We start from the raw sequence: 57,671 nt of genomic DNA on the forward strand, positions 1-57,671 counted from the left end.
CGGGCAATTGAGCAAATTGCTGGGCTGGGAAATGTATAGCAAAAACGGAAAGCAGGTTACAATCAGCAATAAATTGCGAAAGGCAGTAAAAGAACAGCATATCGGATTGTTATGGGCAACCTTACGTGCAGATCCTTGGACACAGAAAACCTTACTGAATGGCCTGAGCCCTGTGGAAGCTGCGCGCGCTACAAATGCGATCCAACGTTATATGGTGGATAGTACTCGACTAGGGATTCCATTGTTGTTGTCTGAGGAGGCGCCACATGGACATATGGCGATTGGTGCAACAGTGTTCCCTACCGCGATCGGACAGGCGAGTACATGGAACCCACAGTTGATTCAGGATATGGCATCAACAATCGCCATGGAGACTTATGCTGTGGGTGGTAAAAACGGCTATGGTCCTGTATTAGATTTGGCACGAGATCCACGTTGGTCGCGCACTGAAGAGACCTATGGGGAGGATCCCTATCTGATCGGTCAGATGGGAACTGCAATGATCCGTGGTTTTCAGGGTGAGAAGCTAGGTGAGCGCGATAAAATAATAGGAACTTTAAAGCATTTTGTAGCCTATGCCGCTCCAGATGGCGGTCATAATGGTGAGTCCGTATCGGTTGGAGAACGAAGCCTGAGACAGTATTTTCTGCCGCCTTTTGAGCGTGCTGTAAAATCGGGAGCTGGGTCGGTAATGACAGCATATAATAGCATTGATGGTATTCCTTGTTCTGCCAACCCCTGGTTGCTAAAAGACATTCTACGTAAAGACTGGGGATTTACGGGGTTTGTTGTATCTGATCTATTAAGTATATCAGGGCTCAATGGAGGGCATGCAACAGCAGCGACTGCAGAAGAAGCGGCTTCACAAAGTATACATGCCGGATTGGATGTCGATCTAAGCGGGACTGGTTACGGTTCAAATCTGCTTAAGGCTGTCCAACAGGGGCTCGTTGAATCTGCTGTTCTTGATACAGCAGTAGCCCGTGTACTGCGAATGAAGTTCAATTTGGGGCTTTTTGATCATCCCTATGTGGATGAAAAGTTGGTAGCGCAAAAAGTCGCTACGGCACAAAATAAAACGGTAGCAAGACAGGTCGCCCGCGAGTCGATTGTTTTGCTTAAAAACGATCAGCATATCTTACCCTTAAGTAAATCGTTGAAACGAATAGCCGTTATAGGACCGAATGCCGACAACGCCTATAATCAGCTGGGCGATTATACTGCTCCACAAGCTGAGGGGAAAGTTCAGACCCTGTTGACCGGAATACGGGCGGCAGTTGGTAACAGTACCAGGGTCGATTATGTGAAAGGTTGTGCAATCCGTGATACAAGCAATTCCGATATCGCTGCCGCCGTCGCAGCTGCAAAGCAGGCCGATGCGGTGGTTTTAGTCCTGGGTGGTTCGAGTGCACGTGATTTTAAAACGTCGTATCAAGCAACTGGAGCAGCCAATGTGGATCCCAATACGGTAAGTGATATGGAGAGCGGAGAAGGATTTGATCGCGTTTCTTTGGATATGATGGGCGATCAGATCAAGTTGCTGAAAGCGATACAGGCGACGGGAAAACCAGTTGTACTTGTTACGATTATGGGGAGACCATTGAACTTAAATTGGGCAGCTGAACATGTGCCTGCGATCGTGAATGCCTGGTATCCGGGACAGGAGGGAGGCCTGGCTATTGCCGATGTATTGTTCGGTGACTATAATCCGGCTGGAAGATTACCGATTTCGGTACCTCGTTCGGTCGGCCAGCTTCCTGTACATTACAACCATACAAAACCTAAACATCACGATTATGTGGAAATGTCGGCCAAACCATTGTATGCTTTTGGGTATGGCTTGAGCTACAGCAGTTTTGATTACTCCAATTTACAGGTCTCGCTGAAGGATAATGGCAATGATTTTGTATGTACACTGTCGTTCGACGTGGTAAACCAGGGCAAATTGGCGGGCGATGAAGTCGCTCAGTTGTATGTTGTGGATGAAGTAAGTTCGGTGGTGACACCTGTTATGCAGTTGAAGCGGTTTGAGCGTAAAAACATTGCCGCAGGAAAGAAAGAACGTTATTCTTTTCAATTGACCAAGGAGGACCTCAAACTTTGGAATGCAGGTAACGAATGGAAGACGGAAAAAGGCAGGTTTAAACTTTTGGTCGGCGCATCTTCCGATGATATCCGGTTGAAGGGAGAATTGGAATTAACGAAGGATTATTAATTAATCCTTCGTTAATTTATAGATATAGCTATTATGTTGATGGGGAGCTTTTGTTAAAGTTAGATCGTTTCCATTCACTAAATAGGTGTAATTGTGGTTCAATATTAAAGCCCAATCGAAGTCGGCGGTCCATACATTTTTATCTTTGAAAATAATTTGGTCGCCATTAATCTCATATGTTCCTGAGCCACCTGCAGGAAATCTATTTTTGTTTGCTGTACAAAAGAAACTGTCCGCTTTAAACCGTACAGTTACGTCTCCAGTGAAAGTTTGGTCCTGATTTTTATAGCTGACTATAAATTTTCCTGAATAGATTCCCTCGAGATAGAGGTTGTGATTAGCAGTTTCCTTTGAGCAACCTACGGATACGATATATGCTAATAATGTTAATAATTTTGATATTGATCTCATAACTTGGTTTTTAGCATACAACGAAGTTACTGCCATTTTTGTTACAACTATCATTCTTATTTGAGCACAATATGCTTGATACTTTTCCTATTCCAGGTATAGGTGATGTGGATAAGACCGTTTGTGTCCTGAATAATTGTCGGATAGGAATATTCATCGTTCTTTACCCCATCTTCAAGGGTTAGGACATCTTTCCACTGTAAGCCATCCTTTGATATGGCGACATGGAGTTTTGTGCGTCCTTCCCACCAGTCGTTGCCAGCGATGGCCGGATTGAAGACGATCATAAATAAACCATTATTTAAACGGATGGCGTCTGTGGCAGAATTGGGATTGAGCAGGTTTGTGGCTTGCCAGGGGCCCCAGGTAAGGCCTTCATCTGCTGAGAATGCTGCCATCACTTTATTTTCTTTACTTCGACAGAGCACCTGAATGCGTCCATCTGTATGTTGGATCACACTTGGCTGAATAACCTGGATACTGGTATCGGGGCGTATTGCGCTGACGGACCAGGAGCGGCCATGATCGCGGCTGATTTCCAGGTGTGCTTTCCAGATTTCTTCTTTGGACTCCGTGCTGGAAGGGGAGAGAAGCAGTCCGTTTGTCAAGGTGAGCGGTTTATTCTTGATGGGCCCCAAAATACCTTCAGGCAACTGCTGCTCTGCAGACCAGGTCGTTCCTTTATCCAGTGAATGTTTGACATAGCCTTTCCATTCTCTGGGATTGGGCCCTATTTTATAATACAAAGATAGGGTGTCACTGTGCGGGTATTGATAGAAGACAGGATTCCATGTTGGAAAGCGGTTGTCACCAAGGATACCGTCTGCAATCTGTACAGGACGCTGCCATTGTCCATGGCTATACAGTGAACTCCATATGACAACATCGGGGTTAGATTCATGTGTACCACCAAACCAGGCTGCCAATAAACTGTCTTTTCCGATGACTTGAATCGTGGAAGCATGGCATTGTTGGAATGGAACCTGGCCTGTTTTAAAAATTTGCTCTGATACCAGGATCTGAGGTTTATACGTTGCACACGAGGATAGAAAAAGAAGGATAAATAGTGGAAATAGGTTGATTTTTTTCATTGGAATTTAAGGTTCTAAAAACCCCATAGTTTGTTGATGACTTATTTTCTTATTCCTGAGCAGAGGCTCTGGGAATATTGAGATGTTCAGGCGGTGATCGGTAAACAATGACCTTGTTAAATGATAAAATTCCGTTAGATTATATCCAACGGAATTTTATATTATTTGCTTTGTAATTGAATTGCAGTCGCATAACTAAATCGTGTACTAGGGCTTCTCAAGGTAATTTGGTTACCACGTTGAGACCAGTCTAATTTACCTTTATGACCCAAAATAGCGATTTTCTTTACGCTAAAATTATCAGGTACTTGAAAGACGTATTCATTTGGCTGCTGGTAAGTATCACCTTCAGAAAGATGGAATACATTGACCACTTTACTGTCTTTGCTTCTAGTGTAGTAATAGTCACCTTGGTGATATGGAGCAATCGTACGTGTTGCAAACACTGCAGTTTGATTGATTTTCATCCAGGCTGCCAGTTCGTTCAAGCGATCGTATGCTGCCTGGTCATAATCTCCTGTTGGGCCAGGGGCTATGTTCAATAGGTAGTTTCCACCGCGGGAAATAATTTTCACCAATGTTTCAACAATCTTTTTGGTCGGTTTGTATTGGTCGTTGGGCACATAGCTGAACGAATTTCCCATGGTGATACAACTTTCCCATGGAATATCCAAGGGATGTTCAGGAATCGCTTGTTCAGGCGTGACATAATTTTCCCAGTTTCCAGGTACTGTACGGTCGACAACGATAATGCCGGGTTGATTTTTCCTTGCCATGCCCCCAATGCGGTCCATGTCAATATTCTGATCCATTTTGATTGTCTGTTGCCAGTCAACAGATTTGTCAACGGTTTCTAAGGGGCGCACCTGACCACCATCCAACCAAAGAATGTCGACTTTGCCATATGCTGAGGTCAGTTCGTTGATTTGATTGTAGGTGAAATCTTTGAATTTTTGCCAACGGTCCGGGTATTTTTTAGGGTCATAATTGACATTTCTGTCTTTTGGCGGAAAGTATGACCACCAGTAGTAATCGGAGTGCCAGTCCGGTTTGGAGAAATAAGCCCCAATTTTAAAACCGTCATTACGGAAGGTATTGAAGATTTCTTTGGTCACATTTGCCTTTGGGTTTGTCGAAAATGGTGTTTTGGAGGATGTAATTTTATAATCCGATTCTTTGGTATCGAACATGGCAAATCCATCGTGATGTTTTGTTGTAAAGACGACATATTTCATGCCGGCAGCTTTTGCGGCATCGGCCCATTTTTGTGGATTGAAATCCGTAGGATTAAAGGTGGTCTGTAGATTTTCGTAGTTCTTGAGGTATTCAAAATAAGTTTTACCATGTTCGGGATTGCGTTGGGTCCAGCCTTCATCTTCAGGACAGATACTCCAGCTTTCAACGATTCCCCATTGACTATAGGTACCCCAGTGCATGAAAAGACCAAACTTCATATCTTGCCATTGTTCGAGATTTTCAATCACTAAGGGATCTGTCGGTTTTTGGTAGCCATTAGATACGTTATGTGCCTGGCCAAACGCTAGTGTTGCGCTTGAAGCGATCAGCGCAGTGGATATAATGGTTTTTAATTTTTGCATGGATAAAGATAATGAAAATGATAAAAAGAAGGCCACCTTAGGTGGCCTTCTTATAGATAGATGTAGTGTATGCCTTAATTAACGTCCCAGAAAAGTTTGGTGTTGACGTTGTCTTGCGCTTTTACAGCATTATAATTTGCTGAATTATACACGCTTTCTGAAGGAGGTAAGTTAAATTTTACTGGTACTGTCTTTTGAATGTCAGCGTTTTGAACAACAAAATCAAACTTAGGCAGATCCAAACGACGTTGCTCAGACCAAGCTTGTACAGTTTGCAAAACATTAAAATGTATCCATTTTTGCGTTGCAATTAGTTCAAGTTTATTAGATGCGCCTGCCCAGTTAACATTATTGATATAGGTATTGATCGCTTCAGTAGTTGGAGCAGCGGGCGCAACAACTGTATTGTCGTTGGATCTGCTTCTAATAATGCGATATAAATCAATAGATTCCTTAATACTGTTTTCAAATGCTGTTTTCGCGGACGATGCATTTCCTGCTTTATTGTAGTATTCCGCCAACAGTAAATTTGTTTCTGTCGCTGAAAATAATATACCTGGGAAATATTGATTTCTTGAGTATGTAGATCGATTATAGATGGCTAAAGTTCCACCTATTGCCAAGGCATTCTGATCTGCACTTACTTTGCTTTGATCTAAACCTATGTATTTGCCAGCAGCTTTTGCTCCAGGCTCAAACATAAAAGGTAATCTTGGATCTACTTTTTCAAGCATGTTGTCGATCATCCGCTTACTAGCTAAGTTTGCATACCAACCACTAGCTTCGAAGGCATCTTTGATATTTTTAGTTTGGATACTGTTATCGTCCAGGTTATAAATATCCAGTTGGGCGTTTTCAGCGTTCGTTAAAATCAGTGGATTAGTAGTTTGATTATTAACAATTTCTGCAATTTCCTGATTTGCTTGTGTGGCAAATTTTGAGCTCGCTGAAACTCGTGTTAGTATTCTTAGCCTAAGTGAGTTACAATATTTTTTCCACATTGCGATATCACCATTATTGATTATATCTTGCGTCTTGAATTTGTTGGCGGTAGCACTACTTAATGTAATTGAATTCAATTCAGCGCTTATACTTTTTAAGTCAGTCATGATGGCCGCATAGATGTCTTCTGGTTGGTCATAGGCCGGATACGAATTTTGATAATCACTATTGTTCGTACTCAGCATACCCGCTTTAGACCATGGAATGGCCCCATGTAGATCGACCGTTTGCTGTGTTTCATCGTAAAATAGAACTTTAGCAGTTAGATAGTAGATTCTACTTTCTTTCTTAGCTATTTCATCTGATTTGTTGTAGATTGTTTCTAGCTCTCTATATTGTGCAAGTCCCTCGTAAAATCTTGACCAACGGTCCTCGATAGCAGCGGCTCCTGGCAATAACTGGTTTGTCTCATTAATCCAGCCTGTGATATGTAAATATCTAAATATGGTTGGTCTAAGGGTAACAAATAAATTTCTATATTCAGGGACAATTAATTGTCTGTAACTGTAAATCATACCTGCAAACTGTTTTTCAACGGTCGTCTCGGTTACTTTTCCTGGGTCACGGTAGTTTTCATCAAATGAACTCTTACTGCAAGAATTTGTGAAAGCTAATGTGGCTGCGCACAGCCCCATATATAATATATATTTTTTCATGTCTTTAATAATTAGAAGCTAGCACGTAGCATTAAACCATATGTTCTTGTTGCCGGACTTGTTCCTGCATTGGAAACTTGATCAACCCAATTTGACCCACCAGTCATTTGTTCAGGATCTAGATCCTTTATACTTCTGTAGATAAAGAATAAATTACGTCCAAATGCAGAGATTTGAAGGTTTTTAGCTCTTAATTTCTGTGCAACTGATTTTGGAAGACGATAAGCTATTGAAAGCTCGCGCATCTTGATATAATTATTCTTTTGTACATATAGTTCGTAACGTGAGTTAGAATATTGTGGTCCGCCCCAATTGTATGTGTTGTTGTAATAAACGGCCTGTGAAATAATATTGTCGTTTTGCGATCCGTCAGCTTTAACTCCAGACATCAGCATCCCATCATGATAAACAGTCTCTCCATTTGGACCTGTACTTCCAGTTGTTGCGATCCCTTTTCCATTGGCGATATAGTAGCTAAGCCCGCCATGTTCTGTATCCATGTTGTTTAAACTTTCCTCTAAGAGACCTCTACTGATCATCCAGTTTATACCGGTAGGCATAACATGGCCACCCCAGCGAAAATCAAGTAAGGCATCCAAGGTGAAATTTTTATACGTGAATGTATTTGTTAAACCACCGACAGCTTTAGGCATTGCATTTCCTGCTTTGATCCAAGAATTGGCATCCACTTGGTATAAGCCGTTATCTTGGACAATTTTATTGCCATTTGCATCAGTTGCTACTGGATGTACCATGATATCGCCCATAGGTTGGCCTACTTTTGATACTAATTGTGCCGCTGCACCATCATAATCTTTATGCAAAAGTTCAGAAACGCCACCTGGCAACTCTTCTACGATATTTTTATTCATTGAGAAGTTTAATACTGTATTCCATTTAAAATTCTCATGCTGTATTGGAGTACCTGTGATTGCAAATTCCCATCCTTTGTTGCGTAAAGTTCCCACATTTGCAACGATTGAACTCGATCCCATAGAAATTGGCAGGGTGTAGTCTAGAATTTGGTCCTGGATCAAGCCATTATAGTACGTGATGTCGAAGCCCAAACGATTATTTAATAATCGTGTTTCCAAACCAAATTCATATTCTTTTTTTCGTTCCGATTTAATTTTCTCATTTCCAAAGGCACTCGTTGGCACATTTGTGTAAATTACAGCTTGACCTCCTTGAGTCTGTACTCCCATGGTGTTCTGCGTATAACTTAGTGGGCTTTGATAGATCCTAGGATAGTTACCCACGATACCAAATGATCCTCTTAATTTAGCGTAACTGAATATTTCAGGTAAATGGAATGCTTCGGATAATATCAAACTTGAGTTTACAGAAGGATAGTAAGTAACATTGTCGTCTGGGTGCATTGTTGAGATAATTTCTCTTCTCAATGTTCCTTCAAGAAACCAGTAATTTTTATAGTTAAAGTTTAAGGTTCCAAACAGCGCATCTCTCAATTGATTTCTGCGGTAATTGTATTTTGAATTTCCGCCAATAGTATTTACCGAAGCGTTGATATCATACCAATTTCTTACGCTTAGTCCACCCGCAGTTTCCCGTTGTACATAGGTATCCTGACTTTTGGTTGCGGTATAACCGAGCATAGCACCAACTTTGATGTCTTGATTGATCTGTTTGCTATATGAAGCCAAAAAATCTGCATAGTAAATATTGGCATTTTGTTGGCCTAGACCAAAATACCCTGTATTTTCATAAGCTAGTGGTTTTTCATTAGGTTGTTTATCTTCGGTGCGCAGTGAGGTCATATCTGCCGAGAAACGTGCTCTTAAAGAGAAATCACTTGTTACTTGCCAAGTATTTGTTACTGATCCTAAAACGCGATTGGAATATTCATCATATTGTCTTGCTTTTGAGTTCCAGATAAAATCCAATACATCTGTTTTATAGCCATTATAGATTAAATTTTCTGATGGTGTTAAGCTTTGGTCTGTGCCTGTAACATATTTATAACCTAAGCTTGTTTTATATTTGTTTAGATACCACTCCGGATTGTCAAATGTTGAAATCATCCCGGTGAAGTTATTGATTAAACGATCCGTAAGGAATGGTCTGTTATGTGTATGTTGGTTCACATAATTAACGACCACGTCTGTTGTTAATTTATCCCAAAGTTTGAACGAGGAATTTAAATTGGCAATATTCTTCTTGTTTGAAGATTCAAGCGCGGTCATCTGATTATCCTGACGTGTGACCGAGAATCTTGTATTTGAATTTTCAGTAGTATGACCAAGGGCTAAATTGAATGAAGTATTATTTGGGTTGTTGAATAGTTTGTTGTACGAATTTTGAGCTGAATATGGACGTACAACACCGTCCCAAGAAATAATGTCTTTACCGTCAAATTTAGGTCCAAAGTTTACAGTAGCCGGAAGTACGCCACGCGTTACGCCGTTGATAGCTCGGCTATTATCATAATAGAAAAACATATCATCAGCCTGTCCATCATTCTGATAGGCTTTTGTATAACCAGGGCCTCTGACATCTTGAAATCTTGGTAGATAAGCAATTTTATCATGCGTGTAGGTGGCATTAAAATCTATAGAAAAACCCTTTCCACCTTTCCCTGATTTTGTCGTTACCAATACCACCCCGTTCATTGCTTCTGACCCATACAAAGCTGCGGCAGAAGCACCTTTTAGAATGCTGATGTTCTCAATATCTTCCGGGTTGAGATCTTCTAAACCATTTCCGCGGGCACGTTGGTCGCCCCAATAATCCGAATTGTTAAAGCTTGATTGTCGCATTGGTACCCCATCGATAATAACCAATGGCTGTGAGTTTCCTGTGATTGAGTTAGTACCACGGATATTGATGTTAATACCCGATGTTGCTCCTCCAGGTGCTGCTGAAATACGAACTCCAGGTGCTTTACCATACAATGCCCCCGCAAAGTTTGGAGAACCAGTTTTTGTTAATTCTTTAGAATCGACTGTACTCATGGCATAACCAAGTTCCTTTGGAGCTCTTTTAATGCCCATGGCAGTAACAACAACCTCTTCCAGGTTGGAAGCATCTTCTGTTAATTTGATGTTAATCGTCTTTGAGGAACCAACAACTATTTCTTGGGACTTGTATCCGACAATGGATACACGTAAGACTTCACCTTGGGAAGCTTGAATTGTAAAAGACCCATTGGCCCCTGTTTGTGTACCCCTAGTTGTTCCCTTAACGGAAACTGTTGCGCCAGAGACTGGTCCATTAGCATCTGAAACTATTCCAGAAATGCTTTGCTGCGCATAAAGCGATGTAGCACTGAAAAGTGTACATAACGCCAATCCTGCAGTTTTTTTGTAAAATAGACTCATGTTTTAGGTATTTGTGTAAAACGTTAGTTAATAATGTTTGTGATGTATTTTTCTATGACTAATGCTGTTGTGCCGAGTTGTTGCGCTCTTTTGTGCAAAGTGGAAATGGCTAAAGTTGTTTTTCTTGAAATCTTCGGAATGCTATATTCATTAACCGCGACTTGGATATGAGGTGCCAGAATATCCCCGATTTCTGCACCACGGCCACTGATGATTATTTTATCAGGATTTAGAATGTGTATTAATGTTGAGATTCCCTTGCCAAGCAAGTAGCCTACTTTCCCGATATTGTTGATCGCTACTTGATCTCCGATTTGGACAGCTTCAATTAATGCGTCAATTTTATTGATATGTTCATTCGCTAGTTTATCATAAATAGAATATTCTCCGTTTTTTATATCTCGCTCTGTATTTCGAATGGCTGCGCTAATGGAAGCTTCGACTTCAAGACATCCTCTTTTGCCGCATGAACATAATGTCAGCGTGTCCGAAAGAGGAATATGGCTAAATTCACCGGCATAACCCGAGGTTCCTTTGAAGATATCGTCATTGATGAGTATGCCTAAGCCTACTCCCCAATTTAGATTGATCACGAGTGAATGAGATGAATCTTTAGCTTCACCAAACTTTCGTTCAGCTAAGGCAATGCAACGTGAATCATTGTCAATAATGGCCGGAACCCTAAATTTCTGCTCAAATAGTTTTCGAATGTTATATAAAGGGGAATCTTCATTATATGATTCATTGAGGCCCGTTTCTGAATCAACGAATCCCGGAATGCTTATTCCAATACCGATGACTTGGTTAATATCAATTTGATTTGAAATGATGAAACTGTCTAAAGCTTCAAGAATGGAATCCGTCGCACTTTTATCTCTGAGATCTATCGGAATATTGTTCTGAGACGAGATGGTTTGAGCCTTAAGATTTGAAGAGGATATGGACGTATAGAATTGATCGATCGATACGCTAATAATACTTTGCTGTAAATTTTCATTAAGCATGTATTGTATGGCTTTTCTGCCACCTGTGGAAGCAGCGTAGCCTTTCTCGACAATGACATTTCTTGTCAAGAGATCATTGATCTGTTTAGTGACAGAGGGGATGCTTTTCGATAAAGAGTTTGCTATATCTGCAATCGGTTGCATCGGTCTATAATACAAAATTCTCAAAATTTCGCCGCCCATAATTTAGTTCAATTGTATTAATATAAATATTGGTTTATCTAAGTTTAATAATGGCCGACAACAACATTTCTTGTCGGCTTGGTCTTTCATAGTTACTTGCTTAAAGGAGATCAATATGTTTGACTTCTAATAAGCATTGTATATTAAAGATAAGAACACTTTGTGTTAAGTTCAAAATTCTTTTTAAAATTTTTAAAAAGAATTTAAAGATGATGTGTTTTTAATCAAAAGAAGGCTCTTTTTTTATCCGGAGAAGGAATGCTTAATTTCGATTGTAACGAAATCGCGATAATTTAAGTGAGATTTATGGCGGATTTTGGTTTTATGATCTCCAAGGGCATTTTAAACTAGCATATAAAAAAAGCTCGGTATAAAACCGAGCTCTTTTTAAATATAGGCTAACTTGCCCTTTTGTAAACAATCTAAGAAACGATCAGCTATTTGACGTCCCAGAAGATTTTAGTTGTTCTTGTATCGTTTGCTTTAACAGCATCGTAATTAGCACTATTATTTGAAATCTCTTGGGTAGGATACAGTAAACGTTTAGGAGGATTTGCGTAATTAGCCAATCCAGCCACAGGGTATGTCAATACTGGATATCCTGTACGTCTCAATTCAGCCCAAGCTTGTTGTGCCTGTAAGAAACCATAATGTAGCCATTTTTGAGTCCATATTAATTCTAGGTTCTTTGCTTGAGTTGTTGAGAAGCTGATAGTCGACTTGTCTACAAAGTCATTGATGACGTCATCTGTAGGTTTTTTCTCTGTTTTCAGTCCTGAAGTATTTAAATTATTTAAATAATAATAGAAAGAAACGGATTGTTTAACAGCGACATCATAAGCATCTTTGGCCGCATTACTTGCTCCCCATCTTAATAGCGCTTCAGCTTTATTGAAATTGGTTTCAGAAGCGGTAATGACAATTCCTGGCAAAGCATTGTTGTCGAAGATAGTTGCCGAATCCAACACAGCGTAGTCTTGATAATTCTTCTCCATATCCGCCGAAGTAAAGGAAATTGGCATTGCTCTATACTCTTTGTTCTGAACGAACTTACCGTTTACTGTTTTTCCAAATTTATCATAAAGTACAGGGATACGTGGATCGTTCGCTGGCAACATTACTTTGTTCAACATATGATCTGTTGCGAATTGATTGGGACCTTCAATCAAGGCCTGTCTCAACGTTCCTGTATAGTTGGTTAGAGGCTGCAATAAGATGTCTTCATTTCTAGGGTTGTAGTTTGCCGTTGCGCCACCATCTGCCAATGGATATTGTGTGGGGTTATTCAGCATTTCGAGTACTTCAGTTCTTGCTTTTGCCTCATCAACAAAAGAAATACGCATCAATAGACGCAGGCGAAGTGAATTGGCATACCTACGCCATTTTGCAACATTACCGCTATTTAAGATATCGTATTTTGAAAAATCAGGATTGGTAGTTGCTGTTGATAAGTACGTGTTGATATTTTTCAATTCGCTGATGAACTGATTGTATAATTCTTTTTGCGCATCAAACTTTGGCTTAATAATCGTACTTGTTGTTGGTAGACTACCGGCTTCACTGAAAGGGATATCTCCAAAGTTGTCAACAAGTTTAGATGCTTCGTCAAACAAAACAATTTTGCCAGTCTGGATAAAGATCTCTTTACTTGCTTTCTCCGCTTCAGGAAGTTCAGCATATGCTTTTTCCATGCTTCTTGTAATACCTAGTACACCAGGGGCATAAAAATCCGTCCAATATGCATAAGAGTAGCTATCGTTCGGCTGATACATGGTATTTGACGGATAAAAAGACGCTGTCTGCGTATATACTGCCTGATTGGACAGGATAAATGTACGGTAGTGGTAATAAGCTGGTCTTACACGATCATTATTTAGCATTTCGGCAAAGAACGCCGGAATATTTGCTTTTGTCGATGCATCTGGGTTTTGAAACTTGTCGTCAAGTTGTGATTTACAGCCGACCATCGTCGATAGGGCCGAAACCAAAGTTAATATAGAAAGAAAAGTTTTTTTCATGATTCTCGTGGGTAAAAAATTAAAAATTAGCATTCAATGAAAAACCGAAACTTCGGGTAGCAGCAGATGAACCAACGTCTACACCTTGTGCCCACCATTTGTTTCCTACTGGAGCTTCAGGATCAAGATTTTTCAATGTGCGGTAGAAGTAGAATAGATTCCTGCCCAACAAAGAAACCTTTAAATTGTTAATTTTAAGTCTTTTGGTGAAGCTGTCCGGAATACGGTAACCAACAGACAATTCTCTTAATTTGATAAAGTTGTTGTCGTATACAGCACCTTTTTCAGTCCAAGAATCTGCACCCCATCCGAAAGTGTTCATGTAGTACTCTGCAGCACTCAAATGCACATCGTTTGCTTTTCCTGTATTGGCGTTAACCCCTTGCAAAGTCACCCCATTTTCGCGGTATGGTAAGGTGTTTTCATATAGACCCGCACTCATGCCGTATTTGAGGTTTTCGGATACCATTTTACCTCCAAAACGATAATCAGCAGTAAAGTCTAACATAAAGTTTTTATAGGTAAATGTATTGGTCCAGCCCCCGATCGCTTTTGGCATAATGTTGCCAGCATATTTGTACTTGGTTTTGTCGATTACATAAAGTCCATCGTCCGAAATCAAGTTATTGCCGTTTTGATCTTTTGCAATGTCATAAACGTAAATATTTCCTAATTTCTCACCCTCTTTTGCGGTAATCTTCAAAGAGTTTTCATCGGCAGAGTAGAATACCAATTCTTCAACACCTGGTGCTAGGGTTTTAACAGTCGACTTATTAAATGAATAGTTCAGTCTAGAATTCCAGGTAAAGTTTTCATTTTGAATTGGCGTACCGTTGATGGAAAGCTCCAAACCGTTATTGGCAATTTTTCCGATATTCAAAATTTGGGAAGTTGCCCCTGTAGAGGCTGGTGTTGTAAGTCCTAAGATCTGATCATCGATATAATTGTTATAGTAACTAACATCTAATCCTAATCTATTTTTTAGAAACTTCAATTCCATACCTACCTCAACCTCATATTTACGCTCAGGACGTAGATTGAGATTTCCATAATTGTTTCTGTAGGTCAATGATGGAACAGCTCCATTTATTGTCAATAATGGATTCTGGTTGTAAGCGATATTTGCTTCGTAGATTGCGGCATCATTACCAACAATACCGTAGGAAGCGCGAAGTTTACCGTAGGAGAACTTATCCGACTTGATATCGAAAGCATCGCTGAAAATAAAGCTACCACTAACGGAGCCATAGCGATAATTATTGTTCGATGAAGGTAGTGTAGAAGAGTATTCAGAACGATAAGTACCGTCTAAGTAAGCAAATCCTTTATAGCCAATATTCAAGGAACCGAAGTAGGCATATTTTAGCATTTCCTTTCTGCTATTTGAAGTTGTTGCCTGCGCGTAACTGTTGCTTAAGCTAAACCAATTTTCTGTGACAAGACCACCTGCTGTACTTGAAGATTGATCATCATAACGTTCTGATCTCGATTGGAAACCTACGCTCGCTGAATAGTCGAAATCAGCATTGATTTTGTTGCTATAGGTTGCCATTACATCACCATACAGAATTGAATAGACTCCTTTTGAAGTAGCAAATCCTCCGGAACTGCTGGTAGTTGAATTGTAAGCTGTTGCGTATTCGTTGTATTGTTTGTTGATGCTCGTTGCAGAAGTTAAGTCATTGCCGATTCTTCCGCGGAGTTTCAGGTGATTTACAACATCCCAGTTTAATGTGGCACTTGTCAAAATCCTATTTTCGGTCTCATCATAACTGTTTTTGTATTGATTCCAAAAATAATCTAAGAGGTTGGAAGCCCGCATCGTGTATTTGAAATCTTCAGGACGTCCTGTTCCAAATTTGGAATATTTGTAGCCATCAGTGGTTTGATACGCATTTTTCATTGCAGACATATCTTCTGTTCTGCTGAAAAATCCGTCAAAACTTCCAAGTACCTGACCCAACAGATAGGTTCTGTTATGGGTGTTGGTATTGATAAAGTTAGCGACGATATCGGTTGATAATTTGTCGCTAAGTTTTAGCGTGCTATTGAGATTGAAGGTATTTCTGTTCTGTTTACTACCAGGGCTTGTACTTTTATAGTCCATTCTGGTCGCACTCAAACGGTAGTTAATTTTCTCTGTTTGGTTTGAGATACCGACGTTAATATTGGAATTGTAGCCTTTGTCAAATACGTCGTAGTAGTTGTTTTCACGTGCTTTGTATTGACGTACCTGTCCGTCCCACCACATAACATCTTCGCCAGTGAATTTTGGACCAAAACTTCCGTAGGATCTATAGTATGGTCTTCTTCCTGATGGAGAATTAGCATCTGTAAACCAACCTTCGGCAGATGCGCCGTTAGCGATGTTTGTCGCGGCATCGTAGCCAGGTCCATAAATATTTTGGAACTTCGGTAAAAAGGCTGCTCTTTCGATTGATCCATTATAGTTGAAGTCAATTCCTAGACCTCTACCTTTTGTGCCTTTCTTTGTTGTAATAACAATTACCCCACTTGCAGCGTCCGAGCCGTATAATGCACTGGCTGCGGCACCTTTTAAGATGGAAATATTGTCGATATCAGCTGGGTTGATGTCCAGCATACCATTACCTCTAATACGTTGATCGTCCCAATAATTATTATTGTTTGCACCAGTCGCACCACCTTGTTGATCGTTACGGATGATGATACCATCGACAACATAGAGGGGTTGGCGTTGATAGTTTAATGAATTGATACCACGGATTTGAACGTTAACCGCACTGGCAGAACCACCCGGAGCAGTGGTAATTTTCACACCTGGGGCTTTACCGTATAGTGCTGATCCAAAGTTGGTGTTACCCGCTTTGGTAATTTCTTCTGCTTTGATATTGCTAACTGCATATCCTAGCGCCTTAGATTCGCGCTTGATACCCATCGCAGTTACAACAACTTCATCTAAAGCTGAAGCGTCCTCGGTTAAGGAGACTTTAATCGATTTAGCGGAAGTAACCGTAATTTCTTGCGTGTGGTAACCGACAATAGAAACACGTAATACTTCTCCCGGAGCGGCTTGAATCGTAAAGGTTCCGCTTGCATTTGTTTGCGTTCCTTTGGCAGTACCCTTAACAGAAACTGTCGCTCCTGAAACAGGACCTTTCGCGTCTGTTACTGTACCAGTAATGGTTTGTTGTGCGTAAAGCGAGGTGGCGCTAAATAGCGTACACAATGCTATACCTGTTGCTTTTTTGTAAAATAGACTCATTTTTTAATGATTAGTATGAATTACAATAAGTAAATGATTAGTGTGGTTATTTATTGAATTAAAATTTTATTGATATGGTTTTCGACTACAATTGCTGCAGTGCCTTTGATTTGTGCGTGTTTGTTTAAAGCTGACATCTGGATATTCGTTGTTTTTGCAATCTCGGGGATACAAAATTCATTGATGGCAATTTGTATTTGCGGATTCAGAATCCTTCCTAATTCTGCACCTCTTCCGCTGACAATAATTTGTTTTGGATTAAGAATATGGATGAGTGTTGATATGCCTTTACCCAGCATGTAACCTATTTTTCCTAAATTATTGATCGCGATTTGATCGCCTACATTCGACGCTTCAATTAAAGCATCTATTTTGTTGAGATTGCTTTTTACGAAGGTGCTGTAAATCGAATATTCGTTATTTTGGATATCAGCTTCCGTGCTTCGAATGGCAGCATCCAACGACGCTTCCACTTCAAGGCACCCTCTTTTTCCGCAAGAACATAAGGTGTTGTCATCCGAAAGTGGGATATGGCTAAATTCTCCCGCAAAACCAGACTCTCCTTTAAAAACGGAGCCATTAATAATAATACCCAATCCTACACCCCAATTTAGGTTGATAATCAGCGAATGATCAATACCCTTAGCCGCCCCAAACTCTTTCTCGGCTATAGCGATACATCTGGAATCGTTTTCTATGACAGTAGATAGCTGATATTTTGCTTCTATGCTATCTTTTATGCGATATAGCGGATGATTATGGGGATAAGATTCATTGACACCCAGCTCGGAGTTTACAAATCCTGGTATGCTAAGACCAATGCCAATTATTTTATTGCTATTGATTCCCGATAATTCTAAAATCGATTCAATTTCACCCAATAGTAAATCAGAAGAATTGCTAGCCTTTAATTCTAAAGGAATATCGCGGTGTTCGATGACTTTTTGCTGATTGAGATCGGTAATGGTAAATGTAGAGAAATGCTGATCGGCTGAAATCGTTAAAATATAAAAATTCAGCGCTGGATTAATTGCGAACTGTAAAGGACGTCTTCCACCAGTGGATTCCGCAAAACCACATTCAACAATTATCTTTTCTTCGAGTAAACGATTGATTATTTTTGTGATGGAAGGTGTACTCTTGGCGAGTTTTTTGACCAACTCTGCAATAGAAAGCGCAGAATCAAAATAAAGGTTTTTCAGTATTTCTTTTTCCATCAGTTTGTGTGGTTTCTAAAAGTTGATTAAACTTTTGTTAAAGATATGTTAAATCGTATATAAGATCAAAATACTTTTTAAAAAACTTTAAAAAGTTACCGTTACGCTTTGTTTTTTTTATTTTTTCTGTAACAATATACCTTCCTGTTTATGCCATTAAATTGTGGATTGCGCATAAAAATGAAGGGTAAATACGTTATATTTACCTTTTAATTATACAATCTGATTATGAAACAACGCTATTACTCCTTGGATGTATTTCGTGGAGCTACTGTGGCACTGATGATTATGGTTAATAATCCGGGTACATGGGCTCATATGTTTGCACCGCTAAAACATGCAGAATGGCATGGATGTTCACCTACAGACCTGGTTTTTCCTTTTTTTCTTTTCGCAGTAGGTAATGCCATGTCTTTTGTTATACCTCGTTTACAGGAGGCTGGACCTGCAGTATTTTGGCAAAAAGTAATTAAACGGACGATCTTGATTTTTGCGATTGGACTTTTCATCAATTGGTGGCCTTTTGTGAAATGGGATGGTGCGGAGCTGGTTTTTAAACAATGGGTGGACGGAACGGATCCGAGCCGGGGAATCCGGATTTTCGGTGTACTCCAACGCATCGCAGTTGCTTATTGTTTTGCTTCGATTTTAGCTTATTATTTTAAAGAAAAAACGATTATCTGGATCTCGGCAATCATACTGTTGTTATATTGGGCAATCTGTGCAATAGCTGGAGGAGCAGATCCCTATAGCTTGGAGGGCTGGTTCGGTACAAAGTATGATATAGCAATCCTAGGTTTACCGCATGTTTACAAAGGGGAGGGGGTGCCATTTGATCCTGAAGGGCTGATGAGTACCTTGCCGACAATTGTTCAGGTTGTCTTTGGCTATTTAGTTGGTGTATTTATTAAAAAGCAAGGTCAGGTGGATTGGCTGTGGACGAAAGTGCCGGCCTCAAGTGAGCCTCATTTTAAATTGCTGGCGGGAATGTTTGTGACCGGATTTATTTTGGTCGTATTGGCTTGGATATGGGCCTTGGGTTTTCCGATCAATAAAAAAATATGGACGAGTTCCTATGTGCTCTATACAACAGGTTTGGCAACCATGACACTCGGTGGTATGATCTGGTTTATTGAAGTGCAGGGTGTCAAAAATAAATTGACACAGTTTTTTGATGTTTTTGGTAAAAATCCGTTATTCATCTTTGTACTGAGCGGTATTCTACCACGCTTTTTGGGATTGTTCCGTATTCCTGATGGCGTAAAAGAGGATGGTACACAAAAATACCTCGACGCTTTTGTCTGGTTTTATAAATATATTTGCGCGAAAGTGCCTGGGATACCAGAAGTTGGTTCTTTTGTTTATTCGCTATGTTTCTTAACGTTGATGTGGGTAATCTGCTATTGGTTGGACAAGAAGAAAATCTACGTAAAGGTTTAGTAGTAGCTGAACCTTTGCTTATTAAATTATTTTGGCAACCGAAGATTTTTGCTATCTTTGCAGCCAATTAATAAAATTTTTAACGCTTTAATATTATTCAGGAAATGTATTTAAGTAAAGAGTACAAAGCTGATATCTTCGCAGAATTTGCTGGATCAGCTACAAACACAGGATCTACTGAAGGTCAAGTTGCTTTATTCACTAAGAGAATTGCTCACTTAACTGAGCACTTGAAAAAAAACAGAAAAGATTTCGGTACACAACGTGCCCTACAAATGTTAGTAGGTAAACGTCGTTCATTATTAGCTTATCTTTACAAAAAAGATATCAACCGTTACCGTGCGATCATTAAAGGTCTAGGTTTACGTGATATTATCAAATAAGCTTTAATACAAAGGTGTTAAGAAAGCCATCCAATTTTTGGATGGCTTTTTTTATTGTGTTTATCGTGCCCGAATTGTTATTGTATTTTTCGCGTCAGCATGGTCGTTTTCTGTTCGTCATGGCCTTTTGTAGTTGTTCAGGACTTTCTTAGGTTAGCGGACGACATTGGCCTATTTATCCCTTACTTCAGTTTTACTATTTAGTCTTTATTTAATCGCTTTTTCCTCGGAGCTTGCTCGCTATTTCTTCGCTTCCAACCGAAGAAGTACCGAACAAGCTCCGAACAAGTACCGAAGAAGCACCGAGGAATCTCCGAAAATGATAGCCATGTTTTATACTTGTCTTATATTGTTTTATACTACGCGACAGGCTAGATTCCTCGTTATAATTGATAAGCCTTTGGAAGCCTTTTTCGAGAAATAAGAGAACTTGAGAAGACTTCAATTGATTCATTGCTTGACAGATTAAGGCGGTTGCTGCCGTATTCCGATGGTTTGATGATTTAGCCTGCTGTTAATTGCACTAATCTTAATATTTTAATTTACCTTTGTGCTGAAATCTAATGTATTTAAAATATTGGCATGCTGCCAACAAGATGAAAAGCATGTCGCAAACAAGATTAAATGAATTACAACGAAATTAAAACGACCATCGATATGGGTAATGGCACCCAGATCGAATTGTCTACAGGTAAATTGGCAAAACAGGCTGATGGGGCTGTAGTATTAAAACAAGGTGATACGATGTTGCTTGCAACAGTTGTTTCAGCTAAAGAAGCGAAATCTGGCGTTGATTTTTTACCCCTTTCTGTAGATTATCAAGAAAAATATGCGGCAACTGGCCGTATTCCAGGTGGTTTCTTACGTCGTGAGGCTAGATTGTCAGATTATGAGGTATTGATCTCACGTTTGGTAGATCGTGCATTACGTCCTTTGTTCCCTGAAAATTATCACGCAGATACACAAGTTGCAATCAGCTTGATCTCTGCAGATAAAGATATTATGCCTGATGCTTTAGCGGGCTTGGCTGCTTCTGCAGCTATTGCTGTTTCTGATATTCCTTTCAATGGACCAATTTCTGAAGTGCGTGTTGCGAAAATTGACGGTCAGTTGGTCATCAACCCAAAATTGTCTGAGCTTGAAAATGCAACTTTAGAGTTTATTGTTGCTGGTTCTGCACAGGATATCGGTATGGTTGAAGGTGAAGCGAAAGAGATTTCTGAAGCTGAAATGGTAGAAGCAATTGCTTTTGCTCATGAAGCTATCAAAAAACAAGTTGCTGCTCAAGTAGAGCTGGCTAACTTAGTTGGTAAAACTGTGAAGCGTGAGTATAACCATGAGCCTGAAAACCTTGAATTGAGAGATGCTATTTTTGCAGCTACTTACGATAAGGTTTATGCTATTGCAAAATCTGCTTCTGCGAAACATGACCGTTCTGAGAACTTCGCAAAAATCGCGGAAGAGTACAGAGCAACAATGCCAGAGGAATTGGATGATGATACCGCATTCTTATTTAAAAAATATTTCCACGATGTTCAGTATGATGCTGTCCGTAACCTGGTTTTGGATGAAGGTATGCGTTTAGATGGCCGTGATGTACGTACTGTACGTCCGATCTGGTCTGAAGTGGATTACTTGCCTGCTGCACACGGTTCGGCTGTATTTACACGTGGTGAAACACAATCATTGACATCGGTTACTTTAGGTGCTAAAGACGATGAGCAAATGATCGATGGTGCTTTTATCAACGGTTATAACAAATTTATTCTTCACTACAACTTCCCTGCATTCTCTACAGGTGAGGTAAGACCTAATAGAGGTCCTGGCCGTCGTGAAGTTGGTCACGGTAACTTGGCTATGCGTTCATTGAAACAGGTACTTCCTGCAGACAGTGAAAATCCATATACGATCCGTGTTGTTTCTGATATCCTGGAATCAAATGGATCTTCTTCAATGGCTACGGTATGTGCTGGTACATTAGCACTTTTGGATGCCGGTGTGAAATTGAAAGCGCCAGTTTCAGGTATTGCCATGGGATTGATTTCTGATGAGAAAACAGGTAAGTATGCGATCTTATCGGATATCTTAGGTGATGAAGATCATTTAGGTGATATGGACTTTAAAGTAACTGGTACAGAAAAAGGTATCGTTGCTTGTCAAATGGACTTAAAAATCAATGGTTTGAAATGGGAAGTGTTGACGCAAGCTTTGGATCAAGCAAAAGAAGCGCGTTTACACATCTTAGGTGAAATGAAGAAAACAATTTCTGCTCCACGTGAAGATTACAAACCACATGCACCTCGTATCGTTCAATTGTTGATCGATAAAGAATTTATTGGCGCTGTAATCGGACCAGGTGGTAAAATTATCCAAGAGATGCAACGTGAGACCGGTGCTACAATTTCGATCGAAGAAGTTGATAACAAGGGTGTTGTTCAAGTATTCGCAGATAATAAAGCCGCTATCGATGATGCAGTAGGTCGTATTAAAGCAATCGCTTCTAAACCAGAGATTGGTGAAACTTACGAAGGTAAAGTGAAATCAATTATGCCATTCGGTGCTTTCGTTGAAATCATGCCTGGTAAAGATGGTTTATTGCACATCTCTGAAATCGACTGGAAACGTCTTGAAACAATGGACGGTATTTTCAAAGAAGGTGATAAAGTAACGGTTAAATTGTTGGATATCGACAAACAAGGTAAAATGAAGCTTTCGCGTAAAGCCTTATTGCCTCGTCCTCCAAAAGAAGACAAACCAAAGCAGGATAAACCTGCCGGTGAAGCTCCTGTAGCTGGTGCTGGACAAGAATAGGTTTATTCCTTTCAAATGATATGAAAAGCTCGCTTTAAGCGGGCTTTTTTTATGGAAAATAAGGCTTACCTTCATCTTTATCCTATGAAAAGTATACTTCGTTTGTTTCTGTTTAAACCTGGTCAGATTTTGGTGTTTGTCCTCATGCATGTGACCGTGTATGGTCAGCGGTCTTATGGGGATAAATTCCAGGAGCTATCTGCCACTGTACAGCATTATGCAGCTAAAAATAATATGATCTTGCCCAAGGGACGTTATGAGTTTTATAAACTGGATCGTGCCATTTTGTGGTCCTATAAACAGGATTTATTTTGGCCTCTTAATAGGTTAATCTTAAAGGATAAAGCTATCAGAGATTCAATGACAGATGAGCTTTACATTAATTTTGATCGGGAATATAACCGCTTTGTGATGGATGTGTATGAAAGCCCTTATAAATTTAACGAGGCGAGACCATTTGAAGCACTTTCCGTGCAGGGCTCATTCAGAGGTGGGATGTCACCGCTTGTGGAACATTTGTCCAAGTTTTTATTGGATCATCAAGGACGCTGGGGCCTCAATCTGTCTTCTTTTACCTTATATATGGATCGTGAGCTTAGTGCTGTGCCCTTAGCATACGATGGCGAGCCAGAAGTAGTGAAATTGCTTAAGGAATTTTTTGAGGAGGCCAAGATTCCCCATAAACCTGGTATTTACTATGGGAATCCAATGTATTGTTCGTATCGATTTGACTGGATGGCTAATAAAAATAAAGAGATTACGCTCGATTGCGCGGTATATAAAGACTATTTTAATATACTGTTTAGTGAAACGAAGTTATATGCGCTGGGAGGGACTTGGAATAGCATGGATGGACAAATGTCTTTTTTTTATGATCGAAAAAATAGCTGGAAACAGTTTGCTGCCCGTCGGGATGTCAAACGAATTTTGGATTTTTTAAATGAGGAGGCTGTTGTTAATCTATTCAAGCTACACCATGGTAATAAAAGATTTAGCGGCGATTATTGGCTTGATGTCGTTATGCTGAAATAGGGGAGTAGTAAGGTTTATATGTAGATCAGAAAACAAATCAGGCTGTCAATTCGACAGCCTGATTTTGTGGTTTTATAACATGATAACACCTTTTATCTTCGCCACTTCTTTGTAGAAGTAGATCACCTGATCGGCGTCTTTTACGTTCAAGTTTACCGTAATTGAAGTATACTTACCTGTTTTGGAATCCTTAAAATCAAACTGAGCACCTGTGTCATCAAATACGCTTTGGATCTGATTGAAGTGGTCCTGATCTTTTGGTAAGATAAATTTATACGTATAGTCCTTTGGGAATGTTTCTAAATCTTCTAAGCGCTCTTTAAAAGTTTCATAGAAGTCTTTTGGATTATCACCTCCGTCAGGGATGTCTTGTATATTGATGTTTTTGTAATCTGCCATGTTTTGTTTCTCCTTAAATATGTTATTAAGGTATTAACAAATATTAATCCAGTAATGTTTTACTGACAATATTTCAGTTAATTATTGTCAATGCTTGAAGGCCAATCGGCTTTGTTTTTACCAAAGTTTTTGTTTGGCGTAGCACTCATCTCGATTTCCATCTGTCCACCTTCTAAAAGCTGCGCATGTGTAATGAACGACTTAGCATAAGGTTTACCATTCAATTTGATCGATTTAATGTATTGATTTGCTTTACCTTGATTTTTAACATCGATCGCTAACGTTTTGCCATTTGGTAAATTGATGTTCGCATGTTGCATCATCGGGGATCCGAAGACATAAACACCACTCATTGCATTCAGTGGATAGAAGCCCATTGCTGAGAACACATACCATGCGCTCATTTGTCCGACGTCATCATTGCCACATAGACCAGCTGGACTGTTTGTGTAAAACTCCGTCATCGCCTTACGGGCTAGAGCTGCACCTTTCCAAGGTTGTCCAGCATAAGCATATAAGTAAGGGATATGATGGTTTGGCTCGTTCCCTTGTGCATATTGGCCGATTAGTCCTGAAATATCTGGAGAAGCTTCACCACCAAGATCCGATGACATGGTCGTAAAATAATCCAGTTTTTTCAAAAATTTCTCCTCGCCACCGAAAAGATTGATCAGACCTTTGACATCTTGAGGTACCAGCCAGGTATATTGCCAAGCATTTCCTTCGCAATAATCATTCTCGCGGTGTTTGGCCATCAATGGGTCGAAAGGTCTGCGGAATTCCCCATTGGCTTTTTTACCGACGAAATGACCTACTTCTTTGTCAAAATACTGCTCGTATAGTTTGTAGCGTTTTTTGAAATAGGCCGCGTCTTCTGTTTTACCGAGCTTTTCGGCAATTTTATAAGCACCAAAGTCGGCAATCGCATATTCTAATGCCCATGCTACAGATTCATTCGGCATGCTGTCGATCGGAATGTAAGTCAGTTCACGAGCATATTTCAGACCATGATCGTTGCCCATGGATGTGGTCTTAACAGCCTCCCAAACCAAAGGATAATCTTTCTCGTCAATAATTCCTTTTAAGAAAGCATCCGCAATGACTGGAATCGCAGGTAGACCCACCATCGTGTTGGTTTCATTACCTTGTAAGTGCCACATTGGCAATTTACCCTGTTGTTGATAGATAGCCAACATTGTCTTGATAAAATCCTGGTTGATTTTACGATCCTCCAAGATGGTCATCAACGGGTGAAGGCCACGGTAAGTATCCCAAAGCGAAAATACCGTATGGTTGACAAAATCCTGTTTCTCGTATACTTGTTTGTCAGTTCCCAAATAATCGCCATTTGCATCGTTAAAGATGGTAGGAGCGAAGTAGGTATGGTATAATGCCGTATAGAAGATTGTCTTCGTATCTTTGTCGGCTTCAAATTGAATCTTATTTAAGGTTTTGTTCCAACGTTGATCCGCTTCTTGTTTTACTTTATCAAAATTCCAGCCCGGGATCTCTGCATTGATATTGTTCAGGGCATTGGTCGAGCTTACGGGAGAAATACCGACTTTAAGTTCGATGGTTTTGTTTTTAACAGCATCAAAGAATAAAGCCGCTTTGATTGCCTGTCCTTTAAATGTTGTTTGGCCTAATTTTTCTTCTTTACCGTCGAAAAATCTTACTTTTTGTATCGGCTGGGAAGTTCTGATCGCAAAATACAATTTTTGGTCAGTTGCCCATCCTGTTGAAAAGCGATAACCAACAAAGGTCGAGTCGTTAACCTGTTTGATGTAGGTGTCTGTCGGTTTATCCCAATTGATATGGTAACCTAAGTCGACCAAAATATGTGCATTGTCTGTTTTTTCATAGCGATATTGATGATAGCCAACACGTTCGGTTGCCGTCAAATTGGCCTGTACCTGATAGTCATCTAAATAAGCGCTATAGAATCCGGGTTTGGCAACCTCATTTTCCTTTTTGAAGGAAGAGCCATAGCCTGTATTCATTTTATTGAATTCCGCTGGCGTTAATTGTAATTTTCCGTTGGCTGGAACGATCATGAGGTCGTTGAGGTCACCGATACCTGTTCCGCTCAGGTGGGTATGGGTAAAACCCAAAATTTCCTGGCTTTTGTAATTGTATCCACTGCACCAGTCCCATCCGTTGAACTTGTCCCAAATCTGTGGAATTTGGGTAGGCCCTAATTGTACAGCACCTAAAGGTACATTTGCACCAACAAAGACGTGACCATGATCCGCGGAACCAATAAAGGGGTTGACATATTGTGTAAGATTTTGCTGGGCTTGCGCACAAAATGGCAAAATTAGTGTGCCCAACACTGTTTTGAGTAGTTTATTTCCTGTCATAGGTTTTGTTCGGGTATTTGAAAACTGCTTAAAATTAGTAAATAAAACCTTTTAGCGCAATTTTATTATTATTTTAGTAAATTGTCGTTAAATTTTTTACTTTAGTAATCTTCGTAATAAAAAACTTAACAAACCTACTACTACTACATGAAGAAACGTATTCTGATCAGTGATATCGCAAAGGCGTTGGGGATTTCTGTAACTACTGTGTCCTTTATTTTGAATGATAAGGCAAAAGAAAAGCGTATTAGTGAGGCTTTGACTAAGCGGGTTTTGGACTATGTCAAAAAGGTCGGCTATAAGCCCAACGAATTGGCAAAAAGTCTCCGCACAGGGAAGACAAAGATTCTGGGTTTGATTATCGAAGATATTTCCAATCCTTTTTTTGGGAATATAGCACGTCTGATCGAAAGTAAGGTCTATGAGCAGGGCTACCGTATTATTTATTGTAGTACCAACAATGATGTAGAAAAGGCGAAGGAGTTAATCCAGATGTTTTACGATCGTCAGGTAGATGGTTTTATTATTACACCTTCCGATGGTTTGGAAGATACAGTAAAGCAGTTGCAGCAGAATAATATTCCGGTTGTGCTCTTCGACCGTTATTTTCCGGGGCTTGAAACAGACTATGTTGGTGCGGACAATTTTCAGGGGGCCTTTGATGCCAGTAACCATTTGTGTCAACAAGGTTATAGACGTATCGGGTTTGTATCGCTCTATTCGGATCAGACCCAAATGAAGGAGCGTTCAGATGGCTATATGAAGGCTATGGATAATAATAAGCAACAAAGTTTTATTCAAAAGATCCAGATGGATGCTTCGGATGAAGAAGCAATGGAACTATTGCGGGAGTTTATCTGTGAAAATAGGCTGGATGCCGTTTTGTTCTCTACGAACTATCTGGCGATTTCGGGTTTGAAGGCTTCCAAAAAATTTAATTTTACGATGCCGGCAGTAATTGCTTTTGACGACCATACGGTTTTTAAGCTGGTCGAACCTGCTATCACGGTTGTTTCGCAGCCGATCAAGGATATTGCTGAGAATCTGATCAATATTTTGTTGCTGCGTCTTCAGGGAAAAATAAAAGCAACACGTAGAATGGTGTTGCCTTGTGAACTGAAAGTTCGTGAGTCGACTAAAGTGAAAGTTACTTCGTAGTATCGGCCACAAATTTCATTGAAATAGAATTAACGCAGTGACGCGTGTTTTTTGTCGTAAAGCCTTCTCCGAGGAACACATGGCCTAAATGCGCGCCACATTTACTACACAGGATTTCAGTGCGGCGACCATCGGCATCGGTGATCCTTGTAATTGCCCCGGGAATTTCATCATCAAAACTTGGCCAACCACATCCAGATTCAAATTTTGACTCCGAACGGTATAGTGGGCTGTCACAACGGCGGCAGATATAAGTTCCTTTGAGCTTATTGTCTAAAAGTTCGCCGGTAAAAGGCCGTTCAGTTCCCTTATGTATAATAATGTATTCCTCTTCTTTACTTAACGGGTTGTATTTTTTGTTTGTTTCCATTGTTGTCGTGTGTTTGGTGTTGAAGCTGGCTTTACTAGGAGCTACCCAATAGGAACGCGTTATTCTTTCGATATAATGAGCTATTCCCTCTATAATAAAGACATCATCCAGATTTTTTTATTGTTAGCTCGGGACCTGACCCTGGCCAGATCTCCATTTCTCTTGATAAAGTTCTCGATTCGTCTTATAAAGGTAAAGGTACGGAAATTAGGATGAAAAAAAACTTTTTGTGTCTTCTGCGATCCGCTATCTTGAGTATTATAAATTGTCATGGAATTGTCTTATATTTGAGTGGCTATCCAAATGAAAAGTTGTAGCGATGGAACCACTTTAATAGCTTAATGTTGTTTTTATCCTCGTTTAAACGCATTTGTTTAGAATGATTATAAATTGATATTAAAGGTCACAAAATTGTCAGCGATTTGTTAATAAATCATACTTTTGTGGCATTGTTAGGGGGGTAGTGGCTCCTTTAACCATGGGAGTTAATTTTTTACATTCACAAATAAATAGTATAAAGTGCTAAATATGAGAACTATCTCATCCGTTTTGGGAAGCCTTGCGAGGGTGGTGTCAACGAGTTTGATGCTATTATTTGCCGTTACGACGTTGCATGCGCAAGATGTCAAGGAAGGTGAAAAAATCTTCAAATCTAAGTGTACATCCTGTCACGCCATTGACAGAAAAGTGGTTGGTCCTGCTTTAAAGGGGATTCCAGAGACGAAAGACGAAGCTTGGTTAATCAAGTGGATCAAGAACTCTCAGGCTTTAATTGCGTCTGGCGATGCTGATGCAGTTAAAATCTTCGAAGAGAACAACAAGCTTGTGATGACTTCTTTTACTGATTTATCTGACGATCAGATCAAGTCGGTATTAGCGTATATCACAGATGCTTCTAAGGAGAAACCGAAAGAGGCTGCTGCTGGTGGCGCTGGAGCTAAAGATGATAACGCGTCTATGTTCATGATTTTGGGCTTGATCGCAGTTGTTGTTTTGGCTGTTGTCGTTATCGTGGTGTTGAATCGTGTGATCCGTACCTTAGAAAATGTAATTGCTAAAAACCAAGAAGCTATTGCTGCGCAACAAGAGCCAGAAGATAGCCAACGTTTTGTGAAGTTTGCGAAAGCATTCGTTAAGAACAAGAAGTTGGTTGGCTTTACAGTCTTGATGTTAGTTGCATTATTAGCTGTAGGTGGTTGGAAAACAATGTGGAACGTTGGTGTTCACCAAGGCTATCAGCCGGTTCAACCAATTAAGTTCTCTCACCAAATCCACGCTGGTGTTAACAAAATTGAGTGTCAATACTGTCACGGTGGAGCATTTAAATCTAAAAATGCGTCTATTCCATCGGCCAACGTATGTATGAACTGTCACAATACAATCACTGCCTCAGAACATTATGATGGTGAAATTTCTCCGGAAATTGCTAAAATCTATCGTGCATTGGATTGGAATCCTGATACACGTACTTACGGTAACAATCCGAAACCAATTCAATGGGTTCGTATTCACAACTTACCTGACTTTGCTTACTTCAACCACTCACAACACGTTGTGGTAGCTGGTGTTGAGTGTCAAACTTGTCACGGTCCAATCCAAAATATGGAAGAAGTATACCAATACTCTCCATTGACGATGAAATGGTGTGTTGATTGTCACAAAAAGACAGATATCAAATCGGATAACAAATACTATGAAGATTTGATTAAAGCACACGAAAGAATTAAGAAAGGTGAGAAAATGACTGCAGCCATGATCGGTGGTCTTGAGTGTGGTAAGTGTCACTATTAATAATTATTTGAAATACGCAATCTTATATACAGCTTAAATGGATAGCAATAAAAAATATTGGAAAGGTTTGGAAGAGTTAAATCAAACTCCTGCTTTCGTTGAAGGAAGCAAGGGTGAGTTTGCCGAATCTATTCCTGTAGAAGATGTATTAAACGAAGCAGGCTTGAGTACTAAAACTCCTCGCCGTGACTTCTTGAAAGCATTAGGATTTGGTTTGGGTGCTGTTTCTTTAGCGGCTTGTAACCGTACTCCTGTGCATAAGGCAGTTCCTTATTTGATTAAACCTGAAGAGGTAACTCCAGGTATCCCTAACTATTATGCTTCGACGTTCAACGGTCAAAGCATCTTGGTTAAAACTCGTGAAGGTCGTCCGATTAATGTTGAGCCTAACCCGAATGCAATTGGTTTGAACCAAGGTTTAGATTCAACGACTGCTGCTTCTGTATTGGATTTATATGATGAGTCCAAATTGAAACAGGCACAATTGAAAGGTCAAGATGTTGAGTGGTCTAAATTGGATGGGGAAGTTGTTAAAGCTTTGAATGCAGCAGCATCTTCTGGTAAACAAATTACGATCGTTTCTAACACCGTAAACAGTCCTTCAACGTTGGCGGCTATCGCTGCTTTCGCAACGAAATTCCCAACAGTTAACCATGTACAATACGATGCTGTTTCTTACAGCGGTATTATCGAGGCGAATAAAGCTTCATTTGGTAAAGCTGTTGTCCCTTCATACAATTTTGAAAAGGCAAATGTGATTGTTTCCGTTGCAGCTGATTTCTTAGGAACTTGGTTAGCAGGCGAGGAGCATACACAACAATACGCTAAAAACCGTGATTATAAATCGTTGAAAAACGGCAAAATGTCACGTCACGTGCAATTTGAGTCTGGTCTTTCCATGACGGGTACAAATGCGGATGCACGTATCGCAATCAAACCTTCGGAAGAAGGTGCTACATTGGTTGCTTTATATAATGCAATCACTGGTCAGTCTTTGGCTGGTGCTACTGCAAACAAAAAAGCACAAAAAGGTGTCGCTCTAGCGGCGAAAGAATTGGTGAACAGCAAAGGCGCAGCAGTTGTTGTTGCTGGATCTAACGATGTCAATGTACAAGTATTAGTGAATGCAATCAACGTTGCATTAGGTGCTTACGGTACAATCATCGATTTGGATAACTATTCTAAACAATACCAAGGTTCGGATTCTTCGTTCCAAGCTTTCTTAGCAGCAGCGAAATCAGGTCAAGTTGGTGTTGCGTTCTTCTTGAATAGCAACCCGGTGTATGACTACTTCAAAGCAGATGATGTAAAAGCAGCGTTGAAACAAGTTCCTTTCACCTTATCATTTTCGCAACGTGCGGATGAAACAGCTTCTGAATTGACCGCGATTGCTCCAGCAAGTACGTTCTTGGAATCTTGGGGTGATGCGAATCCAAAAGAAGGTTTGTTCTCTATCATTCAACCAACAATCAATCCTGTTTTCAAAACACGTCAAGTTGAACAAAGCTTGTTGACTTGGGCAGGAAATGATACCGATATGTACAACTTTGTTAAGAACTTGTGGTCTACACAAATCTTAGCAGGTTCTACGAAAAACTGGGATGCTGTATTGCAAACTGGTTTTGAATATAAAGGTGCTAAAGCGGCAACAGCTCCTGCTTTTACAGGAAATGCAGCAGCAGCGGCTTCTGCAATTGAAGCATCAAGCAAAGCAATTACCGGTGAGTTTGAGTTGAAACTTTACGAGCCTTCTGCACTTCGCGATGGTCGTTATGGAAACAATGCTTACTTGCAGGAATTGCCTGACCCGGTTTCTAAAGTAACGTGGGATAACTATGCTGCTCTTAACCCGAAAGATGCTGAGAAATTAGGTTTGGGCGAAGACGGTAAAGTAACTGTAAAAGCAAATGGTGTTGAATTGGAATTGCCAGTTGTACAACAACCAGGTCAAGCACAAGGAACAGTTTCAGTTGCTGTAGGTTATGGCCGTACAAAAGTTGGTAAAGCAGGTAATGAAGTTGGTAAAAACGCATTCCCTTTTGCTTCTATCATCAATGGTACAGTACAAGGTGTTGCTAAAGCAACTGTAGCGAAAGCGTCTGGTACTTACCAATTGGCACAAACACAAACACACCACACGATCGAAGGTCGTAACGTTATTCGTGAAACGACATTTGCGAAATATCTGAAAGATCCTAACTCTGAGGCAGGACGCTTTACAGATAATCACAAAACATACGATTTGTGGAACAAATATGAGCAACCTGGTCACAAATGGGTGATGGCGATCGACTTGAACGCATGTACTGGTTGTGGTGCTTGTATCGTTGCTTGTAACGTTGAAAATAATATTCCTGTTGTAGGTCGTGATGAGGTTCGCCGTCGTCGTGAAATGCACTGGTTACGCATTGACCGTTACTATACAATCGAAGGAAAAGATCAAGATCTTACAAAAGAGAAAGAAATTGCAAGAGCTTCGGCTGATTTAGATTTCGAAGATATCACTGTTGTTCACCAACCGATGTTGTGTCAACACTGTGGTCACGCACCTTGTGAAACGGTTTGTCCAGTATTGGCAACAGTACACTCTTCAGAAGGTTTGAACCATATGGCATATAACCGTTGTTTTGGTACACGTTACTGTGCGAACAACTGTCCTTTCAAAGTTCGTCGTTTCAACTGGTTTGCATACTGGAATGATTCACGTTTTGACAACTACCTGAACAATGAGTTCACACAATTGGTGTTGAATCCAGATGTTGTTACTCGTTCACGTGGGGTAATGGAGAAATGTTCAATGTGTATCCAACGTATCCAATCAGGTAAATTGCAAGCTAAGATTGAAAATCGCAAAGTTAAAGATGGCGATATCCAAATGGCTTGTCAACAAGCATGTTCTGCAAATGCAATTATCTTTGGTGATGCAAATGATCCAGAATCAGAAGTGTCTAAAGCATTACGCAACGAGCGTGTTTATTACGTACTTGAGGAAATCAATGTTCAACCGGGTATCGGTTATATGACAAAAGTTAGAAACACTTTTGAGGCGTAATCTTGTACAATATTTGAAATAAAAATACTATGTCATCGCATAACGAATCAATATTAAGAGAACCATTAATGACCGGTAAGGACATTACGTATGCAAAAATTACGGATGATATCTTACTACCGGTTGAAAATAAACCGAATAAAGCATGGTGGATTGGTTTTACCGTTGCTGTATTAGGTGCTTTATTATGGGTAGTTAGCGTTAGTTATACCTTTTGGACAGGTATCGGCGCTTGGGGTCTGAATAAAACTGTAGGCTGGGCTTGGGATATCACCGACTTCGTATGGTGGGTAGGTATCGGTCACGCGGGTACGTTGATTTCAGCTGTATTATTAATCTTCCGCCAGAACTGGCGTAATTCAATCAACCGTTCTGCAGAGGCGATGACGATCTTTGCGGTAATCTGTGCGGCTACATACGTTGTAGCTCACATGGGTCGTCCTTGGTTGGCTTATTGGATTTTCCCACTTCCAAATCAATTTGGATCACTTTGGGTAAACTTCAACTCTCCTTTGGTATGGGATGCGTTTGCGATCTCGACTTACTTTACAGTATCCTTGGTATTCTGGTACTGTGGTTTGTTGCCGGATATCGCGACAATCCGTGACCGTGCTACTGGATTAAAACAAAAAATCTATTCTGTATTATCATTCGGATGGAATGGTTCAGTGAAGACTTGGCAACGTTTTGAAATCGTGTCATTGATCTTGGCAGGTATTTCTACTCCGCTGGTACTTTCTGTACACACGATCGTATCCATGGACTTTGCAACTTCGGTTATCCCTGGATGGCATACAACGATCTTCCCTCCATATTTCGTGGCGGGTGCGATCTTCTCTGGTTTCGCGATGGTACAGACTTTATTGTTGATCTTACGTAAAGTAATGAACTTTGAGAACTACATCACGATGTTCCACATTGAATCGATGAATATCATCATCATGACAACTGGTTCTATTGTGGGGGTGGCTTATTTAACTGAGTTGTTTATCGCAATGTACTCTCGTTCAGAATACGAAATGTATGCTTTCGAGAACCGTATGTTGGGTCCATACGCGTGGGCTTACTGGTCAATGATGACTTGTAACGTAATTTCTCCACAGTTATTCTGGTTCAAAAAAATCCGTACAAGTATTCCTATCTCATGGATCTTATCGATTGTGGTAAACATCGGTATGTGGTTTGAGCGTTTTGTAATTATCGTGACTTCATTGCACCGTGATTACTTGCCTTCATCTTGGGCAATGTTCTACCCAACTTGGACAGACGTAGGTATCTTTGTAGGTTCAATCGGATTATTCTTTACATTATTCTTGTTGTTCTTACGTTTCTTACCAGGTATCGCTATCGCCGAAGTGAAATTGTTGTTGAAATCATCTTCATTACAACATAAAACTAAATTGGCTCAAGAAGGCGCATTCCCTGAGGAACAAGTGAAGTACTTCCAAGAGTCATTAGAGAAATATGATTCAGTGACAGAAGAAGAGATTAAAGAATTATCAGTTAGAAAATAATCAGCAATGAGCAATACAAAATATATATTAGGTAGTTTTGCGGATCCCGATGAAATGATGCATGGGATCGACAAATTGCAAGCAAACAATATAAGTATTTACGACTGCTTTACTCCGATGCCTATTCACGGCATCGAAGCGAAGCTGGGTGTGAAACCTTCTCGCTTGCCTATCGCAGCATTTTGCTTTGGAGCATTAGGAACGACATTAGGTTTTAGTTTGTTGTATTATACAATGGCTTATGATTGGCCGATGAATATCGGTGGTAAACCATCTTTTGGTATGCCGAACTTTGTTCCAGTTACATTTGAGGTTACGATCTTATTGTGTGCCTTGGGTATGGTTGCCACGTTTTTCTTCCGTAACCACTTATTTCCGGGACGTGCACCTCGTGTAATGGACTTGAGAGCAACAGATGATCGTTTCATCCTTGCAGTAGATGCCAAAGAAAATACAGATCACGCTTTGATCGATAGCTTATTGAAAGAAGCTGGAGCTGTTGAAGTTAAGTACAATGATAGAAAATATGTTAGCTATGAATAAGAAGAATTTACTTGGAACGCTATGCGCAGCTGTGGCATTGACAGCACTTGTTTCTTCTTGTGGTGACAAAACAACTCGTAGTACAGGTTTAGAGTTTTCTCGTAACATGTACGATCCGCTTGCTTTCAATCCGGATCAACCTAATGCGAATTTTGCTGATGGAAAAACAGCACAAACACCTCCTAAAGGTACAGATCCAATTGGTTTCACTCGTTTTGAATACGCCAATACATTAGAGGATTATGAACGTGCAGGAAGAGAAGTAAAAAGTCCTTTGGTCGTAAATGCCGAAAATCTTGAAAAAGGTAAAGCTTTGTTCACCACTTACTGCTCGATATGTCATGGAGTAGAAGGTAAAGGTGATGGTCCTATCACAAAAGACCGTAGCGTGACTGATTCAAGAGGTACTCGTCAATTAGAGAACTTTCCTCCGCCACCATCTTATCACAGAACAGATGCGGCGAGCTCTTCACGGGGTGGTTTGATGGCTGACTTGACTGATGGTAAAATTTACCATACAATTTATTACGGACACAACTCCATGGGATCACATGCATCTCAATTGTCTCCAGAGGAGAGATGGAAAGTTGTTATGTATGTTCACGAATTACAAAAGAAATAATCTAACATCAGATATATAAATGGGAACTCACAGTCATCATCACGATTATAATTTCAACGAGCGATACGAGTTTGCTGGCAAAGCTAAAATGGTCAGTATTGTCGCTGTTGTACTAGGCGTAGCTGCTGTAGCTTTCGGGTTGCTTTCGGGCGATCACGTTACTGTAGAGCGTACTTATGCCAACTTGTTATTGATGGGTTATTACTTTACATGTGTATGCGCAGCTGGAACATTCTTTGTTGCCTTGCAATATGTAACACAATCTGCATGGTCTGCAGGTTTGGTACGTATACCTCAGGCTATGGCGAGTGTTTTACCAATTGCATCATTGATTTTATTGGTTATTGTTGGTTTAGGTTTAACTACACATAACTTATATCACCACTGGAATGCAGATGGTATTACTGATCCGCATAGTACAAATTTTGACCCTATTATCGCAGGCAAATCTGCTTATTTAAATGTTCCATTCTTCTTGATCCGTCAGGTGGTATTTATGGGAACATATAGCATTTTTGCTGTTATTTTTGCGAAACTTTCTTATAAAGAAGATTTAGAAGGTGGATTGACTTCTTATAAAAAGTCATTCAAATTGTCGGCAATCTTCTTAGTTATCTTCGGTTTTACTACACCTATCTGGTCTTTCGATACAGTAATGTCTTTAGAGGCACACTGGTTTTCGACAATGTTCGGTTGGTATAACTTTGCAGCAATGTGGGTAAGCGGTATTTCGTGTATCACGATCATCGTTGTTGTATTGAAGAAAGCTGGTTATATGAACTGGGTAAACGAAAATCATTTACACGATTTGGGTAAATTGATGTTCGGTTTCTCGATCTTCTGGACTTACGTTTGGTTTGCACAATTCATGTTGATTTGGTATTCAAACATCCCAGAGGAAACAGTTTATTTCTACAAACGTTGGGAACCTGAATACAAACCTTGGTTTTGGTTGAGTATTATCATTAACTTTGTGGCACCATTGTTACTATTAGTGGATCGCGATGCTAAACGTAAACAAAATGTAATGTTGTTCGTAGCGATTCTATTATTGGCTGGTCACTGGCTAGATTATTATATCATGATCATGCCTGGTACTGTTGCTGAACATAGAGGATTTGGTATCATTGAAATCGGAACTGCACTTGGTTTCTTAGGTTTGTTCATCTTCTTAGTTATGAGTAAATTGAGTAAACAAGCATTGGTGCCTAAAAATCATCCTTTCTTGGATGAGAGTTTGCATCACCAGATATAGTTTCACTTTTAAAGGAAGGTTACGTAAAAACGTTATAAAAGAAATGAGCTTTAAATTAAATAATAGATTCAAATCCATCTCGGGTTTTGTGCTTGCACTAGGATTGCTTTTTGCGACTCCTATCCTAGCAAGTCAACAAGATACAGTAGCATCTGATTCTGCTAAAGCGGCGACTACAGCAGTAGCTGCCCCTGCAGCAACGGATTCGGTTGCAAAAGATACAACAGCGGCAGCAGGTACTGCTGCTGTTGCATCTGCTAGTTCTTCTACAGAAGCTAGCGCTGCTGCTCCTGCTGTTGAAGAAGTGAAGCAAATAGACCCTCAGGTTTATAAAAACTTCACGTATTATGTCTTGTTATTCTTGGTTATATGTACAGTTGTTGCCGTTATCGGTAAAGTACTTTCGATCTATGAATTGACAAGAAAGATGAACGGTAAATACAATCCGTTTGCGAATAACACGTTTCAATCGGCATTGTTATTCATTTTCTTGGTTGTATTCCTTTACGGTGTATATTGGTCATATGTACACTGGGGAGCCGCTTATTGGAGATCTGCAGTAACTGAGCACGGTGAGCGTATTGATACGATGTTTATCATTACGACAGCAATTACAACATTTGTATTGGTTATCACACACATCTTGTTGATGACATTTACATTCTTGTACCGCATGCGTGCAAAACGTCAGGCTTATTATTATCCTCATAACAATGCAATTGAGAAATTGTGGACAATTGTTCCCGCTGTTGTTTTGACAGTTTTGGTATTGTTCGGTTTCTTTACATGGAGATCAATCACAAATATTCCTGAGGATCTACAAAAGTCAGCATTACAAGTTGAGGTATTAGGCGAGCAATTCCAATGGAATGTCCGTTATGCTGGTTCAGATGGGATTATTGGTAAACGTAATTATAAAATGACGACACCAACCAACCCTTACGGTATTGACTTTAATGATAAAAATTCTTGGGATGATATTCAAGGATCTGAAATTTGGTTGCCTGTAAATAAACCAGTTCGTTTCCATATCGTTTCAAAAGATATTATTCACTCTTTCTATATTCCTGATTTCCGTGTTCAGATCAATGCGGTACCGGGAATGACAAATTACTTCCAGTTCACACCTACTGTTACAACAGAAGAGATGCGTGATCGTTTGGGTGATTATAACTATGACTTCGTAATGTTGTGTAACAAGATCTGTGGATCTGGTCACTACAACATGCAAAAGAAAGTGGTTGTCGTAACTGAAGAGAAATATAAAGAGTGGTTAGCTAAACAAAACAAATATTTTACTGAGGATTTGCAAAAAGAGTTCAGCGGTAAAACAGCTAACGTGAAAAAGGATAGCGTACAAGTTACAGCATCTTTGAACTAATTAAGAATTTTTGAATATAAAATCGAATATGTCAAGTACAGTAATATCGCATAGCGCTGAACATCACGATTCGCACGGCCATCATCACGAGGAGTCGTTCATCAGAAAGTATATCTTCTCGGGTGACCACAAGATGATTGCTAAGCAATTCTTGATCACTGGTATCATCATGGCAGTTTTTGCGATGCTTTTATCAGTATTATTCCGTATCCAATTAGCATGGCCGGATAAAGAGTTCCCTATATTAGAAGTATTCTTGGGTAAATGGGCTGAAGGCGGTCGTATAAAACCGGAGTTTTTCCTTTCCTTGGTAACCATTCACGGTACCGTTATGGTATTCTTCGTGTTAACGGCTGGTCTATCAGGTACTTTTAGTAACTTATTGATTCCATATCAAATCGGAGCACGCGATATGGCATCTCCTTTTATGAACATGTTATCTTACTGGTTGTTCTTTGTAGCATCAGTGATTATGGTTGCATCGTTCTTCGTAGAAAGTGGACCTGCTTCTGCTGGTTGGACAATCTATCCGCCACTATCGGCTGTTCCTACTGCAATCGCAGGATCTGCAACTGGTATGACTTTGTGGTTGGTGAGTATGGTTCTATTTGTAGCTTCACAGTTGATCGGTGGTATTAACTATGTAAGTACAATTTTGAACATGCGTACAAAAGGAATGGACTTATGGAAAATGCCTTTGACAATCTGGGCGTTCTTCTTGACTGCTATCGTGGGTATGTTGTCATTCCCAGTATTGGTTTCGGCGGTTGTTCTATTGATTTTTGACCGTGCTGCTGGTACGTCATTCTATTTGTCGGATCTTGTTGTTCAAGGACAAATTTTACCGAACGAAGGTGGTTCACCAATTTTGTTCCAACACTTGTTCTGGTTCTTAGGTCACCCTGAGGTATATATCGTTGTTATGCCTGCTTTAGGTTTAACTTCTGAGGTTATTGCGACCAACTCACGTAAACCAATCTTTGGTTACCATGCGATGGTTTATTCATTGATCGGTATCACCGTATTATCGTTTATCGTATGGGGTCACCACATGTTTGTAACAGGTATGAACCCGTTCTTGGGTGGTGTATTTATGATTACAACATTGATTATCGCGGTTCCTTCTGCTGTAAAAGCGTTTAACTATCTTGCAACGTTGTGGAAAGGTAATATCCGTTTCACTCCAGCGATGATGTTTGCTATCGGTTTGGTATCGTTCTTTATCTCTGGTGGTTTGACAGGATTGTTCCTAGGTAATGCAGCGTTAGATATCAACTTACACGATACGTATTTTGTTGTTGCCCACTTCCACTTGGTAATGGGATCGGCGTCAATCTTCGGTATGCTTTGTGGTGTTTACCACTGGTATCCTAAGATGTTCGGTCGTATGATGAACACAAAATTGGGTTATTTACACTTCTGGTTGACTTTCATTGGTGCTTACATGGTATTCTTCCCAATGCACTTTATGGGTATCGATGGTGTGCCTCGCCGTTACTATGCATTTACAGAGTTTGCTTTCATGGCGAAATGGGTTTCTGTCAACAAATTGGTAACATGGGCTGCAATCATCGCTGCTTTAGGTCAGGTAGCTTTCTTGTGGAACTTCTTTACATCGATTTTCTTCGGTAAAAAAGCCCCACAAAACCCTTGGCAGTCAAACACATTGGAATGGACTACTCCGGTAGAGCATATCCATGGTAACTGGCCAGGAGAAATTCCAACTGTACACCGTTGGCCTTACGATTACAGTAAGCCAGGTCATGGTGAGGATTTTATTCCTCAAAGTGTTCCTTTCTCTGAAACAATGAGCTCTAATTTGCCTCATGATTTCGAAGGAGACGAGGAAGCTGAGCGTATCCAGGCAGAATGGAATGCTCAAAATGGTAGAAAAGACTAATAAAATCTTATAAAATAGAGTAGGAATTCCTACTCTATTTTATGGAAGTTTGTATTTTAAGAGGTAGGGGTAGTATTATGTTTCCAGCAGCTGAGAAGCGATTTATAAAGACCAATTTTATAACGATCATTGTGTTGTTTTTGGTCATTATTGCTGGAGGAGTTGTTCGGAGTACAGGGTCAGGAATGGGATGCCCGGATTGGCCAAGATGTTTTAACCGTATTATTCCTCCAACAGATATCTCCCAATTACCTCAAGGATATGAACAGCATTATATTGAAGGAAGAGCAAAGAAGAACGAACGTTTCGCGAAAATTGTAGAATTTTTCGGCGATAAGGAAATGGCTTACAAGCTCCGTACCGATAAGAGTATTTTGCAGCATGAAGAGTTTAATGTTGCGAAAACTTGGACGGAATATATCAATCGGTTGGTAGGCGTTGTTTCCGGATTCTGTTTGTTATTTACAGCTATTTATTCTTTCACCTATTTAAAATCAAAAAGCTCGATCGTTGTTTGGTCAGTGATTAATCTTTTTGTTGTCGTACTTCAGGCTTGGCTGGGATCGATCGTTGTATCGACAAATCTGATGCCCTGGATTATTACGGTACATATGCTCTTAGCCATTGTAATTGTTTGTATTAGTATTTATACATATTTCAAAGCAGTTACTTTGCGAAACAAGACCTTACTGGTCAATCGTTCTTTGGGTATATTAAAAGGACTTGCAATTGCTTCAATTTTATTGATGCTAACACAGGTAATTGTCGGAACGGGAGTTCGAGAGGAGGTTGATTTATTAACCGGTTCAACGATAGCCCGGACTGATTTTATAACAACTATTGGCCAACAGTTTGAGTTACATCGCTGGTTGGCATATTGTTCTTTGATTTTAGTTATTGTATTATTCTTTTTGGTCCGCACGAGTTTTAATACGGGTTCTAAGCAATATAAATTTGCTTTAATCGCATTGATTCTAGTGGGTATCCAAATGCTATCAGGAATCATCTTAGCTCGATTTGCAATACCTGCATTTGCACAGACAACGCATTTGGTGGTAGCTACGCTCTTATTTGGGGCACAGTTCTACCTGTTGTTATTGTTAAACAAGCAAAGGCACTAATCTTGGAATTCGGGATGTTTATGTTTAAAAGTACGTGTTTAATTACACTGATAGTAGGAGGTCTCTTTTAGTTATGAAAGAATTTATTTCAGATTTCAAAAAGCTTGTTAAGTTGAGACTTACATTGACGGTCGTATTTTCCGCGTCAATTGCTTTTCTGATAGGATCAAAACAACAGGGTGATATATTCTGGTTCAATTGGTTATTGTTGACTATAGGTGGTTTTCTGGTGACAGGTTCTGCCAACGGTTTTAATGAGATCATTGAAAAGGATTTGGATAAACTGATGAAACGTACGGAGGACAGACCGTTGCCATCAGGCCGCATGACAACAGGACAGGCTTTGGTATTGAGTGTCTTTATGGGCATTTTAGGAACCTTGGTGCTTGTTCGTTTAAATTTTGTCGCTGGTCTGCTGTCGGTTTTTTGTATCCTTCTTTACGCCTTTATCTATACACCATTAAAAAGAAAATCACCAATAGCAGTGTTTGTCGGCGCGTTTCCGGGTGCATTTCCGCCATTAATTGGATATTATGCAGCCTTTTCGCAAGACGATTTAGCCTACTATAGTGGACATAACGAAGCGGCAATTATTATTATTCCCTTTGTGTTGTTTGCTATTCAGTTTTTATGGCAGTTTCCACATTTCTGGGCAATTGCCTGGGTTGTGGATGATGACTATAAATTAGCGGGTTTTCGCTTATTGCCTACGACAAAACGTGATAAGATATCTGCGTTTATGGTATTCATTTCAGGTTTGTTTATGATACCTGCAGGTTTTATACCTTATCATTTTGGCTTTGGTGGAATTTGGTTTACGATTGTATCCGTGGTCGGTGGAATAATGTTTGGTTATTACGGTTATTTGCTGTTTAAGAATTGTGATATTCCTTCAGCGAAGAAAGTGATGTTTACCTCATTTATTTATTTACCTGTGACACAACTCGTATTATTGCTTAACTTTATTCCGTTGAAATAATGTTAGATATACAAGCACAAACTGACGAGAAGTTAGTACAGAGAAAAGCCCAAAAGTTCAACCTATGGTTGGGTATGTTGGGTATGTTCATGATGTTTGCGGCGTTATCCAGTGGTTTCATTGTATATACAGCGAGCGGCGTGGACAAAGGGATTAAGACCCTATTGCCAAATGCACTTTTATATAGTACCTTGGTGATTGTGGTTAGTAGTCTAACGATGTTTTTAGCACATAAAGCGGCTAAAAATGGCGAGTCTTCCAAACAGCGGTTGTTTTTGATAGCAACTTTTATTTTGGGAGTTGTATTTTTTGCCTTGCAAGTTCATGCTTGGAATGTATTGATCGATAGGGGTGTTTATTTTGTGAATAACAATGCATCGCAATCTTTTATTTACGTTTTTATCTGGATGCACTTGGCGCATATTATTGCGGGGTTGATCGTTTTGATTGGCGCGATTATAGGAATTAACAAACTTCCTAAAGACGGCAATCTTTTCCGCATGGATCTTGCCAGTATTTTTTGGCATTTTCTCGATCTTTTATGGATTTATATATATGTTTTCTTACTTTTGAATCAATAATAGTAAACAATGAGTACAACAGTATCGCAATTGGATAAGGTAAAAACTGGTCCATGGAATGGTGGGAAATCACCTTGGAACTTAGAGTATGGAAAAATCATGATGTGGTTTTTCTTGGTAGGGGATGCCTTCACATTTTCTGCATTTTTGGTTTATTACGGCGCACAACGCTTTTCTCATCCAACATGGCCTGATCCTGATAAGATCTTCCAATCTATCCCAGGAATTGCAGAACATGGTCAACCGTTGGTATTTGTCGGTTTAATGACCTTTATTTTGATTATGTCATCTGTAACTATGGTTTTGGCCGTGGAAGCTGGTCACCGTAACCAAAAGAATGAAGTTGTTAAATGGATGCTTTGGACTATTTTGGGAGGTATCTGTTTCGTAGGTTGTCAGGCTATCGAGTGGACTCACTTACACCACATGGGTTTCTGGTTTGGTAAAAATCCAGCAACAGGTTTGGAAGGTGATGCCATCAAAACAGCATTAACGCCATATTTCACACATGACATTTCTTACACTTCGGCCTTGCAATTTGCTAACTTGTTCTTTACAATTACTGGTTTTCACGGTTTCCACGTTACTGTGGGTATTATTTTGAATATCATCATTCTATGTATGACATTAAATAATACATTCGAAAACCGTGGTTCTTATCTTATGATCGAGAAAGTAGGTTTATATTGGCACTTTGTGGATTTAGTGTGGGTATTCGTATTTACGTTCTTCTACTTAATCTAATTCCGAAATAATAAATTTAGATAGCTATGTCACAATATCAAGATAATATCGCTCATGGCGAGCACGCTCACGAAGGTGGGATGGATAAGAAGGCCATCTGGAGAGTATTTGGTGTACTTTTAGCCCTTACTTGTCTAGAGTTTTTAATTGCATTGGGCTTCGTACACCATTGGCAAATTTTAGCTAAAGGTGCGTTAGTAAATACCATTTATATCGTGCTTACTTTAGTTAAAGCTTATTATATCGTTGCATTCTTTATGCACTTGAAATTCGAGAAGTCGAGTTTCATTGTTACCGTTGCAATTGTGTTTATTTTTATTATTTATTTTATTGTTTTGATGCTTGTTGAAGGAGGGCACTTGGCATCTGCTTTTCAAGAACATCAATTGTTTCCAAATAAATAGATAAAGTGAATGGATAATAATACTGGACAAAAGAAAGGTATTAAAACTATATTGATCCTGGCAGTAATTCTTTTATTGCCAGGATTTTTATATTTTGTACTAAATAAAAGCGGTTCTAATAGCTACGCCTCTTTGCCAATTTTTGGAAAGAAAGAGGTTCCGGGAACTACCCATCGTAAATGGGGACGTGATATTCCCGATACCATCTACCATACTGTACCACCAGTTGATTTTGTGAATTTCGATGGCAAGAAAGTGCATCTATTGGATAATGATACAACACTTTCTGTCGTCCATCTGATGTACTCTAGAGATGCTTCATTATCGCGGACGATGATTAAGCGTTTGGATCAAATCGCTAATCGATTTATTCAGAATAAGAAGGTCCGCTTGTATTCGATTACGGTTGATACGGCATACGATACACCAGAAGTGTTAGCCAGATACGCAAAAGTTTACAAACCTTGGACCAAATCTTGGTTTTTTGTGACAGATCCTTCTGTTGATATCTTTAAATTTGCCCAGGAAAGTCTGTTGCAGGATGCACTTGTCAACAACGAAGGCAGCAAACCATTTATTATTGGTTCTAACTATCTTTTACTTGATACAAAAGGACGTATAAGAGGTATTTATGACATTAATGTCAAAACGGATGTTGACCGCCTTGAGGATGAAATCAAATTATTATTGGTCGAGGAAGTCCGGAACCATCCAGCTACAATAGAACAAAAGAGATAATTATATCATGGAAGAGAGTCTTAACAAGGAGAAAAAGTATAGTAAATGGATTTGGGTGCTATCTATTGCTATCCCGATAGTGGTTGCTATCCTTTTCACAGTGAATTTACAAAAGCTGGGTTATGATGTAAAGCCGCTAACATTTTTGCCTCCCATCTACGCGGCGATCAATGGGATTACGGCTGTACTGCTTTTTTGGGCAGTGGCTGCGATAAAAAAGGGCAATAAGCCCTTGCACGAACGTTTGATCAAAATGTGTATTGCTTGCTCCTTAGCTTTTCTGGCGATGTATGTCGCTTATCACATGACTTCAATCGAAACGAAATATGGCGGCGTGGGAATTTTAAGACCAATCTATTTCTTTATCCTGATCACGCATATTTTGCTTTCCATTATCATCATCCCTTTTGTACTCTTTACATTTGTTAGGGGTATATCGGGTTCTTATGAGCGTCATAAAAAGCTTGCACGCATAACTTACCCGATGTGGCTTTATGTTGCAGTTACCGGCGTGATCGTTTATTTGATGATCTCTCCGTATTATATTGGTTAGCGATAGGGGGAAGCAGATCAAATCATTGTGATAAAGCACAGGTGTGCGCCGGATTCGATGTGTTGAATCTGGTTTAATTTTTAAACGAAATCGGATGCAATGGGGGCGATATTCCATGTATTCGGGAGTATAAACAGTATAGAGATTAATCAGCCGATTCTTATCGGCTAGATGAATCTGTAAAAAATCATTTGCAAATGAAGCGTATCTGGATTTATCAGGCAGACCGCCTATTAACGGCGACAGAGGGACAGGAGATTGTTACTGACCTGAAAGCTTTTGCCGAACAGTGGAAAGTGCATGGAAAGCCACTTTCGGCTTCCGCAGAATTGCGGGATAATCTTTTTATTATCCTTAAGGTGGACGAGGAAGTGGCGGCTGCATCAGGTTGTTCTATTGATAGTTCGGTTCGATTTTTAAAAGGAGTTGAATCGAAGTACGGTATTCAACTATTTGATCGCATGCAATTTGCATATAAAGGGGATCAGGGAATAGGCGTGGTTAACCGTGACGGATTTGAGAAGCTACTGGCAGACGGTACCATCAACGATAATACCTTAGTATTTGATAATACCATTACTCATGAGCATCAAATGGAAGACGCTTGGGTAATACCCTTCCATCAGAGCTGGCATAAACGACTTTTTAAATAGGTTGTAAAACGAGTTATATAAGAAAGGCCATAGTTACATATGGCCTTTCTTTTTGGTCTATAGATTTTATCTATAGACCTGTATTGCTTTTCTTCTGGTCGATCCGCCGAATAGCGATGGTTTCGCTTATTCAGGAATAGTATAATGATGCATATATTTTGCTATCGCATTTGCACGTCTATTAACATAAGCAGAAGGGTTACGCGCATCCCATTCTCTTGGGTTTGGCAATATGGCTATAATCAATGCGGCTTGTTTTTTGGAAAGATTGCTGCCTGTTTTGCTAAAATAATACGAAGCTGCCGCATCGGCACCATAAACTCCCTGTCCCATTTCAATCACATTGAGATAAACTTCGAGGATGCGTTTCTTGCTCCAGAATGTTTCGATAAGAATGGTAAAGTAGGTCTCGAAGCCTTTTCTTAACCAGGAACGCCCTGGCCATAGAAAGACATTTTTAGCCACCTGCTGACTGATTGTACTTCCGCCGCGTAATTTCTTTCCCTGTGCATTTTTTTTAATGGCATTCTGAATTCCTTGCATGTCGAATCCCCAGTGTGTCATAAAGTGAGCGTCTTCTCCGGCAATGGCCGCTAACTTTAGGTTGTCCGAAAGTTCATCGTAATCCAGCCAGTTTTTTTCCAGTTTAAATCCCTTGCCCTGTTCTTTTAGCTCAAACCCACGTTGAATCATCAACCAAGTAATGGGAGGATTAATAAACCGCAGGCTAATGACCCAAAAGAGTGAAATACCAATAAAATAGAGGACTACCCGTGTCACAATGCGCAGGATAGGAGATTTTATGGACCTCAATGGGTTGAAGGATTTTTTTTTGAAGGTATTTTGTTGTTTGCTGGACGTATTTTGTTTACCAGATCTTTTGATGGCCATGACTAATTTTTTTCGGATACAAACTTAGCTTATATTCTTGTTTAATGGAAATGATTTTGTCGAGAAGTTGAGTGTATCGTTTGCCAAAGCGACGATATTATCCTATTTTTACGCTTCATAAAAATTGATTTTAAAAGTTGGCAAAAGAAAAGAAAGTGACCCCATTGATGCAACAGTACAATGCGATCAAGATTAAGTATCCTGGAGCGTTGTTGTTGTTCCGTGTTGGCGATTTTTACGAGACATTTGGTGAGGATGCGATCAAAGCTGCCCAGATTTTGGGCATCGTTTTGACAAAGCGTGGCAATGGCTCGGAATCGGAAACTGCATTGGCAGGTTTTCCCCATCATTCATTGGAAACCTATCTTCCGAAACTGGTGCGTGCGGGCCAACGGGTGGCAATCTGTGATCAGCTGGAGGATCCGAAGACGACAAAAACAATTGTTAAGCGCGGTGTGACCGAGCTAGTGACACCTGGAGTCTCCTACAGTGACAATATTGTTCAACAGAAATCGAATAATTATTTAGCATCAATTTTTATCGAAAAGGAGCGGATCGGTATTTCTTTCTTAGATATTTCAACTGGCGAATTTCTGGTTGCTCAAGGTAGTGTGGCCTATATCGATAAATTGCTTCAAGGTTTTAAACCGAGAGAAATTATTCTTTCCAAAAAACAGAGCAAGGAGTTTACAGAGCAGTTTGGATCACAATATTACACCTATTTTCTTGACGAGTGGCCTTATACGGGTGATTATGCCACTGAAACGCTATTGAAGCATTTTGAAGTCTCCTCGATGAAAGGATTTGGTGTGGACCGCATGACAGCAGGAGTTGTTGCTGCTGGTGTAGCATTGCATTACCTCAATGAAACCGAGCATCGTAATCTGCAACACATTTCTACGCTTTCCCGTATTGAGGAGGACCGTTTTATGTGGCTGGATCGTTTTACGATTCGCAATTTGGAATTAATCGGATCGTTGAATGAAAATGCGGTAACGCTATCCGATGTATTGGATCATACATCCAGTCCAATGGGAGCGCGTCTGCTCAAGCGCTGGATCGTGATGCCGCTCAAAGACAAAAAGAGTATTCAGGAGCGATTGAATGTGGTCGATTTCTTTTTCACTAACCGTGATTTGCGGGATGAGCTGATTGGTCAGATCAAGCAGGTGGGCGATCTGGAACGTTTAATTTCCAAGATCGGACTGCAAAAAGCGAATCCGCGGGAAATTGTGCAATTGAAGCGCGCATTATATGCTATTGAGAAATTGAAGGAACTTACGGATCGTAAAGATGCTGATGCTCTTCGGACAATCTCAGATCAGTTAGATGCTTGTGCTGTTATACGTGAAAAAATCGAGCAACAGGTTCAGGCGGAGCCTCCTGTCGCAATCAATAAGGGGAGTGTAATCGCGGAAGGGGTGGACCCTGAATTGGATCGATTGCGCAAGATCGCTTTTGGTGGCAAGGATTATCTGCTTGAGATCCAAAAAAGGGAAGCGGAACTCACAGGGATTCCTTCTTTAAAAATAGCGTTCAATAATGTTTTCGGTTATTATCTGGAGGTCACTAATACACACAAAGATAAGGTTCCGACGACATGGATCCGTAAACAGACACTGGTGAATGCTGAACGTTATATTACGGAGGAACTTAAAGAATATGAAGAACAGATTCTCGGTGCAGAGGAGAAGATCCAAGCGCTTGAGAATAGATTATATGCTGAGCTATTGGTTGCCATTGCTGAATACATCAAACCTATTCAACTCAACGCCCAGCTCATAGCTAAGTTGGATGTACTGCTTAACTTTGCTGTTGTAGCGGAGAAAAACTATTATGTAAAACCCGAAGTCAGCGAGAGCAAGATTTTGGATATTAAAGGTGGAAGACACCCTGTCATTGAAAGAAACCTGCCGATAGGTGAGGATTATATTACCAATGATACTTTTTTAGATCCGAAAACACAGCAGATTATTATTATTACGGGCCCTAACATGGCGGGTAAGTCTGCATTGCTCCGTCAGACTGGATTGATCGTGTTAATGGCGCAAATTGGTTGTTTTGTGCCAGCAAAAGAGGCTAAGATTGGCCTGGTTGACAAAATTTTCACCCGCGTAGGTGCTTCGGACAATCTTTCTTCGGGTGAATCTACGTTTATGGTGGAGATGAATGAAACGGCGAGCATCATGAATAATCTATCGGACCGCAGTCTTATTCTTTTGGATGAAATCGGTCGTGGTACAAGTACTTATGACGGTATTTCTATTGCCTGGGCTATTGCCGAGTTTTTACATAATCATCCTGCTGCTAAGGCCAAAACCTTGTTTGCCACGCATTACCATGAATTAAACGAGCTGACTACTTCGCTGGATCGTATAAAAAACTATAATGTAACGGTGAAGGAGGTTAATAACAAAGTTATTTTCTTGCGTAAACTTGTTCCAGGAGGCTCAGAGCATAGTTTCGGAATCCATGTGGCAAAGCTCGCTGGAATGCCGCAAAAGTTGCTTAATCGGGCCAATCAAATTTTGAAAAGGCTGGAGCAGGAGCGCACAGGTGGTGAGCAGATTAAAGATAGCATGCGCAAAATCCAGAAACAGGCCTACCAATTGCAGATGTTTTCTATTGATGATCCTGTCTTGAATAAGATCAGGGATATGCTGAATAATCTGGATGTTAATTCGCTTACTCCGGTTGAAGCATTAATGAAATTGGATGAGATACAACGCCTTTTAAAGAATTAAATCTTCCTTTTGGCTTGGGAAATTGATCTCAAGCGGAATTTTTTTCGATTTATATACGCCAGATGATGTTTTTTAAGATAGACATCATCTGGCGTATTTTTTTCTGAAAGTGTCTGATCTTATTGGCCAGAAAGAACCTTCAGCTCGCTTTCATTACTGTTGGTGTCTGCGAAGTCATGCAGGTTTTTAAGGGCTATTTGCTTAAAACCTGAAGAATAGCTCCAAGCTTCCGTAATTTGCCTGTATCGGGATCAATACCTTGCTGCTTGCATCATAAGGCGTGTAATGATAGCCGAATTCGAAACCAATGTACTTTTGGTTTTTCATGCGAAATAGGGATGCGAGACCAAGTCCTAAGTGCACATTATTGATGGTTACCATACGATCGGTGTATCCACCATCATAATAATAACCATCCGGATCATAATAACCAGAGGAATAAGCGCTTTCTGTAATGCCGGTATCTGTAATATCTATGCCAAGGATACCTTTTGGAATCAGTATAAATTTGTCGTGGTCAAAAACTTTGTAACCTACAGCACCGCCCATAAATGCGGTCGCTGAAGAATTGACCGAAACAGTGGAGCCCTCGTAATTGTAATCAATATTGCGGTCGTTTGAGTTGATGCGCACCTTGAAGCCACCTTCGAAAATAAATTTTCTTTCCAGCGAGCTCATCAGCATAAATCCAAAGTTTATGTTGGTTCCGAAAATTTTGTTGGCTCCGCCAAGTGGAGTGACTACGCCGATTGAAGGAACATAGCCCAGTTTGGCTTTCTGTCTATCTCTGTACACTTTGGGGACTGGAAACCGCTGTTGATTATCTTGTTCGTTAGCTTGTTGGTCTTGTACGGCATTGGCAACTTCAGTATCTGAAAAAAGCTCTAAAATAGTTTTTTCCTGATCGGTTAACGTATAACTATCGGAAGCAAGCAGGGCTTTGGCTCTTACTTTTATCAGGCCGTCCAGGGGATGTCTTAATGGCACGAAATTGTATTTTTCCTTATGCTGTTCGTATTGTGTTGAAAAATCGTCCTGGTCTGCCGCATCCAGTCTTTGTAGAAAATTTTTATCGAATTGATTGTCTATATAATGTTTGATCTCTGTTGTGGTATTCTTTTTTTCAATGATGTATATAAGAATACGTAAACGCTGTACAAACTCATTGGTACCACAGCTAGCTTGTATACTATTGAGTAGGGGATCAATTTTGTCAAAGTCATTGTTGTTCAATGTTTTTGTCAATAAGGGAAGTATTTCAGTTGTATGCCGGTCACAATTCTCTTGTGCATGCAATAGTTTTGTAGGAAGCACAGCAAGGATGATCAATATCATAAGAGCAAGCTGACGGATATTCATGGCTTATATAGATTTGTTGCTGACTAAATTAGCAAATAAATTGCAGGATACACTGGTTTGTTTGTACCAAAGGTTCTAAAAGTTTTATCTTTGATGTATGGCGTCGATATTTCGGTTTAAACAGTTTGAGGTTGATCAGTCTGACTGTGCAATGAAAATTAACACAGATGGCGTACTGCTGGCTTCCTTGCTGGAAGTAGAACCTGTGGACCGGGTACTGGACGTAGGTACAGGTACGGGAGTCATTGCATTGATGTTGGCTCAACGGCTAGTAGAAAGTAGGGTAGAGGCTGTCGAAATTGACCCTTTGGCTGCTGCGATGGCTGACAGAAACTTCCGTAATTCCATTTTCCAGGAACGTTTAGTGCTGCATGCTTCCTCCTTTCAACAAATGGATGTACAAGGGCATTACGATCTGATCGTATCAAATCCACCCTTTTATACAGATTCCTTACATAACCCGGATAAACGCAAGAAGCTGGCGCGACATACCGATCTGGATTTTTTTGCTGAACTGCTGGATTTCGCCGCTTTACGTTTATCGGATCGGGGAAAATTAGTGTTGATCGTTCCAACGGCATTAGCGGAAACGTTGACTAAAATTTCGGCGGAAAGGAAATTATATTGTTCCAGTGAAGTACAAATAAGCTCCTTTGAAGGGGAATCGGCCATTCGGAAAATCGTTACATTTGAACGCTTACGCGTCGAACTGCTCGCTCAACGTACGTTTGTTATTTATGCCGCCAAGGGTATTTATTCAGAAGCTTATCGAAATGCCTTGGCACCTTATTTTTTAGCTTTTTAAGTGATGACAAAGATCGGATTACTCTCAGATACACATTCTTTTTTAGATGAAGCTGTATTTACTCATTTTGCAGCCTGCGACGAGATATGGCATGTGGGCGATTTTGGTGATCCTGATGTTGCGGATCGGTTAGCCGCTTTTAAACCACTGCGCGGAGTATACGGAAACATTGATGGTCAGGAAATTCGTTTACAATTTACAGAAGATTTGAGGTTTAGGTGTGAGGAAGTGGACGTCTTTATGACACATATTGGTGGTTATCCGGGGAAATATGCTGCACGCATAAAAGGGGAATTGATGAAAAATCCACCTAAATTATTTATTACTGGACATTCACATATCTTAAAGGTTATCTTCGACCCCAAGATCCATTGTCTCCATCTCAACCCTGGGGCGGCAGGTAAGCAGGGCTGGCACAAAGTAAGGACATTAATGCGGTTTGAGATCAATAAAGATAAAATTGAGAACCTGGAGGTTATTGAACTCAAAGACCGTTAAGTCACCTAGATTCTTCTTTAGTCTTTTTTATGAATAGACAGCCGGACGATACTTTGGGTAATGGCAAAGACGGGAAGAAGTTGATCAAAACGATGGAAAGTTTCCTATTACGGAAGTTTTAAAAAGAAGTTTCTCAGGTACTATAGTGAATCACGAACTTCAAGAAGAAAGTTCTTCAAGCGCTCCAATGAATCTACAACACGTTGATTTTCTTTTGCCTCAGATTTGTTGTCACGCAGGTAATCACGTGCACCCTGTAGGGTATAACCTTTATCTTTAACCAAATTGAAGATGATCTTTAAATTGGCAATATCTTCTTGCGTAAATAAGCGGTTACCTTTTTTATTTTTCTTAGGTTGTAGAATGTCAAATTCACGCTCATAAAAACGTATTTGGGACGCATTTACATCAAACATTTCTGTAACTTCTCCCATTGTATAATACAATTTATTTATTTCACGCTCTTTGTACGGCATATCTTCACGATTAATCTATAGCAAACTTAATAAAAATTCCAATTCAAAAAGAAATTTTTGCGATCTCTTATCTGATTAGAGACTGAAAGAGAGAGATATCGTACAATCCATGAGAAGCCAATAATAATTGTGTATAAAGGTAAATTTTTCTAAGTTTGACTAGTTTGAAAACGGTCTAAACATCATATATGATTATAGTTAGCAAATTTTGGACGAATTTCTTCTCTTTTGGAAAAGCCAATGCAATTACTATTTATCCTTTTATCTTTCTGAAAAATACCTTCTTTAAACAGCAGGACGACTTGATTCGTCATGAGCGTATACATTTGCGACAGGCGCTTGAATTAGGTATTCTCTTTTTCTATGTATGGTATCTCATAGAATTTGTCGTTCATTTTATTCAATTAAGAGATTTTGATAAAGCTTACCGGCGTATTTCTTTTGAGCGGGAAGCGTATGACAGGGAGGGCGAAACGGATTATTTGTCCAAAAGAAAAATATGGGCTTTTTGGCATTATCTTTAAAAGGATGGTCCATTCAACCTTGTTATAAAACCGTCATAAGGTCGCAGGCCTAACAGATGAGATGAATTGAAGATGCTTTCTAGCGGATAAAAGAGATACCTTCAAAAAAGAAAGCGGTGCCAAGAATATTCTTGGCACCGCTTTCTTTTTTATTTTGAGGATGATTATCCCACTAATTTAAGATAAGTAGCTACTTTGTTTTTTAACTGTCTACGGTCTACAATGAAATCCAAAAATCCATGCTCAAGAACGAATTCTGAAGTCTGGAATCCTTTTGGAAGGTCCTTTTTGATTGTTTCTTTAATGACACGTGGTCCTGCAAATCCGATTAATGCTCCCGGTTCTGCGATATTCACATCACCTAACATCGCGTAAGATGCTGTAACTCCTCCTGTGGTAGGGTCTGTCAATAAACAAACGTAAGGAAGTCCTGCCTTTGCCAATAATGCTAATTTAGCCGAAGTTTTAGCCATTTGCATCAATGAAAATGCGGCTTCCATCATACGTGCACCTCCTGATTTGGAGATTAGCATAAATGGAATTTTATGCTCAATACAGTAATCTATTGAACGTGCGATTTTTTCACCAACGACAGATCCCATTGATCCGCCGATGAAACTAAAGTCCATACAAGCAATAACGATGTCTTCACCATTCATTTTTCCATGGCCAGAACGTAAAGCATCTTTCAGGCCTGTTTTGGCTTGACTTTCCTTTAAACGCTCAGGGTATGGCTTTGAATCAAAAAATTCTAATGGATCACCAGAATTTAGATTAGGAAATAGTTCTGTAAATTCGTTATTGTCAAATAAAATTGAAAAATATTCTTTGGAGCCAATTCTTAAGTGGTGGCCACAATATTGACAAACATAGTCGTTTTCTACTTGTTCAAGATGCAATAATGGTTTTTTACATGTGGGACATTTGTTCCACATACCATCAGGTGCTTCTTTTTTATTAGCGGTAGCTGTGCTAATACCAGCTTTTTCTCTTTTAAACCAACTCATACGATAGTTCTTATTCGATTACAAACTTATATAAATTTGCTTTTATATACAATTATAATTGTGTTGAATGTACATGCCAAGCGATTAAAACTCCTTGTGTAACAGGGCTTCTATAAATAGGGGAAATGCGGGTAACAATTGGGATATATAAGATATTTAGCTGATTATTAGGTTAGAATTGAATTTTGGACCGGAGCATTAGTCAAAAAAATGGGCATAAAAAAAGGGTAAGCTACTCCTATCGCACCGCTCAACCAAATACCCTTGCTTTGTTCCCAACCTGGGGGAGTCAATGGGAGCTGGTCGTAGAAGACTTACCCGCCACAAAAGTAGAAAAAAAAACAGTTTTAGGAAAGAAAAAATGCTGTTTTATCTTATGTTGCTGATTATCATTGCAATAAATTGTAATTGGTAGCTGTTCTTAGCTCTATTTTATGGTGAAAAATAGTTGGTATCTGTGTAAATCCGCTAAAAATGGCGTAAATTAAGTGCTTGGCGAAGTCCACTGGCTGTAATTGTTCTTTTGGAAACGTCGGAAGTAGTATAATCTAGCGTATAGGAGATCGACTTTGAATAGGCTGAATAGTCTAGTTTCCCTTATTCAAAATCGATCTCATTTTTTGGACTACATTTTTTCTTGATTGTATTCACCCAATAAGGAATAATAGCCAAATAAGCCGAGTCCTATGGAGATTATGGGAGTTAAAATGCACAGGATAATGATGCCAAATACCAGATCTTCCTGATGTCCCGTTGAAATCTTTGGCAGGGCCAGTTCAAAAATGGAGAAATAGGCAGTAAACAATGCTAAAACGATCCAAAGTATGCCGAGGAATTTTTTGAGATTATTCATGTGTTGGGGGAGTTGATTTGTTGTTGATATAAATACTACCAATGATAAAACATACAATGGCAATGATAATAGGGTACCATAAACCTGCAAGATAGAATTGCGGAGTATTGGATGCTTCGGCATTTGTCGTTAAGTATGTCGATACAGCTGGTAGGAGCCCGCCGAATATTCCATTTCCAACATGATAGGGCAAGGACATGGAGGTGTAGCGGATCTTTACAGGGAATAATTCAACAAGAAATGCCGCAATGGGCCCGTACACCATTGTAATATAAATCACTTGTATAAAGATCAGCAGGACGAGCAGCATATAGTTCTTCCCTGCAAGATGAACTGTGGTTTTGGTCATTGGCTGTCCCTTGAGTTTTCCTGATTGATGTATCATGCTGGTTCTTGTAACTTCTGTCTGGTCCTCATATTGAGTCTTGGTGATCGAAATAGTTCCCGTTGATTGCGGCCCGCGGGGGACCTCCGTTGTTTCGTTCACCTTGACTTTCTGTTCTGCATTGGAAAGTTGGTACATGGATTCGTAAATCGGGCGGTAAGTCAATACAGCAAGTAACATCCCGCCGAGCATGATCCATTTTCGTCCAACTTTGTCACTAAGCCACCCAAATACGACAAAAAATGGAGTTCCCAACAGTAGTGCGATGCCGAGGATGGTATCGGCCTGGTCAGATTGAAGGTGCATGACCGTTTTCATGAAACTCATCGAATAAAACTGTCCAGTGTACCAAACAACGCCCTGTCCCATGGCTGCACCAAAAAGTGCGAGCAGTACAAATTTGAGGTTGTAGCGGTTGCCAAAGCTTTCTTTTAGCGGATTTGTACTTGTTTTTCCTTCCGCTTTGGCCTTGCTAAATTCGGGTGATTCCTTCATCTTCTTACGAATAAGATAGGAAACGTATACCATGACTAAAGATAGGAGGAAAGGAACCCGCCATCCCCAAGAATCAAATTGTGATTCACTGAGAAAGCCTTTGGTCAGGAGGATAACAACGAGTGATATGAAAAGGCCAAAGGTAGCTGTTGTTTGTATCCATGATGTCCAATAACCCCGTTGGCCCAATGGAGCATGTTCAGCTACGTAAGTTGCTGCACCTCCATATTCTCCTCCTAGGGCAAGACCTTGCAAGAGACGAAGGATCAACACCAGCAGCGGTGCCCAAAACCCAATAGTGTCATAGCTGGGGATACAACCTATGAGAAATGTTGCTCCGCCCATGAGCATTAAAGTAACCATAAACGTATATTTTCGACCGATAATATCGCCTAGTCGGCCAAAAAATAGGGCGCCGAATGGCCGGACGACAAATCCAGCGGCAAATGTGGCTAAGGTGGACAGAAAAGCCGCTGTTGGATTTTCTGCCGGAAAGAATTTGGTGGAAATGACAATGGATAGGCTGCCAAAAATGAAAAAGTCATACCATTCGATAAGTGTTCCCATGGAGGAGGCTCCGATGACTTTCCAGATACTTTTTGTATTGTTTTCGTTCATTAATTCTTGGTTTTTGGTTGGGTATAATGGTGAATTTTTATTGCGCTCCGAATAGCATTTCGGCGCTGTTGCATGCTATGAAATGAGCTAATTTTTTTGAATTTCCGCCTGTCCGGCAGTTTTATACCTTTTTCCGGGCAGGGCGTGAATGAGTGACTGCATTTCAAGTTCCAATAGGATTAAGGCCAATTTACTTTGTGGCCATTTTGTGAGGTCAATCATCTGGTCGATTTCTAATTGTCCTTTTTGCTGAATGAGTGTAAAAAGGAGTTGTTGGTCTTTTGTCAGTGTCAAAGGAAGACTAAGCTGTTGGTCAACAGCTTTTATGCTGACTTCCCAATTCATGAGGTATTCGAGATCCTGAAGTCCTCTAATCATATGAGCACGGTTGGTTTTGATGAGGTAGTTGGTGCCTTCAGAGCTTTTTTCATAAACGGCTCCTGGAAAGGCGCATACATCGCGGTTGTAGCTGTTGGCAATTTCGGCAGTAATCAATGCGCCTCCTTTAATTGCAGCTTCTACGACAATGGTGACATCTGCCATACCGGCTATGATGCGATTGCGCATAGGAAAATTACTGCGCTCAGGTAATGTGTTGGATGTAAATTCTGTCAATAAACCGCCTTGTTCTAGCATTTTTGTGGCAAGTTCACGATGGGATGCAGGGTAAATTCGATCGAGACCATGCCCTAATACAGCAACGGTTGGAATATTATTTTTTAGTGCGTTGCGATGTGCTAAAGCGTCAATACCATAAGCAAGACCACTAACGATTAGGGTGTCTTTGGTGCAATTCATGGCATCTAGCAAATCTTCGCATATTTTCTGGCCATAATAGGTCGCATGTCTAGTGCCGACGATACTAATAACTTTTGCACTGTTGAGTGGTTGGTTCCCTTTATAATAGACAACAAGCGGAGCGTCTTCACATTGCCGCAGCCTATTGGGGTAATTTTCGTCTTCCAGCCATAACGCTTGTATCTGATGTTTTTCGATAAAAGCGAGTTCTTTTTCACAGGCGGGCATATAGCTTTTATTGTATATTGCTTCGGCGATTGACTCACGTATCCCAAGAATTTGCATCAAATCTTTTTTTGAGTATGCAAATATGTCCGCTAAATCGTGACCTTGGTCAATGATGTGACGCGCTGTTCTAGGGCCAATCCCCTTGATTTTCGTCAAAGCTATGGGATAAATTAGTTTCATAATTGGGTTTATCTAAATATATGAAAAATATAACGAGCTGTTGTACTTT

Annotated in this window: 46 protein-coding genes and 1 other RNA gene (1 of these 47 cut by a window edge); 26 read left to right on the forward strand and 21 right to left on the reverse strand. The window is 40.0% G+C overall.

Annotated features, from left to right (window positions below; all coding sequences use genetic code 11):
* Positions 1-2,215 carry the 3' portion of a glycoside hydrolase family 3 N-terminal domain-containing protein gene (locus K2F45_RS03780; RefSeq protein WP_075991026.1) on the forward strand. The gene continues 149 nt to the left of window position 1, outside the view, so 2,215 of the gene's 2,364 nt are visible here — the last part of the coding sequence; its start codon lies off the left edge, out of view; the stop codon is at positions 2,213-2,215.
* On the opposite strand, the gene K2F45_RS03785 is transcribed toward K2F45_RS03780, so the two are convergent.
* The 9 genes from K2F45_RS03785 to K2F45_RS03825 all read right to left on the reverse strand — a co-directional run bounded on the left by K2F45_RS03785 (position 2,216) and on the right by K2F45_RS03825 (position 17,977).
* A complete protein-coding gene (locus K2F45_RS03785; protein ID WP_139144927.1) occupies positions 2,216-2,626 on the reverse strand; it encodes a hypothetical protein in 411 nt (136 codons plus the stop codon).
* A gap of 56 nt (positions 2,627-2,682) precedes the next feature.
* Complete coding sequence (locus K2F45_RS03790; RefSeq protein WP_075991027.1) at positions 2,683-3,717, reverse strand: sialidase family protein; 1,035 nt, start codon at positions 3,715-3,717, stop codon at positions 2,683-2,685.
* A gap of 161 nt (positions 3,718-3,878) precedes the next feature.
* Positions 3,879-5,315: an alpha-L-fucosidase gene (locus K2F45_RS03795; RefSeq protein WP_248933020.1), complete on the reverse strand. Its 1,437-nt coding sequence runs from the start codon at positions 5,313-5,315 to the stop codon at positions 3,879-3,881.
* Between the two features lie 74 nt (positions 5,316-5,389).
* Complete coding sequence (locus K2F45_RS03800; RefSeq protein ID WP_075991029.1) at positions 5,390-6,973, reverse strand: SusD/RagB family nutrient-binding outer membrane lipoprotein; 1,584 nt, start codon at positions 6,971-6,973, stop codon at positions 5,390-5,392.
* An 11-nt stretch (positions 6,974-6,984) separates the two neighbouring features.
* Complete coding sequence (locus tag K2F45_RS03805) at positions 6,985-10,311, reverse strand: SusC/RagA family TonB-linked outer membrane protein (protein ID WP_248933022.1); 3,327 nt, start codon at positions 10,309-10,311, stop codon at positions 6,985-6,987.
* 23 nt (positions 10,312-10,334) lie between these two features.
* Entirely contained in the window at positions 10,335-11,459 is a 1,125-nt protein-coding gene (locus K2F45_RS03810; RefSeq protein WP_237241967.1) for an ROK family protein, read from the reverse strand.
* 476 nt (positions 11,460-11,935) lie between these two features.
* Positions 11,936-13,516: a SusD/RagB family nutrient-binding outer membrane lipoprotein gene (locus K2F45_RS03815; RefSeq protein ID WP_201666355.1), complete on the reverse strand. Its 1,581-nt coding sequence runs from the start codon at positions 13,514-13,516 to the stop codon at positions 11,936-11,938.
* Positions 13,517-13,535: 19 nt separating this feature from the next.
* Positions 13,536-16,760, reverse strand: coding sequence for a SusC/RagA family TonB-linked outer membrane protein (locus K2F45_RS03820; protein ID WP_075991032.1), 3,225 nt, complete (start codon positions 16,758-16,760; stop codon positions 13,536-13,538).
* Between the two features lie 50 nt (positions 16,761-16,810).
* Entirely contained in the window at positions 16,811-17,977 is a 1,167-nt protein-coding gene (locus K2F45_RS03825) for an ROK family protein (RefSeq protein WP_075991033.1), read from the reverse strand.
* A gap of 228 nt (positions 17,978-18,205) precedes the next feature.
* On the opposite strand from K2F45_RS03825, the gene K2F45_RS03830 reads away from it, so the two are divergent.
* Positions 18,206-19,417, forward strand: a complete 1,212-nt coding sequence (locus K2F45_RS03830; protein WP_075991034.1) for an acyltransferase family protein — start codon at positions 18,206-18,208, stop codon at positions 19,415-19,417.
* Positions 19,418-19,521: 104 nt separating this feature from the next.
* Complete coding sequence (gene rpsO / locus K2F45_RS03835; RefSeq protein WP_046674145.1) at positions 19,522-19,800, forward strand: 30S ribosomal protein S15; 279 nt, start codon at positions 19,522-19,524, stop codon at positions 19,798-19,800.
* A gap of 211 nt (positions 19,801-20,011) precedes the next feature.
* Here rpsO and K2F45_RS03840 read toward each other — a convergent pair whose 3' ends face one another.
* Positions 20,012-20,254 (reverse strand): hypothetical protein, encoded by a 243-nt coding sequence (locus tag K2F45_RS03840; RefSeq protein WP_139144929.1) that lies wholly within the window; start codon positions 20,252-20,254, stop codon positions 20,012-20,014.
* Between the two features lie 170 nt (positions 20,255-20,424).
* Here K2F45_RS03840 and pnp point away from each other — a divergent pair, with 170 nt between their 5' ends.
* Together pnp and K2F45_RS03850 are read left to right on the forward strand one after the other, a co-directional pair.
* Entirely contained in the window at positions 20,425-22,611 is a 2,187-nt protein-coding gene (gene pnp, locus K2F45_RS03845) for a polyribonucleotide nucleotidyltransferase (RefSeq protein WP_075991035.1), read from the forward strand.
* An 84-nt stretch (positions 22,612-22,695) separates the two neighbouring features.
* Positions 22,696-23,643: a hypothetical protein gene (locus K2F45_RS03850; protein WP_157625890.1), complete on the forward strand. Its 948-nt coding sequence runs from the start codon at positions 22,696-22,698 to the stop codon at positions 23,641-23,643.
* 72 nt (positions 23,644-23,715) lie between these two features.
* Here K2F45_RS03850 and K2F45_RS03855 read toward each other — a convergent pair whose 3' ends face one another.
* A complete protein-coding gene (locus K2F45_RS03855) occupies positions 23,716-24,042 on the reverse strand; it encodes a DUF493 domain-containing protein (RefSeq protein ID WP_070563528.1) in 327 nt (108 codons plus the stop codon).
* Between the two features lie 77 nt (positions 24,043-24,119).
* On the reverse strand, positions 24,120-26,402 hold the full coding sequence (locus K2F45_RS03860; RefSeq protein ID WP_075991037.1) for a GH92 family glycosyl hydrolase: 2,283 nt from the start codon (positions 26,400-26,402) through the stop codon (positions 24,120-24,122).
* Positions 26,403-26,549: 147 nt separating this feature from the next.
* On the opposite strand from K2F45_RS03860, the gene K2F45_RS03865 reads away from it, so the two are divergent.
* A complete protein-coding gene (locus K2F45_RS03865; protein ID WP_075991038.1) occupies positions 26,550-27,560 on the forward strand; it encodes a LacI family DNA-binding transcriptional regulator in 1,011 nt (336 codons plus the stop codon).
* Here K2F45_RS03865 and K2F45_RS03870 read toward each other — a convergent pair.
* Positions 27,550-27,993: a methionine-R-sulfoxide reductase gene (locus K2F45_RS03870; RefSeq protein WP_410528650.1), complete on the reverse strand. Its 444-nt coding sequence runs from the start codon at positions 27,991-27,993 to the stop codon at positions 27,550-27,552. The genes K2F45_RS03865 and K2F45_RS03870 overlap by 11 nt on opposite strands.
* A gap of 465 nt (positions 27,994-28,458) precedes the next feature.
* On the opposite strand from K2F45_RS03870, the gene K2F45_RS03875 reads away from it, so the two are divergent.
* The 16 genes from K2F45_RS03875 to K2F45_RS03950 all read left to right on the forward strand — a co-directional run bounded on the left by K2F45_RS03875 (position 28,459) and on the right by K2F45_RS03950 (position 45,761).
* Positions 28,459-29,721 carry a cytochrome c3 family protein gene (locus K2F45_RS03875; protein ID WP_070563536.1) on the forward strand — a complete coding sequence of 421 codons (1,263 nt, stop codon included), beginning with the start codon at positions 28,459-28,461 and terminating at the stop codon, positions 29,719-29,721.
* A gap of 37 nt (positions 29,722-29,758) precedes the next feature.
* Positions 29,759-32,773 (forward strand): TAT-variant-translocated molybdopterin oxidoreductase, encoded by a 3,015-nt coding sequence (locus K2F45_RS03880; RefSeq protein WP_075991039.1) that lies wholly within the window; start codon positions 29,759-29,761, stop codon positions 32,771-32,773.
* Positions 32,774-32,802: 29 nt separating this feature from the next.
* Positions 32,803-34,287, forward strand: a complete 1,485-nt coding sequence (nrfD, locus tag K2F45_RS03885) for an NrfD/PsrC family molybdoenzyme membrane anchor subunit (RefSeq protein ID WP_046674137.1) — start codon at positions 32,803-32,805, stop codon at positions 34,285-34,287.
* Positions 34,288-34,293: 6 nt separating this feature from the next.
* The gene (locus K2F45_RS03890) at positions 34,294-34,830 is read left to right on the forward strand and encodes a DUF3341 domain-containing protein (RefSeq protein WP_075991040.1); all 537 of its coding nucleotides are present in this window, start codon (positions 34,294-34,296) and stop codon (positions 34,828-34,830) included.
* Positions 34,814-35,452 carry a c-type cytochrome gene (locus K2F45_RS03895; protein WP_286833372.1) on the forward strand — a complete coding sequence of 213 codons (639 nt, stop codon included), beginning with the start codon at positions 34,814-34,816 and terminating at the stop codon, positions 35,450-35,452. Before K2F45_RS03890 ends, K2F45_RS03895 begins: the two co-directional genes overlap by 17 nt.
* Before the next feature lie 19 nt (positions 35,453-35,471).
* On the forward strand, positions 35,472-36,707 hold the full coding sequence (locus tag K2F45_RS03900; protein WP_075991041.1) for a quinol:cytochrome C oxidoreductase: 1,236 nt from the start codon (positions 35,472-35,474) through the stop codon (positions 36,705-36,707).
* Between the two features lie 43 nt (positions 36,708-36,750).
* Positions 36,751-38,088 (forward strand): cytochrome c oxidase subunit II, encoded by a 1,338-nt coding sequence (locus K2F45_RS03905; protein WP_075991042.1) that lies wholly within the window; start codon positions 36,751-36,753, stop codon positions 38,086-38,088.
* A 28-nt stretch (positions 38,089-38,116) separates the two neighbouring features.
* Entirely contained in the window at positions 38,117-39,988 is a 1,872-nt protein-coding gene (locus K2F45_RS03910; RefSeq protein ID WP_172462307.1) for a cytochrome c oxidase subunit I, read from the forward strand.
* Positions 39,989-40,029: 41 nt separating this feature from the next.
* Positions 40,030-41,109 carry a COX15/CtaA family protein gene (locus K2F45_RS03915; protein WP_237241971.1) on the forward strand — a complete coding sequence of 360 codons (1,080 nt, stop codon included), beginning with the start codon at positions 40,030-40,032 and terminating at the stop codon, positions 41,107-41,109.
* Positions 41,110-41,182: 73 nt separating this feature from the next.
* Positions 41,183-42,088 carry a heme o synthase gene (gene cyoE / locus K2F45_RS03920; RefSeq protein WP_070563553.1) on the forward strand — a complete coding sequence of 302 codons (906 nt, stop codon included), beginning with the start codon at positions 41,183-41,185 and terminating at the stop codon, positions 42,086-42,088.
* A complete protein-coding gene (locus K2F45_RS03925) occupies positions 42,088-42,669 on the forward strand; it encodes a cytochrome c oxidase subunit 3 (RefSeq protein WP_075991043.1) in 582 nt (193 codons plus the stop codon). Before cyoE ends, K2F45_RS03925 begins: the two co-directional genes overlap by 1 nt.
* A 9-nt stretch (positions 42,670-42,678) precedes the next feature.
* Complete coding sequence (locus tag K2F45_RS03930; protein WP_075991044.1) at positions 42,679-43,413, forward strand: cytochrome c oxidase subunit 3; 735 nt, start codon at positions 42,679-42,681, stop codon at positions 43,411-43,413.
* A 26-nt stretch (positions 43,414-43,439) separates the two neighbouring features.
* Positions 43,440-43,817 carry a cytochrome C oxidase subunit IV family protein gene (locus tag K2F45_RS03935; RefSeq protein WP_075991045.1) on the forward strand — a complete coding sequence of 126 codons (378 nt, stop codon included), beginning with the start codon at positions 43,440-43,442 and terminating at the stop codon, positions 43,815-43,817.
* A 9-nt stretch (positions 43,818-43,826) separates the two neighbouring features.
* Complete coding sequence (locus tag K2F45_RS03940) at positions 43,827-44,555, forward strand: SCO family protein (RefSeq protein WP_075991046.1); 729 nt, start codon at positions 43,827-43,829, stop codon at positions 44,553-44,555.
* Between the two features lie 7 nt (positions 44,556-44,562).
* The gene (locus tag K2F45_RS03945) at positions 44,563-45,108 is read left to right on the forward strand and encodes a DUF420 domain-containing protein (protein ID WP_075991047.1); all 546 of its coding nucleotides are present in this window, start codon (positions 44,563-44,565) and stop codon (positions 45,106-45,108) included.
* 197 nt (positions 45,109-45,305) lie between these two features.
* Complete coding sequence (locus tag K2F45_RS03950; protein WP_075991048.1) at positions 45,306-45,761, forward strand: ABC transporter ATPase; 456 nt, start codon at positions 45,306-45,308, stop codon at positions 45,759-45,761.
* Positions 45,762-45,887: 126 nt separating this feature from the next.
* Here the strand turns inward: K2F45_RS03950 and mtgA are convergent, their stop codons facing one another.
* The gene (gene mtgA / locus K2F45_RS03955; protein ID WP_248933024.1) at positions 45,888-46,652 is read right to left on the reverse strand and encodes a monofunctional biosynthetic peptidoglycan transglycosylase; all 765 of its coding nucleotides are present in this window, start codon (positions 46,650-46,652) and stop codon (positions 45,888-45,890) included.
* A gap of 137 nt (positions 46,653-46,789) precedes the next feature.
* Here mtgA and mutS point away from each other — a divergent pair, with 137 nt between their 5' ends.
* Complete coding sequence (gene mutS, locus K2F45_RS03960) at positions 46,790-49,396, forward strand: DNA mismatch repair protein MutS (RefSeq protein WP_075991050.1); 2,607 nt, start codon at positions 46,790-46,792, stop codon at positions 49,394-49,396.
* Between the two features lie 201 nt (positions 49,397-49,597).
* Here mutS and K2F45_RS03965 read toward each other — a convergent pair whose 3' ends face one another.
* Positions 49,598-50,755, reverse strand: a complete 1,158-nt coding sequence (locus K2F45_RS03965; RefSeq protein ID WP_248933025.1) for a hypothetical protein — start codon at positions 50,753-50,755, stop codon at positions 49,598-49,600.
* 97 nt (positions 50,756-50,852) lie between these two features.
* Here K2F45_RS03965 and K2F45_RS03970 point away from each other — a divergent pair, with 97 nt between their 5' ends.
* On the forward strand, positions 50,853-51,560 hold the full coding sequence (locus K2F45_RS03970) for a tRNA1(Val) (adenine(37)-N6)-methyltransferase (RefSeq protein WP_075991052.1): 708 nt from the start codon (positions 50,853-50,855) through the stop codon (positions 51,558-51,560).
* Positions 51,561-51,563: 3 nt separating this feature from the next.
* Positions 51,564-52,058, forward strand: coding sequence for a metallophosphoesterase family protein (locus tag K2F45_RS03975; RefSeq protein WP_075991053.1), 495 nt, complete (start codon positions 51,564-51,566; stop codon positions 52,056-52,058).
* A 140-nt stretch (positions 52,059-52,198) separates the two neighbouring features.
* Here K2F45_RS03975 and K2F45_RS03980 read toward each other — a convergent pair whose 3' ends face one another.
* Entirely contained in the window at positions 52,199-52,534 is a 336-nt protein-coding gene (locus tag K2F45_RS03980; protein ID WP_046674120.1) for a MerR family transcriptional regulator, read from the reverse strand.
* Between the two features lie 188 nt (positions 52,535-52,722).
* On the opposite strand from K2F45_RS03980, the gene K2F45_RS03985 reads away from it, so the two are divergent.
* Positions 52,723-53,058 carry a hypothetical protein gene (locus K2F45_RS03985; protein ID WP_075991054.1) on the forward strand — a complete coding sequence of 112 codons (336 nt, stop codon included), beginning with the start codon at positions 52,723-52,725 and terminating at the stop codon, positions 53,056-53,058.
* A gap of 164 nt (positions 53,059-53,222) precedes the next feature.
* Here K2F45_RS03985 and accD read toward each other — a convergent pair whose 3' ends face one another.
* The 5 genes from accD to dprA form a co-directional block, all read right to left on the reverse strand.
* A complete protein-coding gene (gene accD / locus K2F45_RS03990; protein WP_075991055.1) occupies positions 53,223-54,065 on the reverse strand; it encodes an acetyl-CoA carboxylase, carboxyltransferase subunit beta in 843 nt (280 codons plus the stop codon).
* Between the two features lie 222 nt (positions 54,066-54,287).
* Positions 54,288-54,385: signal recognition particle sRNA small type (ffs, locus tag K2F45_RS03995), an RNA gene on the reverse strand.
* A 305-nt stretch (positions 54,386-54,690) separates the two neighbouring features.
* Entirely contained in the window at positions 54,691-54,918 is a 228-nt protein-coding gene (locus K2F45_RS04000; protein WP_075991056.1) for a DUF6814 family protein, read from the reverse strand.
* Positions 54,911-56,416 (reverse strand): MFS transporter, encoded by a 1,506-nt coding sequence (locus K2F45_RS04005; RefSeq protein ID WP_075991057.1) that lies wholly within the window; start codon positions 56,414-56,416, stop codon positions 54,911-54,913. The genes K2F45_RS04000 and K2F45_RS04005 overlap by 8 nt, the downstream gene beginning before the upstream one ends.
* Before the next feature lie 87 nt (positions 56,417-56,503).
* Positions 56,504-57,622, reverse strand: coding sequence for a DNA-processing protein DprA (dprA, locus tag K2F45_RS04010; protein WP_075991058.1), 1,119 nt, complete (start codon positions 57,620-57,622; stop codon positions 56,504-56,506).
* Positions 57,623-57,671: the final 49 nt, after the last annotated feature.

Origin of the sequence: Sphingobacterium siyangense, from assembly GCF_023277505.1 — a bacterium.
GTDB classification, from domain to species: Bacteria; Bacteroidota; Bacteroidia; order Sphingobacteriales; family Sphingobacteriaceae; genus Sphingobacterium; species Sphingobacterium siyangense.

Excerpts from the sequence above, each read along its gene's own strand:
- K2F45_RS03785 (WP_139144927.1), bottom strand. The coding sequence starts at position 2,626 with ATGAGATCAATATCAAAATTATTAACATTATTAGCATATATCGTATCC.
- K2F45_RS03790 (WP_075991027.1), bottom strand. The coding sequence starts at position 3,717 with ATGAAAAAAATCAACCTATTTCCACTATTTATCCTTCTTTTTCTATCC.
- K2F45_RS03795 (WP_248933020.1), bottom strand. The coding sequence starts at position 5,315 with ATGCAAAAATTAAAAACCATTATATCCACTGCGCTGATCGCTTCAAGC.
- K2F45_RS03800 (WP_075991029.1), bottom strand. The coding sequence starts at position 6,973 with ATGAAAAAATATATATTATATATGGGGCTGTGCGCAGCCACATTAGCT.
- K2F45_RS03805 (WP_248933022.1), bottom strand. The coding sequence starts at position 10,311 with ATGAGTCTATTTTACAAAAAAACTGCAGGATTGGCGTTATGTACACTT.
- K2F45_RS03810 (WP_237241967.1), bottom strand. The coding sequence starts at position 11,459 with ATGCAACCGATTGCAGATATAGCAAACTCTTTATCGAAAAGCATCCCC.
- K2F45_RS03815 (WP_201666355.1), bottom strand. The coding sequence starts at position 13,516 with ATGAAAAAAACTTTTCTTTCTATATTAACTTTGGTTTCGGCCCTATCG.
- K2F45_RS03820 (WP_075991032.1), bottom strand. The coding sequence starts at position 16,760 with ATGAGTCTATTTTACAAAAAAGCAACAGGTATAGCATTGTGTACGCTA.
- K2F45_RS03825 (WP_075991033.1), bottom strand. The coding sequence starts at position 17,977 with ATGGAAAAAGAAATACTGAAAAACCTTTATTTTGATTCTGCGCTTTCT.
- K2F45_RS03830 (WP_075991034.1), top strand. The coding sequence starts at position 18,206 with ATGAAACAACGCTATTACTCCTTGGATGTATTTCGTGGAGCTACTGTG.
- rpsO (WP_046674145.1), top strand. The coding sequence starts at position 19,522 with ATGTATTTAAGTAAAGAGTACAAAGCTGATATCTTCGCAGAATTTGCT.
- K2F45_RS03840 (WP_139144929.1), bottom strand. The coding sequence starts at position 20,254 with ATGAATCAATTGAAGTCTTCTCAAGTTCTCTTATTTCTCGAAAAAGGC.
- pnp (WP_075991035.1), top strand. The coding sequence starts at position 20,425 with ATGAATTACAACGAAATTAAAACGACCATCGATATGGGTAATGGCACC.
- K2F45_RS03850 (WP_157625890.1), top strand. The coding sequence starts at position 22,696 with ATGAAAAGTATACTTCGTTTGTTTCTGTTTAAACCTGGTCAGATTTTG.
- K2F45_RS03855 (WP_070563528.1), bottom strand. The coding sequence starts at position 24,042 with ATGGCAGATTACAAAAACATCAATATACAAGACATCCCTGACGGAGGT.
- K2F45_RS03860 (WP_075991037.1), bottom strand. The coding sequence starts at position 26,402 with ATGACAGGAAATAAACTACTCAAAACAGTGTTGGGCACACTAATTTTG.
- K2F45_RS03865 (WP_075991038.1), top strand. The coding sequence starts at position 26,550 with ATGAAGAAACGTATTCTGATCAGTGATATCGCAAAGGCGTTGGGGATT.
- K2F45_RS03875 (WP_070563536.1), top strand. The coding sequence starts at position 28,459 with ATGAGAACTATCTCATCCGTTTTGGGAAGCCTTGCGAGGGTGGTGTCA.
- K2F45_RS03880 (WP_075991039.1), top strand. The coding sequence starts at position 29,759 with ATGGATAGCAATAAAAAATATTGGAAAGGTTTGGAAGAGTTAAATCAA.
- nrfD (WP_046674137.1), top strand. The coding sequence starts at position 32,803 with ATGTCATCGCATAACGAATCAATATTAAGAGAACCATTAATGACCGGT.
- K2F45_RS03890 (WP_075991040.1), top strand. The coding sequence starts at position 34,294 with ATGAGCAATACAAAATATATATTAGGTAGTTTTGCGGATCCCGATGAA.
- K2F45_RS03895 (WP_286833372.1), top strand. The coding sequence starts at position 34,814 with ATGTTAGCTATGAATAAGAAGAATTTACTTGGAACGCTATGCGCAGCT.
- K2F45_RS03900 (WP_075991041.1), top strand. The coding sequence starts at position 35,472 with ATGGGAACTCACAGTCATCATCACGATTATAATTTCAACGAGCGATAC.
- K2F45_RS03905 (WP_075991042.1), top strand. The coding sequence starts at position 36,751 with ATGAGCTTTAAATTAAATAATAGATTCAAATCCATCTCGGGTTTTGTG.
- K2F45_RS03910 (WP_172462307.1), top strand. The coding sequence starts at position 38,117 with ATGTCAAGTACAGTAATATCGCATAGCGCTGAACATCACGATTCGCAC.
- K2F45_RS03915 (WP_237241971.1), top strand. The coding sequence starts at position 40,030 with ATGGAAGTTTGTATTTTAAGAGGTAGGGGTAGTATTATGTTTCCAGCA.
- cyoE (WP_070563553.1), top strand. The coding sequence starts at position 41,183 with ATGAAAGAATTTATTTCAGATTTCAAAAAGCTTGTTAAGTTGAGACTT.
- K2F45_RS03925 (WP_075991043.1), top strand. The coding sequence starts at position 42,088 with ATGTTAGATATACAAGCACAAACTGACGAGAAGTTAGTACAGAGAAAA.
- K2F45_RS03930 (WP_075991044.1), top strand. The coding sequence starts at position 42,679 with ATGAGTACAACAGTATCGCAATTGGATAAGGTAAAAACTGGTCCATGG.
- K2F45_RS03935 (WP_075991045.1), top strand. The coding sequence starts at position 43,440 with ATGTCACAATATCAAGATAATATCGCTCATGGCGAGCACGCTCACGAA.
- K2F45_RS03940 (WP_075991046.1), top strand. The coding sequence starts at position 43,827 with ATGGATAATAATACTGGACAAAAGAAAGGTATTAAAACTATATTGATC.
- K2F45_RS03945 (WP_075991047.1), top strand. The coding sequence starts at position 44,563 with ATGGAAGAGAGTCTTAACAAGGAGAAAAAGTATAGTAAATGGATTTGG.
- K2F45_RS03950 (WP_075991048.1), top strand. The coding sequence starts at position 45,306 with ATGAAGCGTATCTGGATTTATCAGGCAGACCGCCTATTAACGGCGACA.
- mtgA (WP_248933024.1), bottom strand. The coding sequence starts at position 46,652 with ATGGCCATCAAAAGATCTGGTAAACAAAATACGTCCAGCAAACAACAA.
- K2F45_RS03965 (WP_248933025.1), bottom strand. The coding sequence starts at position 50,755 with ATGAATATCCGTCAGCTTGCTCTTATGATATTGATCATCCTTGCTGTG.
- K2F45_RS03970 (WP_075991052.1), top strand. The coding sequence starts at position 50,853 with ATGGCGTCGATATTTCGGTTTAAACAGTTTGAGGTTGATCAGTCTGAC.
- K2F45_RS03975 (WP_075991053.1), top strand. The coding sequence starts at position 51,564 with ATGACAAAGATCGGATTACTCTCAGATACACATTCTTTTTTAGATGAA.
- K2F45_RS03980 (WP_046674120.1), bottom strand. The coding sequence starts at position 52,534 with ATGCCGTACAAAGAGCGTGAAATAAATAAATTGTATTATACAATGGGA.
- K2F45_RS03985 (WP_075991054.1), top strand. The coding sequence starts at position 52,723 with ATGATTATAGTTAGCAAATTTTGGACGAATTTCTTCTCTTTTGGAAAA.
- accD (WP_075991055.1), bottom strand. The coding sequence starts at position 54,065 with ATGAGTTGGTTTAAAAGAGAAAAAGCTGGTATTAGCACAGCTACCGCT.
- K2F45_RS04000 (WP_075991056.1), bottom strand. The coding sequence starts at position 54,918 with ATGAATAATCTCAAAAAATTCCTCGGCATACTTTGGATCGTTTTAGCA.
- K2F45_RS04005 (WP_075991057.1), bottom strand. The coding sequence starts at position 56,416 with ATGAACGAAAACAATACAAAAAGTATCTGGAAAGTCATCGGAGCCTCC.
- dprA (WP_075991058.1), bottom strand. The coding sequence starts at position 57,622 with ATGAAACTAATTTATCCCATAGCTTTGACGAAAATCAAGGGGATTGGC.